Annotated in this window: 54 protein-coding genes (1 of these 54 cut by a window edge); 22 read left to right on the top strand and 32 right to left on the bottom strand. The window is 69.9% G+C overall.

The features are described 5' to 3' along the window. From AB0O76_RS15860 to AB0O76_RS15850, 3 genes are all read right to left on the bottom strand, one after another. A protein-coding gene (locus tag AB0O76_RS15860) for a class I adenylate-forming enzyme family protein (protein WP_365490451.1) crosses the window boundary here: on the bottom strand, positions 1–1,576 show its 5' portion. Its footprint begins 137 nt before the window's first position; the window shows 1,576 of its 1,713 coding nt (coding positions 1–1,576); its start codon is at positions 1,574–1,576; its stop codon lies beyond the left edge, outside the window. Next, positions 1,576–2,943: a lysine 2,3-aminomutase gene (locus AB0O76_RS15855; RefSeq protein ID WP_365490448.1), complete on the bottom strand. Its 1,368-nt coding sequence runs from the start codon at positions 2,941–2,943 to the stop codon at positions 1,576–1,578. The genes AB0O76_RS15860 and AB0O76_RS15855 overlap by 1 nt, the downstream gene beginning before the upstream one ends. 258 nt (positions 2,944–3,201) lie before the next feature. Further along, a complete protein-coding gene (locus tag AB0O76_RS15850) occupies positions 3,202–4,158 on the bottom strand; it encodes an SDR family NAD(P)-dependent oxidoreductase (RefSeq protein ID WP_365490445.1) in 957 nt (318 codons plus the stop codon). A gap of 56 nt (positions 4,159–4,214) precedes the next feature. Between AB0O76_RS15850 and AB0O76_RS15845 the strand changes: the two genes are divergently transcribed. Both AB0O76_RS15845 and AB0O76_RS15840 read left to right on the top strand, forming a co-directional pair. After that, on the top strand, positions 4,215–4,640 hold the full coding sequence (locus AB0O76_RS15845; protein WP_365490442.1) for a MerR family transcriptional regulator: 426 nt from the start codon (positions 4,215–4,217) through the stop codon (positions 4,638–4,640). Between the two features lie 82 nt (positions 4,641–4,722). Beyond that, positions 4,723–7,917 (top strand): tetratricopeptide repeat protein, encoded by a 3,195-nt coding sequence (locus AB0O76_RS15840; RefSeq protein WP_365490439.1) that lies wholly within the window; start codon positions 4,723–4,725, stop codon positions 7,915–7,917. Positions 7,918–8,008: 91 nt separating this feature from the next. Here AB0O76_RS15840 and AB0O76_RS15835 read toward each other — a convergent pair whose 3' ends face one another. Both AB0O76_RS15835 and mca read right to left on the bottom strand, forming a co-directional pair. Continuing rightward, positions 8,009–8,215 (bottom strand): hypothetical protein, encoded by a 207-nt coding sequence (locus tag AB0O76_RS15835; protein ID WP_365490683.1) that lies wholly within the window; start codon positions 8,213–8,215, stop codon positions 8,009–8,011. A 19-nt stretch (positions 8,216–8,234) separates the two neighbouring features. Beyond that, the gene (mca, locus tag AB0O76_RS15830) at positions 8,235–9,116 is read right to left on the bottom strand and encodes a mycothiol conjugate amidase Mca (RefSeq protein WP_365490436.1); all 882 of its coding nucleotides are present in this window, start codon (positions 9,114–9,116) and stop codon (positions 8,235–8,237) included. Positions 9,117–9,229: 113 nt separating this feature from the next. Here mca and AB0O76_RS15825 point away from each other — a divergent pair, with 113 nt between their 5' ends. Both AB0O76_RS15825 and greA read left to right on the top strand, forming a co-directional pair. Beyond that, a complete protein-coding gene (locus AB0O76_RS15825; RefSeq protein ID WP_365490433.1) occupies positions 9,230–9,637 on the top strand; it encodes a DUF4307 domain-containing protein in 408 nt (135 codons plus the stop codon). Between the two features lie 176 nt (positions 9,638–9,813). Beyond that, the gene (gene greA / locus AB0O76_RS15820) at positions 9,814–10,311 is read left to right on the top strand and encodes a transcription elongation factor GreA (protein WP_365490430.1); all 498 of its coding nucleotides are present in this window, start codon (positions 9,814–9,816) and stop codon (positions 10,309–10,311) included. A 330-nt stretch (positions 10,312–10,641) separates the two neighbouring features. Here greA and AB0O76_RS15815 read toward each other — a convergent pair whose 3' ends face one another. The 6 genes from AB0O76_RS15815 to ilvA all read right to left on the bottom strand — a co-directional run bounded on the left by AB0O76_RS15815 (position 10,642) and on the right by ilvA (position 17,068). Beyond that, positions 10,642–11,199, bottom strand: coding sequence for a hypothetical protein (locus AB0O76_RS15815; RefSeq protein ID WP_365490427.1), 558 nt, complete (start codon positions 11,197–11,199; stop codon positions 10,642–10,644). A 324-nt stretch (positions 11,200–11,523) separates the two neighbouring features. Next, a complete protein-coding gene (locus AB0O76_RS15810) occupies positions 11,524–12,423 on the bottom strand; it encodes an RNA polymerase sigma-70 factor (protein ID WP_365490424.1) in 900 nt (299 codons plus the stop codon). A gap of 34 nt (positions 12,424–12,457) precedes the next feature. Further along, entirely contained in the window at positions 12,458–13,663 is a 1,206-nt protein-coding gene (locus tag AB0O76_RS15805; RefSeq protein WP_365490421.1) for an FAD-dependent oxidoreductase, read from the bottom strand. Positions 13,664–13,792: 129 nt separating this feature from the next. Beyond that, complete coding sequence (locus AB0O76_RS15800; RefSeq protein WP_365490418.1) at positions 13,793–14,662, bottom strand: ABC transporter permease; 870 nt, start codon at positions 14,660–14,662, stop codon at positions 13,793–13,795. After that, positions 14,659–15,672: an ATP-binding cassette domain-containing protein gene (locus AB0O76_RS15795; protein WP_365490415.1), complete on the bottom strand. Its 1,014-nt coding sequence runs from the start codon at positions 15,670–15,672 to the stop codon at positions 14,659–14,661. Before AB0O76_RS15795 ends, AB0O76_RS15800 begins: the two co-directional genes overlap by 4 nt. A gap of 166 nt (positions 15,673–15,838) precedes the next feature. Next, on the bottom strand, positions 15,839–17,068 hold the full coding sequence (ilvA, locus tag AB0O76_RS15790) for a threonine ammonia-lyase (protein WP_365490412.1): 1,230 nt from the start codon (positions 17,066–17,068) through the stop codon (positions 15,839–15,841). 145 nt (positions 17,069–17,213) lie between these two features. On the opposite strand from ilvA, the gene AB0O76_RS15785 reads away from it, so the two are divergent. The 3 genes from AB0O76_RS15785 to AB0O76_RS15775 all read left to right on the top strand — a co-directional run bounded on the left by AB0O76_RS15785 (position 17,214) and on the right by AB0O76_RS15775 (position 18,545). Beyond that, positions 17,214–17,717 (top strand): MarR family transcriptional regulator, encoded by a 504-nt coding sequence (locus AB0O76_RS15785; protein WP_365490409.1) that lies wholly within the window; start codon positions 17,214–17,216, stop codon positions 17,715–17,717. A gap of 97 nt (positions 17,718–17,814) precedes the next feature. Further along, complete coding sequence (locus AB0O76_RS15780) at positions 17,815–18,297, top strand: sigma factor-like helix-turn-helix DNA-binding protein (RefSeq protein ID WP_365490406.1); 483 nt, start codon at positions 17,815–17,817, stop codon at positions 18,295–18,297. After that, a complete protein-coding gene (locus AB0O76_RS15775) occupies positions 18,294–18,545 on the top strand; it encodes a hypothetical protein (RefSeq protein WP_365490403.1) in 252 nt (83 codons plus the stop codon). The genes AB0O76_RS15780 and AB0O76_RS15775 overlap by 4 nt, the downstream gene beginning before the upstream one ends. A 48-nt stretch (positions 18,546–18,593) precedes the next feature. Here AB0O76_RS15775 and AB0O76_RS15770 read toward each other — a convergent pair whose 3' ends face one another. Next, entirely contained in the window at positions 18,594–19,748 is a 1,155-nt protein-coding gene (locus tag AB0O76_RS15770) for a cystathionine gamma-synthase (RefSeq protein ID WP_365490400.1), read from the bottom strand. A 102-nt stretch (positions 19,749–19,850) separates the two neighbouring features. Between AB0O76_RS15770 and AB0O76_RS15765 the strand changes: the two genes are divergently transcribed. The 4 genes from AB0O76_RS15765 (at position 19,851) to AB0O76_RS15750 (ending at position 23,542) form a co-directional block, all read left to right on the top strand. Beyond that, a complete protein-coding gene (locus AB0O76_RS15765; protein ID WP_365490398.1) occupies positions 19,851–20,969 on the top strand; it encodes a hypothetical protein in 1,119 nt (372 codons plus the stop codon). A gap of 93 nt (positions 20,970–21,062) precedes the next feature. Then, positions 21,063–21,776: a peptide-methionine (S)-S-oxide reductase MsrA gene (gene msrA, locus AB0O76_RS15760; protein WP_365490395.1), complete on the top strand. Its 714-nt coding sequence runs from the start codon at positions 21,063–21,065 to the stop codon at positions 21,774–21,776. Between the two features lie 184 nt (positions 21,777–21,960). Continuing rightward, positions 21,961–22,374, top strand: coding sequence for a hypothetical protein (locus AB0O76_RS15755; protein ID WP_365490392.1), 414 nt, complete (start codon positions 21,961–21,963; stop codon positions 22,372–22,374). 148 nt (positions 22,375–22,522) lie between these two features. Further along, a complete protein-coding gene (locus AB0O76_RS15750; RefSeq protein WP_365490389.1) occupies positions 22,523–23,542 on the top strand; it encodes a DUF4238 domain-containing protein in 1,020 nt (339 codons plus the stop codon). 34 nt (positions 23,543–23,576) lie between these two features. Here AB0O76_RS15750 and AB0O76_RS15745 read toward each other — a convergent pair whose 3' ends face one another. Further along, complete coding sequence (locus AB0O76_RS15745) at positions 23,577–24,701, bottom strand: helix-turn-helix transcriptional regulator (RefSeq protein WP_365490386.1); 1,125 nt, start codon at positions 24,699–24,701, stop codon at positions 23,577–23,579. Between the two features lie 439 nt (positions 24,702–25,140). On the opposite strand from AB0O76_RS15745, the gene AB0O76_RS15740 reads away from it, so the two are divergent. Then, positions 25,141–25,491: a hypothetical protein gene (locus AB0O76_RS15740; RefSeq protein ID WP_365490383.1), complete on the top strand. Its 351-nt coding sequence runs from the start codon at positions 25,141–25,143 to the stop codon at positions 25,489–25,491. 56 nt (positions 25,492–25,547) lie between these two features. Further along, positions 25,548–25,763: a hypothetical protein gene (locus AB0O76_RS15735; RefSeq protein ID WP_365490380.1), complete on the top strand. Its 216-nt coding sequence runs from the start codon at positions 25,548–25,550 to the stop codon at positions 25,761–25,763. A gap of 356 nt (positions 25,764–26,119) precedes the next feature. Here AB0O76_RS15735 and AB0O76_RS15730 read toward each other — a convergent pair whose 3' ends face one another. Then, positions 26,120–28,249, bottom strand: coding sequence for a tetratricopeptide repeat protein (locus AB0O76_RS15730; protein ID WP_365490377.1), 2,130 nt, complete (start codon positions 28,247–28,249; stop codon positions 26,120–26,122). A 160-nt stretch (positions 28,250–28,409) separates the two neighbouring features. Here AB0O76_RS15730 and AB0O76_RS15725 point away from each other — a divergent pair, with 160 nt between their 5' ends. Continuing rightward, positions 28,410–29,069, top strand: coding sequence for an ATP-dependent Clp protease proteolytic subunit (locus tag AB0O76_RS15725; protein ID WP_365490374.1), 660 nt, complete (start codon positions 28,410–28,412; stop codon positions 29,067–29,069). Between the two features lie 5 nt (positions 29,070–29,074). Next, on the top strand, positions 29,075–29,683 hold the full coding sequence (locus AB0O76_RS15720; protein ID WP_365490371.1) for an ATP-dependent Clp protease proteolytic subunit: 609 nt from the start codon (positions 29,075–29,077) through the stop codon (positions 29,681–29,683). Positions 29,684–29,695: 12 nt separating this feature from the next. Here the strand turns inward: AB0O76_RS15720 and AB0O76_RS15715 are convergent, their stop codons facing one another. Both AB0O76_RS15715 and AB0O76_RS15710 read right to left on the bottom strand, forming a co-directional pair. Next, positions 29,696–30,133, bottom strand: coding sequence for a helix-turn-helix transcriptional regulator (locus tag AB0O76_RS15715; RefSeq protein ID WP_365490368.1), 438 nt, complete (start codon positions 30,131–30,133; stop codon positions 29,696–29,698). Between the two features lie 84 nt (positions 30,134–30,217). After that, on the bottom strand, positions 30,218–31,120 hold the full coding sequence (locus tag AB0O76_RS15710; RefSeq protein WP_365490365.1) for an aminoglycoside phosphotransferase family protein: 903 nt from the start codon (positions 31,118–31,120) through the stop codon (positions 30,218–30,220). A gap of 77 nt (positions 31,121–31,197) precedes the next feature. Between AB0O76_RS15710 and AB0O76_RS15705 the strand changes: the two genes are divergently transcribed. Further along, positions 31,198–32,031: an alpha/beta hydrolase gene (locus tag AB0O76_RS15705; RefSeq protein ID WP_365490362.1), complete on the top strand. Its 834-nt coding sequence runs from the start codon at positions 31,198–31,200 to the stop codon at positions 32,029–32,031. Between the two features lie 24 nt (positions 32,032–32,055). Here AB0O76_RS15705 and AB0O76_RS15700 read toward each other — a convergent pair whose 3' ends face one another. Continuing rightward, a complete protein-coding gene (locus AB0O76_RS15700; RefSeq protein WP_365490359.1) occupies positions 32,056–32,442 on the bottom strand; it encodes a VOC family protein in 387 nt (128 codons plus the stop codon). Positions 32,443–32,608: 166 nt separating this feature from the next. After that, positions 32,609–33,061, bottom strand: a complete 453-nt coding sequence (locus tag AB0O76_RS15695) for a VOC family protein (RefSeq protein ID WP_365490357.1) — start codon at positions 33,059–33,061, stop codon at positions 32,609–32,611. Positions 33,062–33,152: 91 nt separating this feature from the next. On the opposite strand from AB0O76_RS15695, the gene AB0O76_RS15690 reads away from it, so the two are divergent. Further along, positions 33,153–33,974 carry a helix-turn-helix transcriptional regulator gene (locus tag AB0O76_RS15690; protein WP_365490354.1) on the top strand — a complete coding sequence of 274 codons (822 nt, stop codon included), beginning with the start codon at positions 33,153–33,155 and terminating at the stop codon, positions 33,972–33,974. A gap of 30 nt (positions 33,975–34,004) precedes the next feature. On the opposite strand, the gene AB0O76_RS15685 is transcribed toward AB0O76_RS15690, so the two are convergent. Both AB0O76_RS15685 and AB0O76_RS15680 read right to left on the bottom strand, forming a co-directional pair. Further along, positions 34,005–34,385, bottom strand: a complete 381-nt coding sequence (locus AB0O76_RS15685) for a DUF1330 domain-containing protein (protein ID WP_365490351.1) — start codon at positions 34,383–34,385, stop codon at positions 34,005–34,007. Positions 34,386–34,505: 120 nt separating this feature from the next. After that, positions 34,506–35,570: an NAD(P)-dependent alcohol dehydrogenase gene (locus tag AB0O76_RS15680; protein ID WP_365490348.1), complete on the bottom strand. Its 1,065-nt coding sequence runs from the start codon at positions 35,568–35,570 to the stop codon at positions 34,506–34,508. A 118-nt stretch (positions 35,571–35,688) separates the two neighbouring features. Here AB0O76_RS15680 and AB0O76_RS15675 point away from each other — a divergent pair, with 118 nt between their 5' ends. Continuing rightward, positions 35,689–36,594 carry a helix-turn-helix transcriptional regulator gene (locus AB0O76_RS15675; protein WP_365490345.1) on the top strand — a complete coding sequence of 302 codons (906 nt, stop codon included), beginning with the start codon at positions 35,689–35,691 and terminating at the stop codon, positions 36,592–36,594. Positions 36,595–36,625: 31 nt separating this feature from the next. On the opposite strand, the gene AB0O76_RS15670 is transcribed toward AB0O76_RS15675, so the two are convergent. Together AB0O76_RS15670 and AB0O76_RS15665 are read right to left on the bottom strand one after the other, a co-directional pair. Continuing rightward, complete coding sequence (locus AB0O76_RS15670) at positions 36,626–37,396, bottom strand: antibiotic biosynthesis monooxygenase (protein WP_365490342.1); 771 nt, start codon at positions 37,394–37,396, stop codon at positions 36,626–36,628. Beyond that, complete coding sequence (locus tag AB0O76_RS15665; protein WP_365490339.1) at positions 37,393–37,788, bottom strand: helix-turn-helix domain-containing protein; 396 nt, start codon at positions 37,786–37,788, stop codon at positions 37,393–37,395. Before AB0O76_RS15665 ends, AB0O76_RS15670 begins: the two co-directional genes overlap by 4 nt. A 61-nt stretch (positions 37,789–37,849) precedes the next feature. On the opposite strand from AB0O76_RS15665, the gene AB0O76_RS15660 reads away from it, so the two are divergent. Next, positions 37,850–38,227, top strand: coding sequence for a nuclear transport factor 2 family protein (locus AB0O76_RS15660; RefSeq protein ID WP_365490336.1), 378 nt, complete (start codon positions 37,850–37,852; stop codon positions 38,225–38,227). Here AB0O76_RS15660 and AB0O76_RS15655 read toward each other — a convergent pair whose 3' ends face one another. The 5 genes from AB0O76_RS15655 to AB0O76_RS15635 form a co-directional block, all read right to left on the bottom strand. Beyond that, entirely contained in the window at positions 38,228–41,554 is a 3,327-nt protein-coding gene (locus AB0O76_RS15655; protein ID WP_365490333.1) for a S8 family peptidase, read from the bottom strand. It lies immediately after the preceding gene. Between the two features lie 112 nt (positions 41,555–41,666). Continuing rightward, the gene (locus AB0O76_RS15650) at positions 41,667–42,356 is read right to left on the bottom strand and encodes an ABC transporter ATP-binding protein (RefSeq protein ID WP_365490330.1); all 690 of its coding nucleotides are present in this window, start codon (positions 42,354–42,356) and stop codon (positions 41,667–41,669) included. Between the two features lie 58 nt (positions 42,357–42,414). After that, the gene (locus tag AB0O76_RS15645; protein ID WP_365490327.1) at positions 42,415–43,893 is read right to left on the bottom strand and encodes an ABC transporter permease; all 1,479 of its coding nucleotides are present in this window, start codon (positions 43,891–43,893) and stop codon (positions 42,415–42,417) included. A gap of 130 nt (positions 43,894–44,023) precedes the next feature. Further along, entirely contained in the window at positions 44,024–45,283 is a 1,260-nt protein-coding gene (locus AB0O76_RS15640; protein ID WP_365490324.1) for an Ig-like domain-containing protein, read from the bottom strand. 249 nt (positions 45,284–45,532) lie between these two features. Continuing rightward, on the bottom strand, positions 45,533–45,880 hold the full coding sequence (locus tag AB0O76_RS15635; protein ID WP_365490321.1) for a hypothetical protein: 348 nt from the start codon (positions 45,878–45,880) through the stop codon (positions 45,533–45,535). Between the two features lie 120 nt (positions 45,881–46,000). On the opposite strand from AB0O76_RS15635, the gene AB0O76_RS15630 reads away from it, so the two are divergent. Further along, a complete protein-coding gene (locus tag AB0O76_RS15630) occupies positions 46,001–46,312 on the top strand; it encodes a hypothetical protein (RefSeq protein WP_365490318.1) in 312 nt (103 codons plus the stop codon). A gap of 85 nt (positions 46,313–46,397) precedes the next feature. Here AB0O76_RS15630 and hutH read toward each other — a convergent pair whose 3' ends face one another. The 5 genes from hutH to AB0O76_RS15605 all read right to left on the bottom strand — a co-directional run bounded on the left by hutH (position 46,398) and on the right by AB0O76_RS15605 (position 53,132). Then, positions 46,398–47,936 (bottom strand): histidine ammonia-lyase, encoded by a 1,539-nt coding sequence (gene hutH / locus AB0O76_RS15625; RefSeq protein WP_365490680.1) that lies wholly within the window; start codon positions 47,934–47,936, stop codon positions 46,398–46,400. 310 nt (positions 47,937–48,246) lie between these two features. Beyond that, entirely contained in the window at positions 48,247–49,398 is a 1,152-nt protein-coding gene (locus AB0O76_RS15620; protein WP_365490315.1) for a diguanylate cyclase, read from the bottom strand. Between the two features lie 102 nt (positions 49,399–49,500). Continuing rightward, positions 49,501–50,298, bottom strand: a complete 798-nt coding sequence (locus AB0O76_RS15615) for an enoyl-CoA hydratase-related protein (RefSeq protein ID WP_365490312.1) — start codon at positions 50,296–50,298, stop codon at positions 49,501–49,503. Between the two features lie 121 nt (positions 50,299–50,419). Continuing rightward, a complete protein-coding gene (locus AB0O76_RS15610; protein ID WP_365490309.1) occupies positions 50,420–51,550 on the bottom strand; it encodes an adenylate/guanylate cyclase domain-containing protein in 1,131 nt (376 codons plus the stop codon). Between the two features lie 661 nt (positions 51,551–52,211). After that, positions 52,212–53,132: a biotin--[acetyl-CoA-carboxylase] ligase gene (locus tag AB0O76_RS15605; RefSeq protein WP_365490306.1), complete on the bottom strand. Its 921-nt coding sequence runs from the start codon at positions 53,130–53,132 to the stop codon at positions 52,212–52,214. A 150-nt stretch (positions 53,133–53,282) separates the two neighbouring features. On the opposite strand from AB0O76_RS15605, the gene AB0O76_RS15600 reads away from it, so the two are divergent. Continuing rightward, positions 53,283–54,929, top strand: a complete 1,647-nt coding sequence (locus tag AB0O76_RS15600) for an acyl-CoA carboxylase subunit beta (protein ID WP_365490303.1) — start codon at positions 53,283–53,285, stop codon at positions 54,927–54,929. Positions 54,930–54,955: 26 nt separating this feature from the next. Beyond that, positions 54,956–55,162, top strand: coding sequence for an acyl-CoA carboxylase subunit epsilon (locus AB0O76_RS15595; RefSeq protein ID WP_135334516.1), 207 nt, complete (start codon positions 54,956–54,958; stop codon positions 55,160–55,162). Positions 55,163–55,301: the final 139 nt, after the last annotated feature.

Here is a 55,301-nt window from a genome sequence, read left to right as displayed (position 1 = left end):
CGGCCGCCAGCTGCCGGTTGGCCGCGTCGAGCAGCTCCTTGGGGTCGCTCAGCGGGCTGTCGGCCTGCAACCTCACGACAGCGACGGGCAGTTGACCTTCGCCCGAGGGTCCCGGCACGCCGACCACCGCACAGTCCTGGACCAGCTCGGCGCAGTCGGCGATCAGCACCTCCTCCAGGGGCAGGCTGTGCACGGTCGCGTCGGCGGTGTGGATGACGTCGGCCGTCCGGTCCAGGTGGTAGAAGCGGCCGTCGGGCTTGCGCAGCGCCACGTCTCCGGTCAGCCAGTAGCCGTTCAGCTCGAAGCTCTTGGTGAGGGCGGCGTCGTTCCAGTAGCCGGGGGTGCGGGTCGGGGTTTTCACCGCGAGGTAGCCCACGGTCCCGTCGGGCACGTCGTTGCCGTCGTCGTCCAGGACGGCGGCCCGCTCCACCACCTCGACGGGCAGCCCCACACAGCGGTCGTCGCGCTCCGACTCCGGGGTGGTGACCTGGCCGAACAGCGCCATGCCCATCTCGGAGGAGCCGAGGCCGTCGATGAACCGGGAGCCGGGCAGGACGGCGCCCTCGGCATCGCCCTCGGGCAGCAGCCACGGCTGGATGAGCCCGCTCGGCCGCTCGCCGAGGCTCACCAGGCGGCGGATGTGCCCGTAGTGCGCCCCGTCCCCGGTGTTGAACCAGGTGTGCACCTTGGCGGCCGCCTTCACCGGCAGCTCACCGGCGGCCAGTTCGACGAAGGTGCGCGGGAACGAGGCGACCATCGTCGGCCGGAAGGCCTCCATCACCGGCTCCACGGCCTCGCGCCGCCAGTCGGCCATGGTCAGCGTGGGCAGGCCGAGCAGGATCGTGGTCAGCAGGTAGCTGAGGCCACCGGCGTGGGTGTGCGGCATCAGGGAGAGCAGCCGGTCGTACGGCTCCGCGGGGAAGCGGACCATCCGGGTCTCCTTGCCGACCCAGAACTGCCGGTGCGCGACCTGGGTGGACTTGGGCGTGCCGGTGGTACCCGAGGAGTGGATGAGCGCGACCACCTCGTCGGCGGCGTGCCGGTACGGGTACTGCTCGGGCAGCGATCCCGACTCCGGGTCGTGGGCGCGGATCTCCGAGCTGGGCACGATGAACCGGGGGCGCGGCTGGCCCGGCCTGTAGGTGGCGCCGATCAGCCGCGGGTCGTCGGCCACCACCCCGGCCACGCCCACGTGGTCGAGGTAGCGTCGCGCCGTCGCGACCGGCATCGCGTCGTTGACCAGCGCGGGTATCGCGCCGAGCGCGGTGAGCGCCAGGAAGTGCAGGATCGGCTGGAGCCCTTCGGCGATGTACAGCGCCACGGGCTCGCCGGGGCGGACGCCGTTGGTCCAGTACCAGCGGGCGTACTGGTCGCGGATGTCCGCCAGTTCGCGCAGGCTGTAGCCGCGCAGCGTGACGTGTCCGCGCTCGTCGAGCCGGTGGTCGTAGACGAGGGGCGCGTCGAGTTCGGGGTTGTGTTTCAGTGCGTACTCGAGGAAGTTCCCGGCGCCGAGCTCGGGGTCGGCCATGAACTTCTCGCGTACGGACAGCGGCGCGATGGGGCTGTTTTCGGACACTACTCGGTCTCCCCGCTGGTGATGGATGCGGTCCGGGGCGTCGCGGCCACGGGCGCCTGCTGGGCGCGGCCGTGCGTGCGCCACCACTCCTGTCCTTCGGGCTTGAGCGTCTGGATGGGGTCGTAGTACTCGTGGGTCTTCGCGAGCGCGTACGGGTCGTCGCGCTCCAGCGAGGTCAGGTAGTTCTTGGTCCAGTACGAGATGCCGTGCTCGCGGTCGTAGTGATCGACCTGGTGGACCCAGCGCTTGCCGACGAACGGCACGTCGCAGACCAGGCGCGGCGTCGCGAAGCCCGGCAGATAGCCCATGATCGCCTGCTGCAGCTCCTGGGCATGGCCCAGGGAGACGCGCCAGTGCTCGGCGTTGGGGATCATGTCGCAGAGGTAGAAGTAGTACGGCATGACTCCGGCGCCGTCGAGCAGCGCGAAGCACAGGTCGAGGAGCTCCTTGGGGGTGTCGTTCACCCCGCGCATCAGCACGCCCTGGTTGCGGACGTCGCGCACGCCCGACTCGAAGAGGGAACGGGCCGCTTCGGCGTTGAGCGGGGTCACCTGCTGGGCGTTGTTGACGTGCGTGTGCACGGCCAGGCTCACGCCGCGTTTGCGGGCGGTCTCGGCGAGGCCGCCCATGGTGCGGCGGGCGTCGTCGGAGAGCCAGTGCTGCGGCAGGTCCATCAGGGCCTTCGACGCGAGGCGGATATCGCGTATGTGGTCCAGTTCGAGAAGGGCCGAGACAAAGGATTCGAGGCGCGGCCAGGGCACGTTGGCGACATCTCCGCCGGAGACCACGACATCGCGCACCGTGGGGGTGGCGCGCAGATAGTCGAGCATCGACTCATAGCGGTCCTGCTGTTTCACCGAGAATTTGAGTTTCGAGATCTGCGGCGTGGAATTTCCCACCAGGTCCATGCGGGTGCAGTGCCCGCAGTACTGAGGGCAAGTGGACACCAACTCGGCAAGGACCTTTGTTGGGTAACGGTGCGTCAGGCCTTCCGCGGTCCACATCTCGGCCTCGTGCAGCGAGTCCCGCGACGCGTACGGGTGCGAGGGCCACTCCTCGTCGCGGTCGGAGAAGACCGGCAGCATGTGACGGCGCACCGGGTCGGCGTACATGGCCTCGGTGCTCGGCACGGCGTCCGGCACCATCATGCTGAGCACGTACGGCGGCAGGAGCAGGGACATCGTGGCGCGCTCCGCCTGGTCGCGCTTCAGATCGCGGTAGAAGTCCTCGGAGAGCAAGTCGCCGTAGGCGGCCCGCAGTTGGCGTGCGTTCTTGACGCAGTGCACGCGCTGCCACTGCGGATCACGCCATTGTTCCGGGGTCACATCGCGCCATCCGGGAATGCGGCGCCAGTCGGGTTCGGTCAATTCCTTTTGTCGATAGGCATAGGGCTGGTGAGGCATGTTTCCCCCAAGGGAATAAGGGTGGAAAGCTCAAACAGGGGGCGGTGGATTCGACCGTGCGAAATGGGTCGCGCCCCGTGTTTCAGACAGATTTCCTGCCGCTCACCAGATCCTCACTCGGGCCCATGGGGTGATCAAGCACGCCCTGGGCATCGCACGATGCCCAGGGCAACTCGACGCAGGTGGGAGGGGGTTGCCGCGAAATGGCAGTTCATTGCCATTTCATTTATGGAAGGCGTCCACGCCGGTGAGTTCGGCGGAGAGCGCCCACAGGCGCGCCGCCCGGTCCGGGTCGAGCGCGTAGTCGCGTACGCCGGACCAGCCCTCGTCGCTCGTCGTGAGCTCGGCGATGTCGCAGTCCTCGCAGTAGGCGCCGCCCAGGCCGGCCAGAAGCGGCGATGTCGCAGCCCAGACGGAGGTCGCGGCGCCCTGCTGGGGGGTCTTGAAGTCGGGGTGGACGACGTTCCCCTGCTCGTCGATCCAGCCCTTGGCGACCATGTCCGCCCGGTCGAGATGGCGCTGGAGGGGGGTGATGATGGCGCCGGGGTGAAGGGAGAAGGCGCGCACCCCGGAGTCCCGGCCCAGCGCGTCGAGGTGCGTGGCGAACAGGACGTTGGCGGTCTTCGCCTGCCCGTAGGCCTGCCACCTGTCGTAGCCGCGCTCGAAGTGGAGGTCGTCCCACCGCACGTCGGAGAGCTGGTGTCCCGCGGAGGAGACGGCGACGACGCGCGCTCCGGGGGCGAGCGCGGGCCAGAGGCGGCCCACGAGCGCGTAGTGGCCGAGGTGGTTGACGGCGAACTGCGACTCCAAGCCGGGGCCGACCCGCCGCTCGGGGCAGGCCATGATGCCGGCGTTATTGATGACGATGTCGATACGGCGGCCGGTGGCGAGGAAGCGCTCCGCGAAGCCGCGGACGCTGTCCAGGTCGGCGAGGTCGAGCTCGTCGACCTCCACTCCGTCGATGCCGGCGACCGCCTCCTGGGCGGTGGCGCGCCGCCGGGCGGGGACGATGACGTGCGCCCCGGCGCGGGCGAGCGAGCGCGTGACCTCCAGGCCGAGGCCCGAGTATCCGCCGGTGACGAGGGCGAGCCTGCCCGAGAGGTCGATGCCGTCCAGGACGTCGTCGGCCGTGCTGCGGGCGCCGAACCCCGAACCGATCTTGTGCTGAGGTGTTCCCATGGCCTGCACGCTAGGATCTAGACCTCGGTCTAGGTCAACGCCGTACCCTGGGCACCATGGTTCACACCGTGCAGGAGCTGAGCATCGGCCACGTATCGGAGCGCACCGGCCTGAGCGTGCACACGCTGCGGCTCTACGAACGTGAAGGGCTGCTCATCGAGCCGGTCCGACGGAGCTCGGGCGGCCACCGCGTGTACACCGAGCTGGACGTGGAGTGGCTGATCAACTGCACCAGGTTCCGCGCCTCCGGGATGCCCCTCGCCACCATCCGGCGCTACGTCGAGCTCGCCCGCAAGGGGCCGGGGAACGAGGCCGAGCGGCTCGCCATCCTGCGCACGCATCAGCAGCAGATCACCGAGCGCATCGACGAGCTCACCGCGTGCCTCGGCCTGATCAAGCGGAAGGTCGGGGTGTACGAGGAACTCGTGGCGGACGGTGTCGCCGAGGACCCGTGGAGTCCCACCGGGCACACCCCCACGTGATCCGCCGACGCCCTCGCGTCCGCGCCCCGTACGCAGGACACTTGTGGCTCAAGGCGACTATTGCTTTCGGAGGGGGACCCATATGCGGGACAGCCATCGGGCCGAAGCCGAGCGGCTGTTGGTACGGGCGGTGGAGGAAGAGGTGCGGCGTTCCGGCGGCCGTACCGACGGTGCCGTGCTGCTTTCGCGGGCCCGCGGCGCGCTCGACGCCATGGAGCAGACGGCGGCCGAGGAGTACGCCGCGTACACGCAGGCCGTCGACGAGGCGGCGGCCGGGCAGCTCTCCTTCGGACAGCGGTACGCCAAGGAGGGGGCCGGAACTCCCCTGCTCGTGGCGGTGGTTGCCGCCGTGGGGGCCTGTGTGGCCGACCTCGCGCTCGGCACCGGCGCGTCCACCGCGCTCGGCGCGGGCGCGGCCGTCGCCGTGGTCGGCGCGGCGACGACCGTCCTGAAGGTGACCGCCGCCCACGTGCCCGCGGCCAGCCGCCGCGCCGGGGCGATCAGCCAGCCGGGCGGGCCCGAGCAGCTGCGGCTGCAATGGCTGACGGCCCTTGAGGTGCGGGGCATTCGGCCCTTCCTCGACCAGCAGCGGGTGCTCCAGGCCTCGTCCGGCAAGCAGAAGTCGGCACCCCGGCTTCGGGGCACGGACAAGAGCGCTGCGGCCCGGCGGCGTACCGTTCTTGAGCAGTCGTTCGCTCAACTTCCGGAGTTGGAGGGGTCGTTCGCGGGGCGGCGGGCCGAGCTCGCGCGGGTCGCGCAGTGGGTGCAGGCGGCGCGCGCGAGCACCGAGACGCGGCCGACCGTGGTCGTGCTGCACGGTGCGCCCGGCTCCGGGCGCTCCTCCCTCGCCGTACGCGCCGCGCACGATCTGCGGGACCAGTTCCGCGGCGCCTGCGTCGTGGACCTGCGGGGCGAAAGCTCCCAGCCGCTGTCCACGCGTGACGCGCTGCTGCATCTGCTGAATCGATTGGGCGCCCCGCGCGAGCAGTTGCTCTTCCGGGAGCGATCGTCGCAGGAGCAGCAGGTCAGGCGGCTGAGCGAGCTCTACCACCAGTACTTGACCGGGCTCGCCGTCACCGTCGTACTCGATGACGCGAGCGACGTCGAGCAGGTGCGCACGCTGGTGCCCGAGCGCTCCGACAGCCTCGTCCTCGTCACCGCCCGCAAGCCGCTCGAACTCCCCGCCGACCTGCCCGCCTGGGTGCACCAGCTGCCGGTGGAGCCGCTCGACCCGGCGGGCGCGGAGGAGCTGCTGCGCGAGGCCTCAGAGGATGCGTCCGGCCCGTACGACGCGGAATCCTCGGACGCCGTAAGGGACTTGTGCGGCGGTCTGCCGCTCGCGCTGCGCGTCGCCGGGTCCTCGATCGGATCGCGTACGCCGCGTCAGCTCGCCGCCGACCTCGCCGCGTACGGCCCCGTGGAGCCCGTCGAGCGCGTCCTGTGGCTGCGCTACACCGACCAGTCCGAGCCCGCGCGCCGCCTCCTTCGCAGGCTCGCGCTCGCCGGCCGGGCGTCCCTGGGGGCGGCCGCCGCGGCCGCCCTGCTCGGCGCCGACGAGAAGGAAGCGGCCCGCCAGCTGACCGCACTGTCGCGCGCGGGCCTCGTCGACCACGTACGCGGCAGCCGCTACCGCCTGCACGATCTCGTACGGGCCTTCGCGCTCGCCCGCCTCATCGACGAGGAGGAGCCCGGCGAGCGCACGGCCGCGCAGGAACGTCTCATCGTCAGCTACAGCGAGCTGGCAGGGTCGGTGATCCGCCTGGTCGACGGCAAGATGTCGACGCGGGCGGGCCAGTTCGACGGGCACGGCTTCGCCTCCCTCGACGCCGCCCTGCGCTGGCTGGACGACGAGTCGAGCTTCATCACCGCCGCCCTGCGGCACGCGGAGGGCGTGAACCAGGAGGCGGTGCTCAATCTCCTGGGCGCGCTGTGCGACTACTGCCTGCTGCGCGGCGACCTCTACCGCCTCGGCGAGATCAGCGAGCTGACGCAGGCCGTCGACCAGGGTCTGCTCGTCCGGAGCGTGCGGTGGCGCACGGGCATCGCGTCCCGGCAGCTCGGCGAGCTCGACCAGGCGCGGACGACCCTGACGTCGGTGGTGGACCTGTACATGGAGGCCCACCAGGACGCGGGCGCCGCCCTCGCCCTGTGCTCCCTCGGGATCACGCTGCACCACCAGGGCCAGCTGACGGACGCGGCGGCGCGGCTGCGCGAGGCGTTGGAGCTGCAGGGCCCTGACGAGCTGGCGGGCGACCGGGCCTGGACGATGCACGCGCTCGCGGCGGTCGAGCGTGACCGCGCCAATCTCAACCAGGCCCTCGGCCTCCTGGAGTCCTCCCTCGCCCTGCACCGCGAGAACGACTCCCTGCACGGCGAGGCCTGGGCGCACTTCCAGCTCGGCCAGCTCTGCCTGCGCATGGGGGACGTGCCGCGCGCGGAGGAGCAGCTGCGGGGCGCCCTCGATCTGTACGGGCGCACGCGCGACGGCCGCGGCGAGGCGTGGGCGCTGACGCAGCTGGCGCGGGCCCGTCTGGTGGACGGCGACGCGTCGGCCGCGGTCGACGGCCTGCGCCAAGCGGTCTCCCGGCACCGCGACAACGAGGACGCGCGCGGCGAGGCGTGGAGCGCGTACTACCTGGGGCAGGCCCTGGAGGAGGCGGGCAGTCTCGACCAGGCGGTGCGCGAACTCGAACGCTCCCGGACGATGTTCTCGCGGATGCGGGACGTGTACGGCCTGGCGTGCGCGCGGCATCACTCGGCGCGCGTGACCCGCGACCAGCGGGCCGCCCAGACGGGCTCGCTGCGCAACTCCGGCTTCGCCCGCCAGCTCCTGGTGGACGCCCGCGCCGACTTCCAGCGGATCGGCGTCGCGCACGGCGAGGCCTGGACGTGCCTGGAGCTGGCGGTGGTCGACGCGGGCAACGCGCGGGGTCAGCAGGCGCTCGCCCTGTGCGACGAGGCGGTGGCGCTCTTCACCTCGTACGGAGACCGCAGGGGCGAGGACTGGGCCCGCTTCCTGCGCTGCACCCTGCTGCCGTACGCGTCACCCGGCGGCTGGGAGATCGGCACCGCGGTCGCCCAGGAAGAGCTCAGCCAGCTGTCACGCGCGGGGCATCCCACGCGCGACGGCAAGCTGGACGACTACCTGGAGGCGTTCGCGCTCCTCCTGGAGCGCGGCGCCGACCTGGAGTCGGGCTGGCAGGCCTGGCGCCTGGGCATGGTCCCCAACCGCCACTCCCGAGAGGTGATGGGGGTGACGGTAACAACGCCGAGCTGATCAGCAGCGCGCAGGAGCGCCCCGTAAGGGGCGCGGGGAACTGCGCGAGCAACCACAAGGCACCCGCAGACGAGGGATCCGGCGGGGGCGCCTAGCCCCGCTGGGCCTCAGCCTCGGACGGCTGACCCTCGGCGGAGCCGTCCCGCTCCTTGAAGTCGACCTTCCGCATGTGCTTGTTCATGGACTTCATCAGCCCCCAGACGGCGAGTGCCATCACCGCGAAGACGATGAAGCCGAGAACACCCGGAGTCACCTTGTCATCGTCGACCTCTTTGGCGAGAGGGACGAGATGCGTCATTGCCAGATGTGCGTTCACGCTAGGCATTGTCGCGGATGCCCGCAAAGAGGTCGTCCTCGGGGAGGGATGTATCGACGAGCGACTTCGCGAGCTCGTACTCCTCCGTGGGCCAGACCTCCTTCTGGAGCTCCATCGGCACCCGGAACCAGCCGCCCTCGGGGTCGATCTGCGTGGCGTGCGCGATCAGCGCCTTGTCGCGGATCTCATAGAAGTCGGCGCACGGAACGTGCGTGGTCAGCGTCCGCTCGACCCGCTCGAACTCGTCCCACCGCTTCAGCCAGTCCCCGTACGGCGACTCCATGCCGCGGTCGAGCATCGCCTGGTGCAGCGCCTCGGTCCGCGGCCGGTTGAAGCCCTGGTTGTAGTACAGCTTCTGCGGCTCGAAAATCGGCCCGAACTCGCTCTCCGGGTACTTCTCGGGGTCCGCCGCCCCTTCGAACGCCACCATCGTGATCTTGTGGGTCATGATGTGGTCGGGGTGCGGGTATCCGCCGTTCTCGTCGTACGTCGTGATGACCTGCGGACGGAAGGAGCGGATCTGCCGGACCAGCTCACCGGCGGCCTTGTCGACGTCCTCCAAGGCGAAGCAGCCGTCGGGCAGCGGCGGCAGCGGGTCGCCCTCGGGAAGCCCCGAGTCGACGAAGCCGAGCCACTCCTGCTTGACGCCGAGAATCTCGCGCGCCTCGTCCATCTCCTTCTTGCGCACCTCGTGGATGTGCTCCTGGATGTAGGTGTCGCCCTGGAGCTTGGGGTTGAGGATGTCACCGCGCTCCCCACCCGTGCAGGTCACGACGAGCACGTCCACCCCCTCGGACACGTACTTGGCCATGGTGGCCGCGCCCTTCGACGACTCGTCGTCGGGGTGGGCGTGAACGGCCATCAGTCGCAGCTGCTCAGTCAAGACTCGATCCTCAGTGATCCGGCGCCCTGGTCATTTCGGCGCAATGGGCGGCTTCTATAGTGACGGAACCGGGGGGCGGAAAATTCCGGCAGCCCTATTCCTGGAGGAAGATCATGGCGGCGGTGAGCGACAAGCTCCCCGAGGGTCGATACGGCCGCTCGCGCACGGCGGACGAACGTGCCGACCGCAAGCTCATGATCGTGGGCTCCGTCCTCGGCGTGATCCTGCTCGGCGTCGTCGGCTGGTTCGGCTACGACTACGTCAGCGGTACGAAGGTCAGTGCCGAGGTCATCAAGTTCGACGTCGTCTCCGACAAGGCCGTCGAGGCGCATCTGGAAGTACGCAAGGACGCCGACGCCCGGGGCTACTGCACCCTGCGCTCGCAGGCCGAGTCCGGCGCCGAGGTGGGCCGCGCCGACTTCCGCTTCGACCAGCAGACCGGCCGTATCGACAAGGTCGTCACGCTGCGTACGACCGAGAAGGCGACCAGTGTCGAGCTACTCGGCTGCCACTCCGACTGACACAGACTGACGTCCACCGGCTTTACCGCGCTCACCTGCGTTGACGTATTTCTGATGGCTTATGTCCTCCCCCTTCCTCGCCTGAATTGTTAGGCTCGTGGTTTCGCCCACCCGTGAGGGAACATCCTTCTGGGTAGGGCGATGCTTTGTATTCCCAGTACCTACGAGGAGCACCTGTGACCCAGACCAGCGAGAACGTCACCTGGCTGACCCAGGAGGCGTACAACCAGCTCAAGGCCGAGCTGGAGTACCTGTCTGGTCCTGCGCGCACCGAGATCGCGGCCAAGATCGCGGCGGCGCGTGAGGAGGGCGACCTGCGCGAGAACGGCGGGTACCACGCGGCCAAGGAGGAGCAGGGCAAGCAGGAGCTCCGCGTCCGCCAGCTGACCCAGCTCCTCGAGCAGGCGAAGGTCGGCGAGGCGCCGGCCGCCGACGGCATCGTGGCGCCCGGCATGGTCGTCACGATCGCCTTCGACGGCGACGAGGACGACACCCTGGCCTTCCTGCTCGCCTCGCGTGAGTACGCGAGCGCCGACATCGAGACGTACTCGCCGCAGTCCCCGCTGGGCAGCGGCGTGAACGGCAAGAAGATCGGCGAGGACGCGCAGTACGAACTGCCGAACGGCAAGTTCGCCTCGGTGAAGATCCTCGAGGCGAAGCCGTACCAGGCCTGAGACCCGCTTCGGCCGACGAAGGCCCCCGGCGCGCTCCGTGCCGGGGGCCTTCGCATGCCGTGGAGTTCTTGTCGGACAAGTACATGGCCCCGATCGAGGGGGGCGTGCTCACTCGATTCGGGGGCATCGTCCGGGGCGAGCGTGCCGTCGCCCTCCTCGCCCATGTTGCAGCGGCATGGACAGCACCGATGCGTACGGGGTGAACCCGCCGATCTACTCCGCCTTGGTGACCGAGTGGTGGGCCAAGGGGCGGATAGTGCCTGGCTGGCACGATGCCCAGTGGGCCGCCCTCGCCGCCCCGCCCAAGAAGGGGAGACGCGACGTAGGCGATCACTCAGGCCTGCTGCCGTCCAGTGCGCTCGTTCCGCGTGGGTAGCGGCGGCCGCGACGGGTCCCGCTGCCGGCGGTCGTCCGGCCAGGGTCGTGGGGTGCGACCGGTTCGAGCAGGGTGGCGAGTATCCCCGTGGCCTGATGGAGCGCCACTTCCACGGCGGTTGGGGTAAACAGGGTGCCGCTGCCGTCGGGAGGGACGAGCCACCGCAGAGGGCCGGTTGCCCGCTGGGGAGCCGGTGCGGCAATCCACGCGCCCTTGCCCGCGTAACGGATGCCGGAGCCGACCCAGCGACTTTCGGGATCCGGGGGCAGGAAGAAGCCCACCCGGTGCGCGGCGAAGTCCGCAAGCGTGGGGCCCGGCTCCTGCAGCGGGGTGCGCAACAAGACGTCGAGGGTGAAAAGACCCAGCTCCTCCGGCACACTCAGCACATCCCAGAACCGCCCGGATGCCAGTACTGCGGTCCCGCGCTCTGCGTGCCATGCCCGCTTGCATGCCCGGGGGTCCGTCGCTGCGGCGGCCAGCCACTCCACGGCTTGTCTCGCGTGACTTCTCATGGCTCTCCTCCGTGAAGCTGATGCCGTACTGCCAGATCTGACCCCCTCGACAGACCGCGAAAATGCCCGACCTTCGACGCTCTGGCCCGGTTCGTCATGCTCATGTTGGTAGACATCTCCACGTGGTGGAAGGGGTGGCGCGACGTGGCGTTTTCAGGTGGCGCGCCCAGTCCGCCGGGCGTCGGCTCGTGGAGGGGCAGCGGCATGGTCACCAGGCGGCCTTCGGGTTGTTCGACGCGTACGTCGTTGTCAAGTGGGCAAGCCGCACCACAGCCGGACAAGGGGCTGCGCCTGATCCCCAAGTGGCTGATCGTGACTGGGAGTTCATCGCAGGGTGAGCGGGGTCGCGGATGCGATGTGGGACAGCTTCTCGGGGTTGCGGACGACGTAGAGGCCGGTGATGCGGCCGGCCTCTACGTGGGCCGCGAGGATGCCGTCCAACTCGCCGTCCAGGTGGACCGCCAGTGCCGGGCTGCCGTTGACCACGGTGGGGCCGAAGGCGATCGGGATCGTGTTCTTGCCGAGGCCGCCGACCAAGAGGCGGGCCACCTTGTCGGCGCCGACGATCGGCCGCAGCGCAGCGTGCTTCACGCCGCCGCCGTCGCCCATGTAGACGACCTCAGGCGCGAGCACGTCGAGCAGGCCCTGCAGGTCGCCTCCCTCCAGTGCCCGCAAGAACGACTCCAGAGCCGCCCGCGTCTCGCTCTGGGAAACCACCTCGCGCGGGCGCCGGGCATCCACGTGCCGGCGGGCCCGGTGCGCGATCTGGCGGACGGCCGCCGGGGTCTTGTCGACCGCCGCCGCGATCTCGTCGTAGCCGACGTCGAAGACCTCGCGCAGCACGAAAACGGCCCGCTCGGTCGGCGACAGCGTCTCCAGGACGAGCATCACCGCCATCGACACGCTCTCGGCGAGCTCGACGTCCTGAGCCACGTCCGGCGTGGTCAGCAGCGGCTCCGGCAGCCACGGGCCCACGTACGACTCCTTGCGCCGCGACATCGTGCGCAGCCGGTTGAGCGCCTGCCGGGTCGTGATCCGGACCAGGTACGCGCGCTGGTCGCGCACCTGCTCCAGGTCGACCTCGATCCACCGCAGCCAGGTCTCCTGGAGGACGTCCTCGGCATCGACCGCCGAGCCGAGCATCTCGTACGCGACGGTGAAGAGCAGATTGCGGTGGGCGACGAATATCTCGGTCGCCCGGTCAACGGCGTGATCATCAATCATGTCTTGATCATCTCCCCCCTCGGCCGGTCCGGACCTAGGAAACCCGTTCGGCGACGACCGGCGCCTCGGCGCGCATGGCCTCCAGCGCCTCCTGGCGCCCGGCGCCTCCCTTCATGCGGTGCAGGCGGTACCCGCCGGGCTTGTGCGCCTCATCGGCCAGGTGCTTCACGACGCCCTTGCACACGGCCTCCTTCATCTTCGCGCCGAGGCGACCGTCGATGTGGAACCACACCGCGACGTCGGACCTGTTGCCGAACTGGAAGATGCCGGTGCCCCGGCCCAGGCTGATGCACTGCGCTCCGAACGACTGGTTGAGGGTCTCGGGCTGCTCCCCCGCGAACCGGCTGAGCACCGTGTCGGCGGCCCGCGCACCCAGCGGCATCGCGGCCTGGCAGCTCATCCGCAGCGGCAGGCCCGACGGCGCCGCCGAGTCCCCGGCCGCGACGATGCGATCGTCATCCACGCACGTCAGCGTCTCGTCCGTGAGCAGGCGGCCCAGTGCGTCGGTGCTCAGCCCGCTGCGTGCGGCCAGGTCCGGCACACCGAAGCCGGCGGTCCAGATGGTCACCGCGCTCGGCAGCTCGCGGCCGTCGGCGAGCCGCACGGCATCGCGGGTCACCGCCGTCACCTTGGCGTCGGAGCCGTCGAGCACGGTCACTCCGAGTGCCGCAAGCCGCCCGGCCGCCGAACGCCGGCCCCGGGTGTGGAGGTACGGGCCGAGCACGCCGCCGCAGACCAGGGTGACGGTACGGCCCTGCTCGGCCAGTTCGGCGGCGGTCTCGATGCCGGTGGGCCCGGCTCCGACCACCGTCACCGCGGCCGTCGTGCGCGCGGCGTCGAGGACCGGCCGCAGCCGCTCGGCCTCCTCCAGGGTGGCGATCGGGTAGGCGAACTCGGCCGCCCCGGGCACCCGCGGGTCGGCGCTGCCACTGCCCACCGCGTAGACCAAGTAGTCGTAGCCGACCGCAGCACCGCTCGCCAGCTCCACACCGCGCCCGGCCGCGTCGATCCGCGTCACGCTGTCGACCACCAGCCGGACGCCCTGCGCCAGGACCTCCTGGTAGTCGACGACGGCGGCGTCGGTCCCGCCCACCAGCTGGTGCAGGCGGATCCGGTGGACGAAGGTCGGGCGCGGGTTGATCAGCGTCACGGTCACGTCGTCGCGCTGCGTCAGGCGATTGGCCGCCATGACGCCGGCGTACCCGCCGCCGATCACCACCACATCGGTGTTCTCAGCCATGATGTCTCCCTCGTTTCGAGCAGCTCGAGCGGTTCGAGCGGTTCGAGCACAAGACACCGCCTGATCGACCTCTGTGACAGCGTGTGAGTCAGATCACTTCGCAGGCATCTCTACGCCTCTGGAGCGTGATCAACCGTCCGCCCGGCGGTACTTGCGGACCGCGAGCGTGCGGAACGCCACGATGATGAGCACGGACCAGATCAGCGAAGCCCAGACGGGGTGCTCCATCGGCCAAGCTCCGGTGACTGACTTCGGAACACCCTCGATCGTGTTGCCGAACAGCTCTCGCGCCGCCGCCACCGTGGCACTGAACGGGTTCCACTCGGCGACGTACTGAAGAAACCTCGGCATGCCGTTGACCGGCACGAACGCGTTCGAGATGAACGTCAGCGGAAACAGCCAGATCAGCCCTCCCGAGGTCGCCGCTTCGGGGGTGCGCACGGACAGGCCGATCAGTGCACCGATCCAGGTGAACGCGTAGCCGAGCAGGAGCAGCAGGCCGAAGCCCGCAAGGACCTTGCCCATGTTCTCGTGCGTGCGCCAGCCGACGATCAGGGCCACCACCGCAAGCACGGCCAAGGTCACAGCCGTCTGCACCAGATCCGCGAGGGTGCGACCGGTGAGAACGGCGCCACGCGCCATGGGCAGCGACCGGAAGCGGTCTATCAGGCCCTTGTGCATGTCGTCGGCGATGCCCGCGCCGGCGCCCGCCGTGGCGAACGTGACGGTCTGCGCGAAGATGCCCGCCATCAGGAATTCCTTGTAGGCACTCGCGCTTCCGGCGGGCGCACCTGGAATGTTGATGGAACCGCCGAAGACGTACGTGAACAGCACAACGAACATCACCGGCTGAATGACCCCGAAGAGGATCATTTCAGGAATCCTGGTCATGCGAATCAGGTTCCTGCGTGCCACGACCAGCGAATCCCTGACCGACTGGCCGATGCCGCCCTTAGGGCGAGGCGCCAGGAGCGGTCGAGTGTCGGATACGGCACTCACTTGTCGGCCTCCTTCGTGAACTCCGGCTTCGCGTCCTGCACGCCGTTCCCATTGCCGCCCGCTTCGTCCACCGCGGCCACATGGCCGGTCAGCGAGAGGAACACGTCGTCGAGGGTCGGGCGGCGCAGCCCGATGTCGTCGATCTCGACCCCGCGGGTGTCCAGGTCGCGGATGACCTCGGCGAGCAGCTTGGCGCCGCCGGTGACCGGGACCGTGAGCTTGCGGGTGTGGTTCTCGACGGCGACCTCGCCCTTGCCGAGGCTGCGCAGGACCTCCGTCGCCGGGGTGATGTGCTCGCGCTCGTGCACCACGACCTCGACGCGCTCGCCGCCGGTCTGCGCCTTGAGCTGGTCGGAGGTGCCGCGGGCGATGACCCGGCCGTGGTCGACGACGCAGATGTCGTGCGCCAGGTGGTCGGCCTCTTCGAGGTACTGGGTGGTGAGCAGCAGGGTCGTGCCGCCCGAGACCAGCTCCTCGATGACTTCCCAGAGCTGCTGGCGGTTGCGCGGGTCGAGTCCCGTCGTCGGCTCGTCCATGAACATCACCGGGGGCGAGACGACGAGCGCGGCCGCGAGGTCGAGGCGGCGGCGCATACCGCCCGAGTACGTCTTGGAGGGGCGGTCCGCGGCGTCCGCCAAGTTGAACCGGTCGAGCAGCTCGCCCGCCCTGACCTTCGCCTCCTTGGCCTTCATCTGGTAGAGCTGGCCCACCATCTGGAGGTTCTCGCGGCCCGTCAGGTATTCGTCGACGGCGGCGAACTGGCCGGAGAGGCCGATCGAGCGCCGCACTTCGTTCGGATGCTTCAGTACGTCGATACCCGCGACGACCGCCCTGCCGCTGTCCGGCGTCAGGAGCGTCGTCAGACAGCGCACTGCCGTGGTCTTGCCCGCGCCGTTCGGCCCGAGGAGGCCGAGCACGGTGCCTTCCGGGACATCCAGATCGACGCCGTCCAGAGCCTTTACGTCGCCGAAGGTCTTCACCAGACCTTCGGCGTAGATGGCGCCTGGCATGTGAGCTCCCCCAGTGGTTTGGGTGACTTCCTGCGGAAAATCTTAGATTTGCCGGGCTTGGCCCGCCCGGCGACCAGTGACGTGAGACACACCATAACGCGATACATCGTGTCGCCTCAACTGCTTTCGCGGAGCCTGTGGATAACGCGAAATAGCGGCCGGCGACTCAGCCGATGACCGTGTAGCCCGCCTCGCGCAGGGCCACGCCCACCTCGGCGCAGTGCACAGGACCCTTCGTCTCCAGGTGCAACTCCACCTCCGCCTCCGTGAGTCCGAGCCGGGGATCGGTGCGTACATGACTCACGTCGAGGACGTTGGCATCCAGCACCGAAAGCACCCCGAGCAGCGTGGCCAGGGCGCCGGGCCGGTCCGTCAGGCGCAGCCGCAGCGACAGATAGCGGCCCGCGGCCGCCATGCCGTGGCGCAGGATCCGCTGTATCAGGAGCGGGTCCACATTGCCGCCCGACAGGAGCGCCACCACCGGGCCCTCGAAGTCCCGCGGCCGGCTCAGGAGCGCCGCGACGGGGCTCGCGCCCGCGGGCTCGACGACCATCTTGGCCCGCTCCAGGCAGAGCAGCAGCGCACTGGACAGCTCGTCCTCGGAGACGGTGACGACGTCGTCGAGCAGGTCGTCGATGATCTCGAACGGCACATCGCCGGGGCGCCCGACCTTGATCCCGTCCGCCATCGTCGACGGATTCGGTATGGACACCGGGTGCCCGGCCGCGAGCGAGGGCGGATACGCCGCCGAGCCCGCCGCCTGCACGCCGATCACCTTCACGTCCGGGCGCAGCGCCTTCACCGCGACCGCGATGCCCGCCGCGAGCCCGCCGCCGCCGACGCCCACGACCAGCGTGCGCACCTCGGGGCACTGCTCCAGGATCTCCAGGCCGACCGTGCCCTGCCCCGCGATGATGTCGGGGTGGTCGAAGGGGTGGATGAACACCGCGCCCGTCTCGCGCGCGTACTCCTGCGCCGCGGCGAGCGTCTCGTCGACCACCTGGCCGTGCAGCCGCACCTCCGCGCCGTAGTCCCGCGTCGCCGCGACCTTGGGCAGCGGCGCGCCCACCGGCATGAACACCGTCGACCGCACCCCGAGCAGCGAGGACGCGAGCGCCACACCCTGCGCGTGATTGCCCGCGCTCGCGGCCACGACCCCGGCCGCGCGCTCCTCGGGGAGCAGGCCCGCGATCCGTACGTACGCCCCGCGCAGCTTGAAGGAACCCGTCCGCTGGAGGTTCTCGCACTTGAAGTGGACCGGCGCACCGACCAGCTGCGACAGATGCCTGCTGCCTTCCATCGCCGTCACTCTCGACACTCCTGAGAGCATCTTCTGGGCGCCTCGCACGTCGTCGAGGGTGACCGACAGCAAGGAGTCAGGCGTGCGGTAGCTCATGACCGTCAGTCTCCCAGTTCACACCGGGGTCCTCCTGTGGTGACCACGTGCCGAGACTGGTTTGCGCAGCGCTGGTACGCCCCGCCGCCCGGCCGCGTAACCTGTCCCCCAACCCATCGCCCTCGCATGAAGTGAGCCCCCGGCCATGCCCACAACTCCGGACATGACGACCGCCAGCGATCCCGGCCTCCTCGACGCGCTGCAGCACCAGGTGGCGGTCTTCGCCCGCCGTGCCGAGCAGACGCGTCTCGGCGGCGTGGGACAGGTCCGCAACTCCATGGACCGTGCCGCGTATCTGCTGCTCAACCGGCTGGACAAGGAAGGCCCGATGGGCGTCAAGGCGCTCGCGGCGAGCATGGGCATCGACTCCTCGACGGTCACCCGGCAGGTCGCCCCGCTGGTCGACACGGGTCTCGTCAAGCGCACATCGCACCCCGAGGACGGCCGCGCGGTGGTCCTCCAGCTGTCCCCCCGCGGCGAGGCGCGCCTCAACGAGGTGCGCTCCTCGCGGCGTGACCTCATGGCCGAACTGACGGAGGACTGGGCCGCGGAGGAGCGCGAGAGCTTCTGCACGCTCCTCACGCGCTTCAATTCCGCGCTGTCGGCCCGGCAGATGGCGCAGGCGCCTCCGGAGGCGCCCGCTTCCTGAGGCGTCTTTTCCGGGCGGTGCCCGCCTCTTGACCCCGGCCATGTGCCTGGCCTCATATGAGACCGGAGAGCCGTTTTTCCGCCAGGCGGGAGGCGCGGTGCGCGAACGGCAGGCGTTCATCGACGCCCGCCGGGCCCGGGAGTTCGAGGCGTTCGTCGCGGGCGCGGCAGGGCGGCTGCTGCATGCCGCGACACTGCTCACCAGTGAACTGCCGGACGCCAATCCACGCGCGCGTGCCCTGCTGACCGCTTCCCTCGCGCACACGTACGCGACGTGGGACCGGATGCGGGGCGAGGACCCCTACGACCGCACCCGCAAGCAGCTGGCGATCCGTTTCGCGCGCGGGGCCTGGCGCAGGCACCGGGGCCGTGGCGGTGTCCTGGCCCGGCTCTCGCCGCAGGAGCGCCTGATCCTGGTGCTGCGCCTGTACGAGGGTGTCGCCGAGGAGCAGACGGCGGCGCTGCTCGGGCTGCCGCCGGACCGGGTGCGGGTGATCTGTACCCGCGCGATGGCCGCGGTGCTGCATCCCCCGCGTGGGCCCGCGCCGCCGCTTCCCCTCGGGGAGGCGGCGCCGTCATGAGCCAGCACGATCGCAATGAGGCAGCGGTCCGCCAACTCCTGGAAGGCGCGGCGCCGACGGTCCCTGCCGGGCTCTACGAAGAGGCGGTCCGCCGGGGCACCCGCCAGCTACGGAGGCGCCGCGCGTTCCGGCGCCTCCTGTGGCTCTTCCTTCTGGCGGCGACGGTGGCTTTCGTGATCTGGGCGTCCCTGACCCAGCCGTGGGTGGACCCACCGTCCGAGACGACTCCACCGCTGACGCGGTGGTGAACACCGGAGGGGCTGAATCTTTCAGCCCGTTTCAGCCCCTCCAGCGTCCTAGCCCAGCGCCTGCTGCAGGTCCGCCAGGAGATCGTCCGCCGACTCGATGCCTACGGAGAGGCGCACGAGATCCGCCGGAACCTCCAGCGCCGAGCCCGCCGCAGAGGCGTGCGTCATCCGCCCGGGGTGCTCGATCAACGACTCGACGCCGCCGAGCGACTCCCCCAGGGTGAACAGCTTCGCGCGGTCGCACACCGCGACCGCCGCCTCCTCGCCGCCCTCCACCTGGAAGGACACCATCCCGCCGAACGCCTTCATCTGCTTCGCGGCGATCTCGTGCCCGGCGTGCTCCGGAAGCCCTGGGTAGAGAACACGTGTCACGCGCGCGTGCCGCGTCAGCATCTCCGCGACCTTCGTCGCGTTCTCGCTGTGCCGGTCCATCCGGACGGCCAGCGTCTTGATGCCCCGCAGGACGAGCCACGCGTCGAAGGGCCCGGCCACCGCCCCCATCGCGTTCTGGTGGTACGCCAGCTCCTCCCCGAGATCCGCGTCGTCGACGACCAGCGCGCCGCCCACCACGTCCGAGTGCCCGCCCATGTACTTCGTCAGGGAGTGCACGACGATGTCCGCGCCGAGCGAGAGCGGCTGCTGGAGGTAGGGGCTCGCGAAGGTGTTGTCGACGACGAGGCGGGCCCCCGCCTCCTTGGCGATCTGCGCGACGGCCGCGATGTCGGTGATGCCGAGCAGCGGGTTGGAGGGCGTCTCCACCCAGATGACCTTCGTACGGTCGGTCAGCGCCGCCCGCACCGCCGCCGGGTCCGATGTGTCGGCGACCGACCACTCGACGCCCCACCGCGAGACGACCTTCGCGAAGAGCCGGAAGGTGCCGCCGTACGCGTCATTGGGGATGACCACGTGGTCACCGGGGCTGAGCAGCGTACGCAGAAGGCAGTCCTCGGCGGCGAGGCCCGACGCGAAGGCGAGCCCGCGCCGACCGCCCTCCAGCGCGGCCAGGTTCTCCTCAAGGGCGGTACGGGTGGGGTTCGCGCTGCGGCTGTATTCGTAGCCGCCGCGCAGCCCGCCGACGCCGTCCTGCTTGTACGTCGACACCTGGTAGATCGGCGGTACGACGGCGCCGGTCAGCGGATCCGCGGTGTTGCCCGCGTGGATCGCGACGGTCTCGAAACTCTGCCTGCTGTGCATGTCACTCATGCGGCCAGAGCCTAATGCGGGACAGGCGTGCACCGGCGAGTTCCAGGGTCGAGTTCGAGACTGGTTCGCCAAGTGTCAGACCCGTCTGGTTCGCTTGTAGGCATGGAGATTCTCTGGGTGCTGATGGCGGCGATCATGATTGGGGCGGTTCTTGGCCCGTTCCTGCTGCGCAGGCGCGGCGGAATCCGCCAGGTCGCGCCCGGTTCGCCGGACGCCGCGGACCCGGCGGACTACGGCTTCGCGCTCCAGGAGGAGCTGGACATCCGCATGCCGGGCCCGGACCGCGACCTCCTGGACGTGCTCGATGTCGTCCAGGGCTCGCAGAGCTGGAAGGCCGCGTCGCAGCTGCTCGCGGGCACGGAGGTGCACGGCGAGGTGCGCTGGCAGCGTGTGCAGGCGTTCGCCGGAGCGGCGTCCCTGGAGCTTGCGCAGCGACCGGGCGGGGTCAGTGACAACCCCGGCGGGCAGTGGCTGCGGGTGTGGCGTGCCGAGGCGCCCAAGGACGCGGGCGGCGCGGCGGTGCACGCGGAGTTCCTGGTCCAGCAGGCCTGGCGGTCCTCGACGTCCGGCACGGACGAGTTCCGGATCATCCTGGAGGAGGCGAAGGAGGCCTGCTCGCAGGCGGCGCTTCTCTCCCCCGGGGACCCCGTCCCGTACATCATCGAGCTCTCCATCGCCCGCGGACTCGCGTACCCGCGCGAGGAGTTCGAGCAGCTGTGGCTGAAGATCCTCGACCGCTCGCCCGCGCACATGGGCGCGCATCTGGCGGCCCTGCACTACTGGTGCGAGAAGTGGCACGGCTCGCGTGACCTCGCGTACAACTTCGCGGAGGCCGCGGCGGCCCGCGCCCCCAAGGGCTCGCTCCTGTCCGCGCTCCCGCTGTTCGCGGTGTACGAGCACCTGCCCGAGGTCAATCTGGTCCGGGGCTTCTACCAGAGCGAGGTCGTCACGAAGGCCGTCGAGGGCGCGCTCTTCGCCGTCCACTCGGCCCGCCCGGACGACCCGATGCTGGCGCATGTGCGCCACCTCCTGATCTTCTTCCTGGTCCGCAGCGAGCGCTGGGCGGAGGCGATGCACCAGCTGGTGCACGTCGACGGCCACGTGGGCGCGCTCCCCTGGACCCTGTCCTCCGACCCGGCCGCGGACTACACGGTGTACCGCGCGCTCGCGGTCGGGGGCTACGAGGCGAACGGCGGCAGCCCGGCAACGCTGCCGCACTGATACCGGCGCAGGAATGCGGCACCCCCCGCACACGTTGACGTAAGGGCCGCACGCACCCACCGCGTACGCCCCGCTCCAGGAGGAACGACTCCCATGCTCTTCGGCAGCCGCACGCCCGAGCTCCCCACCCCCGAGCAGGCCCTGAAGGGCCGCGCCACCCCCGAGTTCGAGGTCCCCTCCCGCCACACGGTCCTCGGCAACCCCCTGCTCGGCCCGTACCCCGAAGGCCTGGAGATCGCGGACTTCGCGCTGGGCTGCTTCTGGGGCGCGGAGCGCAAGTTCTGGCAGACGGAGGGAGTCTGGACAACGTACGTCGGCTACCAGGGCGGCTACACGGAGAACCCCTCCTACGAAGAGGTCTGCTCGGGCCTGACCGGCCACACGGAGGCGGTCCGCGTAGTCTTCGACCCCACCCGCGTCTCGTACGCGACGCTCCTGAAGCTCTTCTGGGAGTCCCACAACCCCACGCAGGGCTTCCGCCAGGGCAACGACGTGGGCACCCAGTACCGCTCGGCGATCTACACCCACTCCGCAGCCCAGGAGTCAGCGGCGGAGGCCTCCCGAGACGCCTACCAGCAGGTCCTCACGTCCTCGGGCCACGGCACGATCACCACAACGGTCCTCCCGGCGGAGAACCGTACGTTCTGGCCGGCCGAGGGCTACCACCAGCAGTACCTGGACAAGAACCCGGACGGCTACTGCGGAATCGGCGGCACGGGCGTCACCCTGGACAGCCCGTCGGAGACGAACTGGGGCCGCGCCTGCCCGACGGGAATCGCCCCGGCACCTCAGGCCTCGGAGCAGTAGGCCTTCAGGTCCCGCTCGACCGAACAGACTGTGCCGCCGACTGTGAGTCAGCACAGCGGCACAGCCGTTCCACGCATCGTTCAAGTGTGGTGGCTGCGCAAGGCCCTAGCCGTCCTGAAGCCATATTCGGCCATACCGCCCACTTACTGCGTGAATCATCAAGCTCACCGCCACGATTACAGACATGGCGACTTCGGGGGCAAGAGGCAGTCTGCTTGGCGGTCTAAGGCAGTGGTGGGGCGACTTGGCTGGCGCCTTACTCATCGCCGCGTGGATCAATGAGGCCGCAGGCCCGGCAGCGATCATCGCCTTGTCCGCCGTTGTCCTCCTCTGGTCCTTCTTCCAAGCCCCGGTGACCTGCGGAGCTCCAGTCAGAGGACGGAAGGACGGCTGCCGAAACAACGCAACCGGCATCCTCATGGGCTGTCATATCCACCAGCATCGATGGCAGAAGCTCAAGATGCTGATCTTCCGACGGCGGGTACGTGAGTTCTGCTCAGGCCTGTTCTCAGATGGCAAGGCCACCCTCGTCACGTTGGCAGCAGCAGGCAGTTTTCTGTCCGGGCTGGTGGCGCTGATACCTGGCGTCGCCGCCTGACGCATCGGCAGCCCGGCCTTGAACTGGACAGCCCGTCTGGGACGAACTGGGGTCGGGCCTGCCCGACCGGGATCGCTCCGGCTCCTTCCGATAGCTGAGCCCCCGAAAAGACTATGACGACGCCAGGAACCGCCCGTATCGTCATGACATGAGCAATTCCTCCGGGAAGTCGCAGCTGAAACGCCGCCACCACACTGTGCCGCGTCTGCTTTTGCGACGGTTCGCCGACGGTGAGCAGCTCATTCGTGTCCCCCTGAACGGGGGCGAGCGGCGCCCGGTCGGGATCGGCGACGTCACCGTCCACCGCGACTTCTATTCGACGAGGGATGCGTCGGGCCAGCTCGATGACACGGTGGAGGACCTGCTTTCCAAGCTGGAGGGGAAGGCGGCATGGGTTCTCCACAAGGTCATCGACGGGACATGGCCTCTACCGATTGAAGAACGGGCGGTGCTTGCCGAGTGGATCGCTGCGCAGCACGCACGGATACCTGCCGCCCGTAAGGCACACAACGAGATCGCCGATCACATCAACAAGGTTCTGATCGCCGTTGGCGGTAAGCCCGAGATCCGCAGGCGCCTCGATGAGTCCTCTACGGGGCCCGTCTCGAATGAAAAGGTCGAGGCACTGTGGAGGGAGCTGACTGACTTCGACGGCTACTACGCCGAGAAGTCGGTCAACGACCACATACTGTCGATGGCCCAGTCCATGAAAACGGCGTACGAGGTGTTCATGGCTCGCGCCTGGGGCCTGATTCAGTTCGAGCACCGACCACTGCTCATTCCGGATCACCCGGTGACGCTAGTGCGCGGGGAGGACGTGCCGAGCTTTCTCGGCGTCGGCGTCGGCAACGCAGCTGCGGTGCTCATTCCGATCGACCGGCGGACGGTCATCATGATGGCACCGCCGGGGCCCGACGACTTCTTCGTACGACCCCACACGAAGCTAGCCAAGGAGCTGAACCAGCGCTTCGCGTACAACGCACGCAGGGAGTTGTACCACCACCCTGACGACAACCCCCTGCAAGGGATCGAACTCCCGCCGCCGCGAGACCGCGAGATGATGTTCAGCCAGCCGCCGGAGCACTACCTGTTGCCCGACGGTCCATCGGACGCCTTCAAGGCAGCACCCCCGGCGGATCCGCCGCCTGACGCTCGCCCGCCTAGCTAGTGCTGTGATGGGCGTCGGGGGCGGTCGATACCCCTCACAGGCTGATCGTTGCCGCTGTGTCTCTGACGAGAGCCGCCAGGCCTACCGGCACCCCAGAGGCTCGATCGACGACCTGCAATGCGTCCCGCAAGAGAAGTCGGTTCCTCCCCGAGGTGATGGTGCTGAGGAGGGGTGAGATCTCGTGGATTTCCTCTTCAGCTTCCCTCCACGCTTTGGCTCTTACGTAGCTGTGCAAGAGCTCAATGCGATACAGCATGACGCCCCGTGGTGTTGCATGTTCGAGTGCGCTTTGGAACTTGAGGATCGCCGCGTTCAAATCCGCGAGACTCAAGAGGACATGCCCTAAGTGCCCTCCAATTTCCTGCTGGTTCACCCACCATGCCCACTTGGGATCACGTGCACTCAGGGACTCTTCCACTCCCCCTCGGGCTGCGTCCAAGTCGGTCAGAGCTCGCTGACGATCTCCTATCTGAGCGAGCGCCCTGCCTCGCCTGACACGCGCTAGGAGTGCTACACGCGGAGGAATCCGGGACTGCGACAACAGCTCATCGGTGATGCGTCGCACCCCGCCGGGGCGGCTACATTCAGTGTCGAGCATGGCAAGCATGTCCAGGGCGAACCATTCCATGGCCCGTTCTCCAGCATGCCGGGCCAGCATGTGTGATTCGAGGAACGCGTTGCGTGCCGCTACACGATCACCGGAATCAAAGAGCAGCCATCCAGCGACTTCAGCGGCTTCTGCCACGGCAGCCACATAGCCTCGCTGGGCCGTTTCCGGGATTTCCCCGGCATCAAGTTTGCGCTGAGCGGACTGCCAAACCTGAACTGCGACGGGTGCTACGGCATCTCCGCCATAGCGGTCAGCATGCTTGAGGATGTGTTCGGCACTGGCTTTCATATGTGCGATGTCGGAAGCTGGGCCAGTCGGCTCTTCCATCGACTCCAGTGGTGTCACGGGCGTGGCAAGTCGCACCAACTCCCCGTCGGCCTGTAGCAGTTCGTCCAGCGCTTCGGCAAGTTGCGCTGAAGGACGTTGACGACCGTTGGTGACACGGGAGATATAGGCCACGTTGTAGTTGAGGGCGCGGGCAGTGCCCCTCAAGGTAATGCCTCTGTCCGTGAGGAGTGCGCGGAGCCGTGGGCCGAATTCGGCGCTCATGTGCTTCCCCTGGTGTTGACCGTGCTCTCCAGAGTAGCTGTCAACGGCTGTCAACTCCCGACAGTGCACGTCACGCGACAAGGATGGCGAGACAGACCCGGCGACCGTGCGACCGGCCCCGGGGCGTGGTCAACGCTGATTGGAGCGCCGACATGCCGGACTGTATCGCCCGAATCTTCGAGCTGTTGTTAACACTCCTGCTTCCCTCTGACGGACGCCACCGGTTCCCTGAATCGGCCTCGTCCGGACCGTCCACCGATACGCCGACCCGGCCTCTGCCGCGCGTGCCCGTACTGCGGGGCGAGGACGTCGGTCTAGTACGTCCGTACCTCGTCGCCTTCGAGCGGCGGCAGGAAGAGCGTCGGCAGCGTGCGCTGTGGCTGGCCGTGCACGGCGTGGATGTCGGCCCACGTCTGATCCATGGGGTGGAGGTGACGGCATGACGAATCAGACTCGGTTGCTGCCGTGGTCGACGCTGGAGGGGAACCCTTGCGTTCTGGTGGGTCCGGGTACGGGCTTCATGTCGCGCCTGGCCGACAGCATCGAGAGTGTCCAGCTGGGCATGGCGGCCGATCTTCTCGGGCATGCGGCGGACACGCTCGCTGACCCCAAGGCCACGCCTGAGGAACTCCGTTTCGTGGCTGCCCGCTTGACCGAGTCACTCCGGGAGGTTCACCGGATCGCAGAGAGCCGGGGAGATCGCTTGTCGGCGTTCGATCAACTCAACGTGGACGACGGCGATAACGGGGACGACGAGGGGCCGAAGCTTCCGGCAGGGGCGTCCGGGTGAGCGGGGGCGGCACGCCACGGGGCCGCTATGTGCCTCTCGAATGGACGCTGGCGGCCATGCCCGCGATGAGCGTGCGGCATGTCGGCAAGTGTCTCGTCTGTAGCGATCACTCGGTGGATGCGGCCGATCCGGATGAGGCGCAGTTGTGGTGTCTCAAGCACGCAGGCATGACGCGCCATACCGGCTATGAGCTGTCGGCGTTTCAGTTCTTCAGCGCCGCGATCACTGATCCTGCGGTGGGTGGAGCTGCCCGCCGACGTAGAGCAGGGTGAGGCTGTCTCCGCCAGTCCCGTTCGATTGGCTTCCCTCGTCTTGAGGGAAGGGAGATAGGTGCATGTTCCCCCGGCCTACTCCTGCGGCCCCGGTTCTCCCGCCCTGTTGAGAGAGCCGGGTCGCGCCGTGCCCGTGACTGCTGTGATCTCCTCTGCCCTACTAGGTGTGGGCCTGAGCTGGGGTATTGGTGCGCGGTGGCCCGAACTGCCGCAAGGCACCGCCAAAACCGGTGGCAGAACGAGGGGATGAACTGCACGCGACCTACCTCGAACTAGCGGGTGAGCGGGACAACGCCGTAGGAGACTGGAAGCCTGGTCGGTCACAAGGGTCCAACGGCACGCGCGACCGGGGCCGCTCAAGTAACCGCCCGACTCCGGAAGTCCGCCAGTTCCTCGCGGGCCTTCCGCACGTCCGGGTGCCCGTCCCCCAGCGCGCTGATCAGGTCCGGGAGACATCCGGCGAGCGCGTCGGCCGCCGCGGCATGGTCGCCGGACGCGGCCAGGAACGTGGCGATGACGCACCGCGTCTGGAGCACGTTCGTGTGGTCCTTTCCCAGGGCTTCCTCCTCCGCCTGCAGAACGTCCCTGGCCTGCCGGAGCGCCTCCGCGGGGTCGCCCATCTCGCAGACGAGGCGGGCGATCACCCGGCGGGTGTCCAGCGTGTTCATGGCAGTCGGCCCGAGGTAGCGCTCTCGGTCCGCGAGTATCCGGCGGAACTGTGACAGCGCTCCGGGCAGATCACCGCTCCGCCGGGCGCACGAGGCCAGGTTGTGCCTGACGACCTGCAGATACTCGTCGTCCGCGGGAAGCCTCGCCTCCGACTCGGACAGCAGCGCGCGGAAGGCCTCCTGCGCCTCGGTGAGGTGTCCGGCGCGCATGTGAAAGAAGGCGATCTGGTGCCGGAGCGTCTTTCGCTTCGACCAGAGGGATTCCGAAGCGTCCGGGTCGGCGTGCGCAGGATCGGACTCCGGGACGGGGGCCGATCCGTCCGAGTCCGCCGCGTCACCTTCGGCTTCCATGTCCTCCCGGTCCGCCAGGTCCTCCAATACCTGGGTGAGGCGGCCGATCGCACCCGCGTAGTCGCCCCGGTCGGCCAGCGCGCTCGACTGCGCGTACACGTCGTCGACGGCGCCGGAATCGACCGCCGCGTGAAACGCCGTCCGTACACGCCAGTACGCCTCGTTCGCCACCCGCCGCACCTGTACCGGTGCCGCCCTGCTGACGAGCAGCGTCCAGATCTCCTGTGGCACGGGGTCGTGGGAGGTCTTGTCGATGAGGTAGTCGAAGGCGAGGTAGCGCGGCTCCTCGTCACTCGGTCCTGCCGGGATCAGGAGACTGCTGGCCCCGTGGACCGGGTCGAGCGCCCACTCCCACGCCTCTTCCAGGGGCTCGGGCCGCAGCGCATGACCTCCGCGGGCGCGCAGGTAGTGGTGGTGCAGTTCCTCGAGGAGTTCGCGCGGGACGGGGCTGTCCACGCCCGCGCGGCGGCAGTCGACCGCTGCGGCGACGAGCGCGGCAGCCCTCGGGTGGACGCCCGGCGCCCAAGCCCGCTGCCAGTCCCGCAGCAACTCCGGGCCTGCGGTGAGCACTTCGGCAACGCCGAAGGCGCCCGCCTGCCGCAGCGCTCCGGCGATCCGCGGGTCGTCCGCGAACGCCTCGGCCGCCCGTAGCTCGTCCGGCGACCAGAGCCTGTGCAGGAACACGATGCATGAAGCTTCCAGCAGCTCGCGGCCTGCCCGCCACGCCGCGCGTCCCTCGCCGTTGGGCCATGCGCCGCCCCGCACGGTGAACCGCTCGTACTCGGAGGTCCGCATGGTGGCGAGCAATGTCGTACCACTGCCGACACGACCGTCACCGCTCAGCTCGGCCACCGTCGCGAGGGTGAGACCCCCCAGCCCCAGGAAGCGCTCCATGTCGTCGAGCCAGAGCACGGAGGGGGCTCCCTGCTGCGCCAGGTAGGCGGTCAGCGCGGGGAGCGACTCCCGGTTGGCCGGTACGGCCAGCCTGTGCCCCGGGAGCTCCGTGCGCATCGCCTCGTACGCCGCCCTGGTCTTCCCCGCGGTCGACTCCCCGATCACCACGACGCAGCGCTCGTGCCGCAGGGCTTCGCGGAGCGCCTCGTCCACGGCGCGCGGGATGTACCGCGGCAATGCCCCGGAGGGCACGTCCTCCGGGTCCCTGCGTGCGGGGTGGACGCCGAGGCGGATCGCGTCGTCCACCTCGCGGACCCTGGGCAGGGCGCTGCCGACGTGGCCCCTGAGGGACGTACTGCCCGGGAGGCTCTGGCGTAGTTCCGCCTGCCGGTCCAGCCCTTGCTTCGCCCGCCCCGCGATCACCACGGTCACCGCCGTCACGCCGCCCCCGACGGCCGAGGCCCAGGCGTCCGGCAGCCATAGACCGGCGACGAGCACACCACCGAGGCCTAGGAAGCCGCATAGGGCCAACACCGCCCACATGCCAAGGAGTTGCCAGGTTCGCCGTCTCATCTCGAGAGTCATACCGAAGTCCGCAGCTCCACAACCCGCGAGCGGCCCTCTGCCCTCAGCGAATCTGCCGCAGGCCGAGATCTCTGACAGCGGCGGCATCGCGGGGCAACAGTGAAGTCAGAGCGCGGCCTCGGGTGCCGCAGGACTTCAGGGAGGCGCAATGTCAGTACTCGGCAACGACTGGGGCGCGGTGACGCGGCCGCGGGGTGAGGACGGGGACACCGCTCCGTCCCGCTTCGACGACCACCTAGCCGCCCAACTCCTCACCCAGCGCATCGTCTTCCTCGGCACGCAGGTCGACGAGGCCTCCGCCAATCGGGTCTGTGCGCAGATGCTGCTGCTGTCCGCCGAGGATCCGCGGACCGACATCAGTCTCTACATCAACAGCCCGGGCGGGTCCGTCACCGCCGGGCTCGCGATCTACGACACCATGCGGCTCATCCCGAATGATGTGTCGACCCTTGCCATGGGGTTCGCCGCCAGCATGGGGCAGTTCCTGCTCACCGTCGGCACCGCGGGGAAGCGGTATGCGCTGCCCAACGCGCGGATCATGATGCATCAGCCGTCCGCCGGCATCGGCGGGACCACCGCCGACATCGCGATCCAGGCCGAGAACCTGGAGTTCACGAAGAAGGCCGTCGAGCGGATCACCGCCGAGCACACCGGGCAGAGCGAGGAGACCATCTCGCGGGACGGCGACCGCGACCGGTGGTTCACCGCCGAGCAGGCCAAGGAGTACGGGATGGTGGACAGGGTCCTTGACTCGCTCGCCGATGTGCGGCCCGCCGCCACCAAGCCGCGGATGGGACTGGGGGTCTGACAGCCATGAGCCAGTACACGATTCCTACCGTCGTCGAGCGCACCCCGCAGGGCGAGCGCGCGTACGACATCTACAGCCGGCTGCTCTCGGAGCGGATCATCTTCCTCGGGACCGAGATCGACGACGGCGTGGCCAATGTCGTCATCGCTCAGCTGCTCCACCTGGAGTCGTCCCACCCCGAGCGTGAGGTCGCCATCTACATCAACTCACCGGGGGGTTCGTTCACTTCGCTCATGGCCATCTACGACACCATGAGCTTCATCAACGCGCCGATCTCGACGTTCTGCGTCGGGCAGGCCGCCTCCACCGCCGCCGTGCTGCTCGCCGGGGGCGATCCCGGGCGGCGGTTCGTGCTCGAGCACGCGCGCGTGCTGCTCGGTCAGCCGGCGAGCGGCGGGCAGCAGGGGACGGTCTCCGATCTCACCCTCCAGGCCAAGGAGATGGTGCGGATCCGCTCGCAGGTGGAGGACGTGCTGTCCCGGCACTCGGGGCACGATGTCGCCACGCTGCGTGCGGACATGGACCGCGACAAGGTGTTCACCGCCGAGGAGGCGGTGGCGTACGGGCTTGCGGATGAAGTGCTCAGCCGGCGCAGTCTGTTCGCCGCCGCCTGACCTTCCACGGAGTTACGCGGCCAGGCGGATGTCTCCCTGGCGCGGGCGCGTCGACGGCTGGGCGTGGCGGGTCAACTCGGTCTGGGCCAGGGAGAGCAGGTCCGCCAGGCTCAGGCCGAGCGCGCGGGCGCCGGCCGCGAGGACTTCGGATGAAGCCTCCTTGCGGCCGCGCTCCAGCTCGGAGAGGTACGGCATCGAGATGCGGGCCGCCTCGGCGACATCCTTGAGCGTACGTTCCTGAGCGAGGCGCTCGCGGCGCAGCACGTCACCGATGATGTCCCGCCACAGGGGCTCTTTCGCCGCCGGGGGCACGGGAGTTGTCCGTACGGGGGCGGTGCCCGGCCGCGTCCGCCCCGCTGTCTGCGGGCGCGGGCGCAACGGGATGACGCGGGCCCCCTGCTCGCTCGGCGGGGCCTGCTCCGACTGGTGGTTCCGCTCTTCGCTGCTCACCTCTTCAGGGTAGGAGCCGCGCGCGTACGCGGAAGCGATCAGCGTTCTGCCCCCGGCGAAATCCCGGTGCCGGGAGGGGTGCTCCTACGCCAGCGCCTCCGCCAGGCCGTCCGCCGCCATCACCCGCCACTGCGGGTCGCCGTGCAGCCGCCCCCAGTACGCCATGGTCACCGCCCTGGCCTGCGTCCATCGGCGGGACCGCTCCCGTTCGACCCCGGCGGCGTCCGAGAAGACGGCGAGGCGGCGCAGGGCCGCGGACTTGGGGTCGGTGGCGGTGAGCAGGTCCTCGAAGCGGTGGTGGAGCAGCGTGATCGCGTCGTACGCCGGGTCGCCCGCGTACCCCTTGGGGTCGATGGCCAGCCAGGGTTCCCGCTCGCCCTTCAGTACGTTGCCGACGTGCAGGTCGCCGTGGATGAGGGTGTCGGGCTGGTCGGGGCCCAGTTCGCGCAGGGTGCCGAGCGCGAAGTCGAGCAGGCGGGAGGCCAGCGGTGAGCCCAACTCCTTGTTGTTGTCGCGCAGTTCCTGCTCCCACTCGTCGCACCGCGCGCTCATCCGGGGCAGCTCCGAGGGCGCGGGAACGGCAAGACGCCGCGCGAGCAGGCCCGCCGCCGTCAGCGCCTCATCGGCGTCCCGCACATCGGCGAGCGAGCCGGGGCCCGCCCGCTCGACGAGCATCGCGAACCGTGCGTCGTCCCGTTCGTAGAGGCGGACGGCGCCCCGGCCCGCCCACACCGCGAAGGCGTCCGGCTCGTGGACGTTGCCGGGGTGCGGGAAGGAGATCTTCAGGACGGCGGGCGTCCCGTCATCGCTGCGCCGCACGGGGACGATGATGCCGACCTGCCCGTGGGTCACCGGTTCGGTCGGTACGCAGTCCCAGCGCCGGAGCAGCTCTTCGGCCAGCTCCGGCAGCGTCGCGAGCCATGCGCGGCCGCGCTCGCCCTCCCGCTGGACGGTGCTCGCGGCGAAGCCCTGGGGTGTCTCGATCATTCCGGCACCCTAGGGGCGGGGGCCTAAGGGGACCGTGTGATCGAGGGCCTGAGGGGACCGTGTGATTACGTTTCCCCATGCCCCTCGCCCAAGCCGCCGACGGCACCGCCCTGCACTACGAAGTCCACGGCTCCGGCCGGCCCCTGGTCCTGCTGAGCGGCCAGTCCAACAGCCGCCGCTGGTGGGACCCGGTACGGGACGACTTCGCCGCCGCGCACCGGACCGTCGTACTCGACTGGCGCGGCACCGGCGAGAGCGGCCGCCCCGACACCGACACGTACAGCACACCCGGCTTCGCCCGCGACGTCGTCGCCGTACTCGATCACGCGGGGATCGACCGCGCGCATGTGTACGGCACGTCGATGGGTGGCCGCGTTGCCGATGGGGTCTCCCCTGCTCGAGCGCAGCCGAGAGCTTGGGGAAGGCTCGGCGCCGACCACCCCGGGCGGGTCGACCGGCTCGTCCTCGGGTGTACGTCGCCGGGGGCGCCGCACGGCGTCGAGCGGGGGCCCGAGGTGCGCGCCGCCCTCAGCCAGGCCGATGGCGCCGCCGCGCGGCGGTCCCTGCTGGAGCTGATGTACACGCCCGGCTGGATCGCCCGGCAGGGTGAGCAGTCGGTGTTCCACACCCTCGGCGACCCGACCATGCCCCCGTACACCCGCCGCCGCCATCTGCGGGCCGGCGCCCGGCACGACGCCTGGGACGCGCTGCCGCGGATCGCGGCGCCGACGCTCGTCGTGCACGGCACGGACGATCTGTTCAACCCGACCGCCAACGCGCCCCTGCTCGCCGAGCGCATCCCGGATGCGCGGATGCGGCTGCTCGCGGGGGCGCGGCATGCGTACTTCGAGGAGTTCGCGGGGGTGGCGACCCCGCTCGTCCTTGACTTTCTGTCGGAGACCTCGGGCTAGGGTTCCCCGCGCCCCTTCGGGGCCCTACTTCCCGCTGCCGTACGGCCTCGTCAAGATCTCCAGGCTGTGGCCGTTCGGGTCGTCGAAATAGGCGCCACGGCCGCCGTCGTTGGTGTTGATCTCGTTGACGATCTTGTGGTACGGGTCGGCCCAGTAGGTGAGGCCCGCGTCCTTGATGCGGCCGAAGATGGCGTCGAACTCGTCCTCGGACACCAGGAAGGCGTAGTGCTGGGGCGTGATGGGCCCGCCGTCGCTGTCCATGTAGTCCAGCGTCACGCCGTTGGGGATCGCCACGGGAAAGAACGGACCGAACTGGGGACTGACCTCCAGGCCGAGCATGTCGGCCAGGAACTGCGCGGACGCCTTCTTGTCCTTGGCTGTGACGATGGTGTGGTTCAGTTCGATGGACATCGTGCGACCTCTCTCCACGTCCGGATTCCGCGTCTGAAGTGTCTGTGCTGACATCTTCGACACTAGGCCCGCGCAGGCCTCCCGGCATCGGCCACACGGCCCCCCACCTGGTGCGCAATGCGAACTAGGGCCGCGGTCCGAGGCGACATCCGGCCACTCGCATGGCCTAACGCCCGTCCGGGGCCGGGCGGTGCTCGACGTACTCGATCACCGTCCCGTCGGGGTGCCGCGCGCTGAATCCCGCGCCGGTCGGCACCGGCTTCAGGGGGTCGGTGATCTCGGCGCCCGCGGCCGTCAGACGGTCCAGATACTTCTGCGCGCTGTCCACGAGGAGCGTGCCCGCCGTGGCCCGGAAGGGCACCACGCTCTCGTCCGTGCCCTCGATCAGCAGGAAGCCGCCGACCGCCGCGAGCCCGAGATTCAGATCGGGGTACGTGAACCACATGTCCCGTTCCACACCCAGGAGTTGCTCGTAGAAGGCAGTGACGGACTCCAGGGTGCCGGGGCCCGTGAAGACCCGTACGAAGGTGCGGGGCTCGGTCAGGGCCGATGAGTCGGTGGAGCGGCGCCACATGACGGCGCCGTCGGAGGGGTGTTCGCGTTCAGGGCTCTTCGTCATGCGTTCAGGCTCGCGGGCGGCGCCCTCCGCAGCCAGTACGGCGATGATGGGGTGACCAGGAGTATCAGGCTGCCCGGATTACGCTGCATCCATGACCACCGCGGAAGAGACCGCCCGGCGTGGCGAGTTGGGCACATTCCTGCGGGCGCACCGTGAGCGGCTCGCGCCGGGCGAGGTCGGGCTTCCCGCCACCGCGCGCCGCCGCACCCCGGGGCTGCGCCGCGAGGAGGTGGCCGCGCTCTCCGGGGTCGGGGTCGCCTGGTACACCTGGCTGGAGCAGGGCCGTGTGGACACCTCGCGGCAGGTGCTCGACGCGGTGAGCCGCACCCTCCGCCTCGACGCCGACGCGCACCGCCATGTGCTGGCCCTCGCGGGGTTCGCGCCGCCGCGCACCACGCTCGATCCAGCAATCACCGGCGCCCCGGAGCACGACAACGACAACGGCAACCTCCGTACGATGATGGACAGTTGGCCGGACTCGCCCGCCCTGCTGCTCGCCCCAGACCTCACCATCACGGCGTGGAACACCGCGTACGGCACGCTGTGGCCCGACCCCGGCCGCCTGCCCGCCGACCGGCGCAACCTGCTGCTCCTGCTCATCGACGACCCGGACCACCAGCGTCTGCTGCCCGCATGGGAGCCCTTCGCGCAGGACCTGCACCGCCACTTCCGCGCCCACGCGGACACCCTCCCCGGAGACGACGGCGTACGCGCCCTCACCGAGCGCCTGCACGCCACACGACCCGACCTCGCGCACTGGTGGGCATGCCGCTCGGTGGGCGGTTTCGCTCCTCGTACGATCGAAGTCACCAGCAAGAAAGGGCAGTTGACCTACACGGTCACCCTGCTCACCCCGGCCGGCAGCGCGCCCGGCTCGCTGCTGGTCCACACACCGGCGCCGGCGCCGATCTAGCATCGGCGGATGACCGACACCCTGACTCCCTCAGCCGTCGCCCTCACCGGAGCGTCCGGAAAGATAGGTTCGGCTCTCCGGCTCCAACTGCGCGATCACGTACGCCATTTGGTGCTCGTCGACCGGGTGCCGCCTGCCGAACCGCTCGCGGCCAACGAGCGGCAGGATGTACGGCAGGATCTCCTGGTAGGCCGCCGACTCGTACCAGTCGCGGACGGCGGCCCGGTCCGGGAAGGCGATGACGACGACATAGCCCGGCCAGGAGCCTTCGAGTTCCTCCAACTGGCCGCCGTGGACCAGGAAGTGGCCGTCGAACGGATCCAGGGTCGCCTGGATCCGTTCGATGTACGTGAAGACGTCCTCGCCGGGCTCTTCGGTGGGGCGCAGGTGGGCGATGGCGTAGGCGCTCATGGGGTCCTCCTGGACGCGTTCCGTGCGGATCGGTTCGATGGATTTCGATGGATCCGATCCTGCCGGGGCGCGCCCACGCCGTCGATGACGTCCGGGGTAATGCCGGTCCCGGCCGCGGCGTCAGATCGTGGCGGTGTCGATCACGACGCGGTAGCGCACCTCGGAGTTGATGACGCGCTCGTACGCGTCGTTGATCTGGTCAGCGTCGATGATCTCGATCTCGGCGCCGAGCCCGTGCACCGCGCAGAAGTCGAGCATCTCCTGCGTCTCGGCGATGCCGCCGATCATCGAACCGGCGAGGGTCTTGTTGCCGCCGATCAGGGAGAACAGGTTGAGGGCGATGGGCTCCTCGGGGGCGCCCACGTTCACCAGAGCGCCGCCCGTCTTGACCAGGCCCAGGTAGGCGCCGAAGTCCAGCGGCGCGGACACCGTGGAGAGGATCACGTCGAAGGAGCCCGCGAGGTCCTCGAAGGTCTTCGGGTCGCTGGTCGCGTAGTAGTGGTCGGCGCCCAGCTTCAGGCCGTCGTCCTTCTTGCGCAGGGACTGCGAGAGGACGGTGACCTCCGCGCCGAGCGCGTGCGCGATCTTGACGCCCATGTGGCCCAGGCCGCCGAGGCCGATCACGGCGACCTTCTTGCCCGGGCCGGCGCCCCAGTGCTTGAGCGGCGAGTACGTGGTGATGCCCGCGCACAGCAGCGGCGCGGCCTCGTCCAGGGACAGGCCGTCGGGGATGCGGACGGTGAAGGCCTCGTCGACGACGACGTGCGTGGAGTAGCCGCCGTAGGTGGGCTCACCGTCCTTGCCGATCGCGTTGTACGTGGCGACATTGCCGTTGAGGCAGTGCTGCTCAAGGCCCGCCTTGCAGTTCTCGCACTCGCGGCAGGAGTCGACCATGCAGCCGACGCCGACGCGGTCGCCGACGGCGAACTTGGTGACGGCGGAGCCGACCTCGGTGACGACACCGGCGATCTCGTGGCCCGGGACCATCGGGAAGATGCCCTCGCCCCAGCCGTCGCGCGCCTGGTGGATGTCCGAGTGGCAGATGCCGGCGTACTTGATGTCGATCAGTACGTCGGTCGCGCCCACCGGGCGGCGCGGGACGGTGGTCCGCTCCAGGGGGGCCTTGGCGGACGGGGCGGCGTAAGCGGAAACGGTGGTGCTGGAGGTGCTTGTCAGTGCGGTCATGTCGTCAACCGTGCCAGCCTCGCGGACATCTACCCAGGTCACAGCTCTGCCTACGTCCAGTGGTCCTACTACTGACGGGGACAGGCTGCGCCGCGTACGACCCTGGATACTGGAATGCATGGAAGCCGAGCCGACGCCGTCCCCCGCCCCCGGACCACTCGACGGGCGTGCCGAGCTCAGCGAGTTCCTGCGCACCCGCAGGGCCCGGCTGCAGCCCGAGGACGTCGGCCTGCCGAACTTCGGGCGGCACCGGCGGGTGCCGGGGCTGCGCCGCGAGGAGCTGGCGCAGCTCGCCGGGGTCTCCGTGGCGTACTACACGCGCCTGGAGCAGGGCAACGGCCGCAATGTCTCGGGCGAGGTCCTGGACGCGATCGCCCGCGCCCTGCGCCTCACGGACGCCGAGCACGCTCATCTGACGCATCTGGCCAAGCCCAAGCAGCACAAGAAGAAGCGGGCCGCCCGCGCCCAGCAGCTGCGGCCCGCGCTGCGGCACCTGATGGACGCGATGGACGGCGTACCCGCCTATGTGGTGGGCCGCCGCTCGGACATCCTCGGCTGGAACCGCATGGCGGCCGCGCTCTTCGGCGACTGGGGCGCTCTGCCGCAGGAGGAGCGGAACTGGGCGCGGATCTGCTTCCTGCACCCCGCGTCGCGCGAGCTGTTCGTGGACTGGGAGCAGAAGGCGACGGACATCGTGGCCTTCCTGCGGATGGACGCGGGCTGCTTCCCGAACGACCCGCAGCTCTCCGCCCTGGTCGGCGAACTCTCGGTGAAGAGCGAGGAGTTCAGGAGCCTGTGGGCCACGCATGACGTGAAGGAGAAGGGGCACGGCAGCAAGCGCATGCGCCATCCCCTGGTGGGCGAGCTCACGCTCTCGTTCGAGACGCTGCGGCTGCCCGACGACCACGATCAGTCACTGGTCACGTACCACGCGCAGCCGGACTCGGCGTCGGCCGACGCGCTGCGCCTGCTCGCCAGCTGGGGAGCGGACGCGACGCGGGCCGGGGCGGGCACCGGGAAGTAGGCGCCCGCCCCCGCACCGAAAAGAGGCGGCTTCACGGCTGGTAGGGCGGCGCCGCTCCCCAGTTCCACAGCGGCACGGGCTGGTCGGTGGGGCGGGTGGCGTCCGGCCCCGAGAAGTACAGCGCGAGGCGGGTGCCCCACTCGATGTAGGCGACGAAGGCGGACCGGAACTCGGCGTCCGTCGGCAGGCCGGCGTCGTCCGCCGCGTCCTGCATCAGGTTGACCCAGCGGCGGCGCTGCGGCTCGGTGATGCCCTTGCCGAGGTGCTTGCCGACCATGTGGGAGTGACCGCCGTGCTCCTGCGAGTAGGTGGTGGGGCCGCCGAAGACCTCGCCGAGCCACTGGGCGACGTGCCGGGCGTGCTCGACGGGCAGGCCGTCGAAGAGCGGCGCGAGGAGGTCGTCCTTGAGGACCTTGTCGTAGAAGATCTCCGTCAGGCGCTCGAAGTTCTCCTCTCCGCCCGCCCATGTGTACAGGGTCGGCGTCGAGGCGCCCGTGCCGCGCACGGCGGTGGGTGTGTAGTGGCGCATCTCCGCGATGTTCTCGACGTACGGCCGGATCTCCGCGAAGAAGTCACGGAAGAGCTCCGAGCCCCGGAAGCCCTCCAGGTGATCCTTGGTCGACGTCCAGGTGATGCGCAGGATGTAGTGCTCGAAGTCCTCCTCGCATCGCGTGAGTTCGTAGTCGACGCACTGCGGGGCGGCGGCCAGCGGGGCCGCGGCGCGGGTGTACGCGGCCAGGAACTGGGCGGAACGCTCGGGCGGGATGCGATAGCGGATGTACTCGACGGTGTGGGCGGTCATGTGACGTCGGCTTCCTCTGCGGTGGATGGTGCCGGCACGCGTGCTCCCCAGTCCCACAGGGCTTGCAGGACCGGGCCCAGTTCTCTGCCGTGGGGGGTGAGTTCGTAACTGACCGTGGGGGGCCAGCCGGGTGTGCGGGTGCGCAGGATGACACCCGCGGAGACCAGCTGGGAGAGCCGCTCGGTCAGTACCTTGTCCGACAACTCCGGGAGCGTGGAGGCAAGTTCGCTGTACGCGTAGGAGTCGGCGCGAAGGAGTTCGCGGACGATCAAGGTGGTCCAGCGGCCGCGCAGGGCGGCGAGGGCGATCTCCACGGGGCAGGCGGGGGTGGGCGCGGTGACCCGCGCCCTGGGGTCGTCGGGGAGCCCCTGGCTTACCGTTCGGTGAGTCACGAGGACGCCTCCTACTGTTGCCGGCACCGGTCCACTCCGATCCACTCCAGGAGGGTTACACATGTCGTCGATGGCGCTTCCCACCCGTGCCGAGGACGTTCCCGCAGCCTTCGCGGAGCGGTTCAACAGCGGGGATCCCCAGGCGGTGCACGAGCTGTACGAGGAGCGTGCCGCCTTCGTGCCGGAGTCGGGGGACGCGGTGCACGGGCTCGCGGAGATCGCGAAGGAGAACGGCCCGTTCCTCGCGATCGGCCTGCCGATCGCGGTGCGCCCCCGGCACGTTCACGTCTCCGGCGACATCGCGCTGCTCGTCGTCGACTGGGAGATCGAGGGCGTCGTGCGGTCCACGGCCACGGACGTGGCGAGGCGCGGCACCGACGGACACTGGCGATATGTGATCGACAGCCCTTTCGGCGCCGCGCCGGGCCTCAACGGCTAGCTACTTTCCGTAGTAGGCGTTGTAGATCGACACCGTCGACTTGTTCCCCTTCTTGTCCGCGATCTTGGCGTGGAAGGAGATCCCCTTGCCCGCCGCCGGGTTCTTCACGGAGATCTTTCCGCCGCTGACGGTGGCCTTCTTCCAGGTCTGGCCATAGTCGTACGACACGTACACCGCAAGGGACTTGAGGTTCGAGCCCGCCGCCGCGCCCTGCACCGAGACCGGCACGGACTGGGTCTGTCCGGCCGCCGCCGCACTGCTCAGGTCGACCGCCGGCGCGAACCGCGCCGTGGAGACCGGCAGCTTCGCGTTGTCGGCCTTCTTGGAGCGGAACGTCCAGCTCGCGTCGATGCGCGTGGAGGCGGCCGCCACCTTGACGCTGCGCTTCACGGACGTCGACAGCTTGTACTCGGCCTCGGCCGCCGGGACCTTGAAGGTGGCGCCGCCGACCAGCGGGTCATCGTTCTCGCCGATCTTGGTGGAGCCCTTGTAGAGGGTGGTCTTCACCGACGAGTAGAGCGAGGAACCCGCATGCGTCTTGCCGTCGGCGAACAGCGGCAGATAGCCGCCGATCTCGTTGCCCTCGCGGGTGACGCCGAACTCGCCGCCGATGCGCGGACCGAAGACGGCCGTGTTGAACGTCTTCTCGTAGCTCTTGCCACCGGTGAACTTCTGCGCCGCGCCCAGCGAGTAGACCGCGTCGAGGATCGGCCAGCCGTCCGGGTCGAGACCGGCCTGCTGCTCGAAGTTCATGCCCCACTTCACGTCGTCGGCCGTGGAGAGGTACAGCGTCCGGGTGCCGGGCAGCGGCTGCGGAATGCTGATCGAGGAGCCGCCCGAGCTGCCGGGAAGGTACCCCAGAGCGCCGATCGCGCCCTTCTTGCCCTTGGTGGACGCGCCCAAGTTCGCTTTCACCGTGGCCAGTTCGGACGCCTTGAAGTGCTTGGTGTATCCGGTGGCGACCTGCTTGACCTTGCCCCCGAGCACGATGTCGTACTCGGCGTCGTCACCCTTGACCCAGTGGCCGTCCCACTGCTGGTGCAGCGAGCCGTCGGTGACCTGCGGACCCAGGTGCGCGGCGCGGAAGTCGGTGTACGCGTCCAGGAACCAGCCGAAGGAGTAGCTGCCGCGGGCCGTGTCGACCGTGTAGTCGGGCGATGCGAAGTACGACTTGGCGTCCGCCGACGGGACGGTGATGTCCACCGGCTTCGTCGTGCGCGCGTCCAGCGTCACCGTGGTGTTCTTGGTGATGCTCAGCTTCGGCTGGGCGATCCAGTCGGCGCCCTTGGTGAAGTCGGCCGGGTCGGCGTACATGCTCGTGTTGAGCAGGTAACCGCCCTTGGGGACACGGAGCTTGACCGTGCCCGACGCGTCGAACGGATTGAACGACTTGTCCGCTGCGAGCCCGGAAACACCCTCCAGGTCGCTGTCGTAGTACTTCGGGGCCTGCCCGTCGCGCCCGATGTGCTTCAGGGTCAGCTCGTACGACTCGACCTCGCGCTCGACGGCGGCCGCCGTGCGCACGGACTGCCCGCCGCCGGTCGCCACGACGTACGCGGAGTACGCGCCGTCGACGGTGCCGCCCAGCTTGGAGTCGGCGGTCAGGTCGACCGCCACCGTGCCGCCCGCGGGGACCTTGACGGTCTTCGCGCCGAGCTTGAAGAAGCCGGCCGGGGCCGGGTCGCCCTTGGGGTTGGTGGCCGTCACCGCAAGGTCGAGGGTGACGTCCTCCTTGCCGAGGTTCTTGTACGTCACCTTCTTGGTGACCGGCTTGTCGTCGGTGTGCGGCCACGCCTGCGTGCCGAAGCTGACGGAGACCGGCTCGGCGACGACCGACTGCTTGATCGCCCTGTCGACGGCGATGCGCCCCGAACCCTGCTGGAACGGCGTGTACTTGCCGCCCTTCGTGGACGCGGTCAGCACGCCCTTCAGCTCTGCGTACGTCCAGTCCGGGTGCTGCTGCTTCAGCAGCGCCGCGGCGCCCGCGACGTGCGGGGTCGCCATCGACGTACCGGAGATCGTCAGATAGCCCTCGGGCTTCTGGCCGACCTCCTTCTCGATGACGCTGCCGGGAGCGGCGGCCGCCGTGATGTCCACGCCGGGTGCCGTCACGTCGGGCTTGATGGCGCCGTCGCCGACGCGCGGGCCCTGGCTGGAGAAGTCGGCCAGCTTGTCGTTGTCGTCGACCGCGCCGACGGTGAGCGCGGAGTCCGCGCTGCCGGGCGAGCCGACGCTGCCGGGCGCCCCGTCGTTGCCCGCGGCGATCGCGAAGAGGATGCCCTTCTCCGCGGAGAGCTTTTCGACCTCGGCTTCGAGCGGGTCGACGCCGGGGGTGTCAGGGCCGCCGAGGCTCAGGTTGACGATGTCGGCGCCCTGGTCGGCCGCCCACTCCATGCCCGCGATGATCCCGGAGTCCTCACCGGAGCCGGTGTCGTCGAGGACCTTGCCGTTGAGGAGCTTGGCGCCGGGCGCCACGCCCTTGAACTTGCCGCCGGACTTCGCGCCCGTGCCCGCCGCGATGGACGCGACGTGCGTGCCGTGGCCGTAGTGGTCCGTGGCGTCCGGCGCCGGGGTGAAGTTCTTCGCGCCGACGACCTGGTCCTTCAGGTCGGCGTGCGTGGCGTCGACGCCGGTGTCCAGGACGGCGACCTTCACACCCTTGCCGTCGAACCCGGCCTCCCACGCCTTCGGTGCGCCGATCTGCGGCACGCTCTTGTCGAGGCTCGCCTTGCGTACGCCGTCCAGCCAGACGCGGCTGACGCCGGTGGCGGTGGACTGCCCCTTCCCCGGGACGAGCGCGGACCACAGGTCGGTGGCGTCCTGCTTCGGGGTCGTGATGGCGTCGGCATTCAGGGTCTTCAGGGTCCGGCGTACGGTCGTGTCACCGGCGGCCCGCACATCCGACCTGGCACCGGCGGCGGCACCCTGGTAGCCGACGATCAGCTTGAGGCCCTTCTGCTGGGCCCTGCGGTTGTCCTTCTTGCTCAACTCGGTGACGTCGAAAAGCCGTTGGTCGAGCTTCCCGGTGGCGATCAGACGCTGTGCGTCGGCCGGGATCACCAGTGTGTGCCCGCCGACGCGCTTGGTCAGTACGGGTATCCGCTCCCGCCCCTTCACCCGCTCGAAGCCGGTCACGCGGCCCTTCGCGTCGACGGCGACGCGATCGCCGGTGATCAGCGTGATGCGGTGCGCGGTCCGGGTGGCCTGTGCGGCCTGTGCGGTCTCTAGGTCCTTGAGCGGGTCGGCCGCCGCTGTCGGGCTGGTCATGCCCGCGGCGAGGGCCACGGTCGCCGCAGTGGCGACCGTGGCCCCGAAGGCTCTCTTCACTTTTCTGCGCAAGTCTCCCCCTGGAGGTTAAGGAGCTATCGCCCCTTGGAGGAGGAAGTATGCCGATCCTCGAACACCTGCTCAATAGGGAGACAGAAGTGGTGAGTTGGTGTCAGTTCGGTGTCGGCGCGTTCTCGGTGACTTTGATCAGGCCCTTGCGGATCGTCGCCACGCGCGGCGCCTTCCGGGCGATCGCGCTGTCGTGCGTGACCATCACGAACGTCAGGCCGTGCTCCTTCCACAGCCCTTCGAGAAGCTCCATGATCTCGTCGCGCATCGACTCGTCGAGATTGCCGGTCGGCTCGTCGGCGAGCAGCACCTTCGGCCGCTTGACCAGGGCGCGGGCGATGGCGACGCGCTGCTGCTGACCGCCGGAGAGCTCGGCGGGCAGATGGCTTCGGCGCTCTCCCAGACCCACCGACTCCAGGGCATCGGCGGCGCGTTCACGCCGGTCGGCAGCACGGAGCCCCAGCGGGACGAGCGCCGTCTCGACGTTCTCCTGGGCGCTGAGCGTGGGGATGAGGTTGAAGGACTGGAAGACGAAGCCGATGGACTCGGCGCGGACCTTGGTGAGCCGCGCCTCGGGCAGCGCGGCCAGATCGACCCCGTCGAGCTCGACACTGCCGGACGTCGGCCGGTCGAGCCCGCCGAGCATCTGCAGGAGCGTGGACTTGCCGCCGCCCGTCGGGCCCTGGATGACGAGCCGGTCACCGTCGCCGATGGCCAGGTCGACCCCGGCGAGCGCGTCGACGGTCTCCCTGCCCCTGAGGTACTGCTTGGTGACGCCTTTGAGCTGATACATGGTGTGACTCCTGCGATACGTAAGGGGGTTGGCGGCCGGGAGCGGTGAGCTCGGCCGCCTACTCGACGCGGCGCAGAGCGTCCGCGGGCCGCAGCCGCGAGGCACGCCACCCGCCGAAGGCGCCCGCTATGAGACCGCCGGCAACGGCGAGGCCGACGGCGAGCGCGATGGTGGTGGTGCTGACCGGCGCGGTAAGCGAGATGTCCAGAGCCTTCAACGCCGCCTGGCCGAGGCCGCCACTGGGGCCGCCGGGACCGCCGACCGTGAGGCCGCCGCCCGACTGCCCGCCGCCGGAGCCGAGTTCGGCGGTCAGGGTGGGGCTGATCGCGGTCACCACATACGCGGCGCCGAGGCCGACGGCGATGCCGAGCGCGCCGCCCACCAGGCCGTTGACGACCGCCTCGCCGACGACCTGCCGGGTCACCCGGCCGCTCTTCCAGCCGAGCGCCTTCAGGGTGCCGAACTCCCGTACGCGGCGGCTGACGGCGGAGGAGGTGAGCAGTCCGGCCACCAGGAACGCCGCGACGAGCACGGCGATCGACAGCCACTTGCCGACGCTGGACGCGAGGTCGGACGCGGTGGACAGGGAGCCGGAGACGGTGTCGGCGAGATCGGCGGAAGTCGTCACCGTCGTACCGGAGATGTTCTTCTGGATGGCGCTCTTGACGGCGCCGATCTGCTGCGAGTCCGCCGCCTTGACGTACACCGTCGTGATCTTGTTCTTCGAGTCGGCGAGGGTCTGCGCGCGCTTGAGCGGGACGTAGAGATCGGCGGCGGCGTCCCCGCTGTCGGGCGTGGCAATGCCGACGACCTTGATCTTCGTCCCGGAGATCGTGACCGTGTCGCCCACGGAGAGCTTCTTCTCCTTGGCGTACGAGGCGTCGGCGACGGCCACCTTGGCGTCCGACTCCGACCCCGTGAACGTACGCCCCTCGGTGATCTTGGATGAGGTCAGCGGGCCGAGGCCGAGCTTGCCGACGTCGGTGCCGTAGACGCTGTAAGAGTCGACGTCGAAGTCGGCGCCGCCACCGCGCACCTCGCCGCCCTGCTGCTGATCGGTGCCGCCGCCGGGCGGCGGTGCATTGCCGCCCGAGCCGCCGGGCGCCTGCTCGAACTCGCCCTGCTTGAACCGCCCGTCGACCTTCATGACCTGCAGGCTCAGACCGCCGACGGCGTCCGCGACCCCGTCCTGCTCACCGACCTCGGCGACGGTCGACGAAGCCAGCGTCTGGAAGCCCTGGACCATCACCCGGTCACTGCTCTGCTCCTCACCGTCCTTGCCCTTGGCGTCGAACTTGAAGCGCGGCCGCCCGCTCTGCCCGCTCCCTTCCTTGGGCGGAGTGGCCGCCTTGGTCACGGTCATGTCGGTGCCGAGCCCGTAGAGCGATTCGAGGACCTTGCCCTGGGCCTGCTTCATGCCGGACGAGACCGAGTTGACGACGATGACGAGCGCGATGCCGAGCGCGAGTCCGGAGGCCACGACGAGGGCCGCTTTTCTGCGGCGGCGCAGCTCGCGCCTCAGGTAAGTGAAGAACATGTGCGTGAAAGTAGGTACGCACCGTGATGAACGGATAAGGGCGGGATAAGAGAACGATGAGAAGCCCAACGGCAGCGGCCCGCACCCCTGTTGAGGAGTGCGGGCCGCTTACGTGCGCGGGACCGAGGCTCTAGACGGCGGAACCGGCCTTCCACTCCGCCCAGTTCATGACCCAGCCGTTGAAGCCGTTGTCCGGCTGAACGGTCTTGTCGCCGGTGTTCCGGACGTCCACGACGTCACCGACCATCGAGTTGTCGTAGAACCAGGCGCCCGGAGTGCCCTTGTCGCCCGCACCCTTGGCGTCTTCCAGACCGACACACCCGTGGCTGGTGTTGGCGCCGCCGAAGATGGACTTCGCGCCCCAGTAGTTGCCGTGGATGAAGGTGCCCGAGTTCGACAGGCGCATGGCGTGCGGCACGTCCTTGATGTCGTACTCGCCCTTGCCGTCGTCGTCCGTGAAGCCGACCGTCGCGCCGTTCATCCGGGTCTCCTTGAACTTCTCGGAGATCACCATCTGACCGTTGTACGTCTTGTTCTCCGGGGAGCCCGCGGAGATCGGGATGGTCTTGACGACCTTGCCGTCCCGCATGACCTTCATCGTCTTCGTCTTGGCGTCGACGATGGAGACCTGGTTGCGCGCGATCTTGAACTGGACCGTCTTCTCCTGGACGCCGGTGACGCCGTCAGCGCCCTCGACACCGTCCAGGGACAGCTTCATGGTGACCGTGGAGTTGCCCTGCCAGTACTTCTCGGGCCGGAAGTCGATCCGGTTGTCCCCGAACCAGTGCCCGACAACTTCCTGGCCACTGCTGGACGACACCTTGATGTTGGACTGAACGTCCTTCTTATTGCTGATCGCCTTGTCGAAGTTGATCGACACCGGCATGCCCACGCCGACGGTGGACCCGTCCTCGGGCGTGAAGTTCCCGATGAAGCTGTTGGCCGGCGAGACCGTCGTGAACTTCGAGTTCTCGTGCGCCTTGCGGCCCTCGGAGTCCTTGGCGGTGGCAGTGATCTTGTACGTCGTCGCGCGCTCGAGCTGGCCGCTGGGCTTCCAGCTCTTCTTGTCGGCAGCTATCTGCCCCTCGACGGCCGTACCGGCCTCGGTCGTCATGGCCACATCGGTAAGGCTGCCGTCGCTCACGGTCACCTTGGCGGCGTTGTTGATGCTCGCGTTGTCGGACCCGTCCTTGGGCGCGATCTTGATGTCGGCATCGGACGACTTCTTGGCCGCCGCCTCATCGACCTTGCTCTGCGACTCCTTGGCGGCGGCACCACTGTCGCCACCGTCGTCGCTGCTGCAGGCCGAGAGCACCAGAACGCCGCCGACCAGGGCGGACACGGCCGCGAGCCCCTTGCGTCGACCGCGCAGCCGCCTACTGTCCGTCATCACACGCTTCTCCATCGTTTCCGAATCCCCAACCACGCCAAGAACGAACGTCGGGAGTCCCCGTAACCCCGCATAACGTCCTGCCCGGTACGTCCCGTTCCACTACCGCCGATTGTGTGGGGAACACCACGTCGCGCGAGAGCACCGGTAACAGCCGTGCACCCCTGAGACGACAGAACCCCGGGCGGCGGTTGCCACCCGGGGCCTTCGGTTCCGGATCAGCCTCCCCGGCTTCGATCCGTCCCTCTGCTACAGCTCCCGGCCGCCTTCGCCGCCCTCGTCGTCGTCATCATCCTCGTCCGGGTCCCAATCCGGCGAATCGGGGTCGTACTCGATCTGCTCGCTGCTCCAGGAAGCCTGCGAGAGCTCGACCCCCGGCACCTGACTGACCAGGTCGAACGGGTCGACGAGATAGGCCAGCGCCTCCGCGTCGTCCTCCTTGACGGCCGCCTCGGCGTGCAGCCGCTCCTCGGCGGGCATGTGCTCGTCCTCGGCGATGCGGCCGAGCGCGGACTTGGCCAGCTCGCCGGAGTCGTCGATCTCGACGACGAGTTCGACGCGAAGCCGCACAAAACGTGATGTCTCATCTGTACTCATGCCCCGGAGCGTACGACCAGCACGCACCCCGCGCCCCCGCGACTTTCCCGCGAGCCATCCCTTTCACTACCATCGCCCCACACGGCCAATTCGCCAGCGCCACAAGGGGGATCCGATTCCGTGTCCGCACGTCGATCGCTGCTGACCGCCTCAGCCGCGGGGGCCCTTCTCGGCGCCCTGTGCTTCATCCCCTCCGCGAACGCGACGGGCCACGAGTCGCCCGCGGAACGCACCCCCCACTCCCTCCGCGGCGAACAGCAGCACCGCGCCACCGGCACGGAGACGACCACCACCGCCGATGCCCGCCTTGCGGACACGGGCGCGGGCGTCGACACGACTCCGTACGTGATCGGCGGAACGGCGTTCCTGGGCCTGGGAGCGGCCTTCGTCGCCCACTCGGTACGACGGGACCGACGGGGCCCGGCCTACTGAGCCCCGGCGGATCCGATGCACCGAAGAGGGCCCCACCGTCACGACATGACGGTGGGGCCCTCTCGTACCAGAAGGTGAAGTGCTGCTACGCCAGCGGGCCGGTGACTCCCTCGGCCGCCTCGATCACCCCGCCGGAGCGGACGAATTCATCCGCCGCCGCCAGGTCCGGCGCGAGGAACCGGTCCGGTCCAGGCCCCTGCACACCCGCCTTGCGCACCGCCTCGATCACCGCGCGGCTCGCCGGCGCCGGTGCCAGGCCCTCGCGGAGTTCGATCGCGCGGGTCGCCGCGTACAGCTCGATCGCGACGATGCGGGTCAGGTTGTCGACCGCCGTGCGGAGTTTGCGCGCCGCGGACCAGCCCATCGACACGTGGTCCTCCTGCATTGCGGAGGACGGGATCGAGTCGGCCGACGCCGGCACCGCGAGGCGCTTCATCTCGCTCACCAGGGCCGCCTGCGTGTACTGGGCGATCATCAGGCCCGAGTCGACACCCGCGTCGTCCGCGAGGAACGGCGGCAGGCCGTGCGAGCGGTTCTTGTCGAGGAGACGGTCCGTGCGGCGTTCCGCGATCGAGCCCAGGTCCGCCGCCGCGATGGCGAGGAAGTCCAGGACGTATGCGACCGGAGCGCCGTGGAAGTTGCCGTTCGACTCGACGCGGCCGTCGGGGAGTACGACGGGGTTGTCGACGGCGGAGGCCAGCTCGCGCTCGGCGACCAGGCGCGCGTGCGCCATCGTGTCCCGGCCCGCGCCCGCGACCTGCGGCGCACACCGCACCGAGTACGCGTCCTGGACGCGCGGCGCGTCGTCCTGGTGGTGGCCGGTCAGGCCCGAACCGGCAAGGACGGCAAGCATGTTGGCGGCGGAAGCGGCCTGGCCCGGATGCGGGCGGATGGCGTGCAGCTCGGGCGCGAGGACCTTGTCGGTGCCGAGGAGCGCCTCCAGCGTCAGCGCCGCCGTGACGTCCGCGGACTTGTAGAGGGCGTCGAGGTCGGCAAGGGCCATCACCAGCATGCCCAGCATGCCGTCCGTCCCGTTCAGGAGGGCAAGGCCCTCCTTCTCGCGGAGCTCGACCGGCGCGATGCCGTGCGCGGCGAGCAGCTCGCCCGCGGGCTTCAGCTCGCCGTCGGGGCCCTCGGCGTCTCCCTCGCCCATCAGCGTCAGCGCGCAGTGGCTGAGCGGCGCCAGGTCGCCGGAGCAGCCGAGGGAGCCGTACTCGTGGACGACGGGCGTGATGCCCGCGTTCAGCACGTCGGCCATCGTCTGCGCGACCTCGGGGCGCACCCCGGTGTGCCCCGAGCAGACCGTCTTCAGGCGCAGGAACATCAGCGCGCGGACCACCTCGCGCTCGACGCGCGGGCCCATCCCCGCCGCGTGCGAGCGGACGATGTTGCGCTGCAGCTGGGCGCGGAGGTCGGGGCCGATGTGCCGGGTGGCGAGGGCGCCGAAGCCGGTCGAAACGCCGTAGACGGGATCGGGCTTGGCCGCGAGGGCGTCGACGATCTCGCGCGAGGCGGCGAGGGCGGTCACGGCTTCGGCCGAAAGCTCGATGCGGGCGTTGCCGCGCGCGACGGCGATGACGTCCGCTGCGGTTGTCCCGGACGTCCCCAGGACCACGGTGTGCATATCCATATTCAGCAGCGTACGGATTGAATCGACGCCTGTCACGGGTGAGTACGGTCTCAGCCTCTTACCGACCCGTAGCCCCAGGGACGGCAGTCACCTCATCCACGCCCCAGCGCGCCCCGCAACGCGACGCCGTACCGGCTGCGCAGCGTGCGTATCTCCCACACCGAGAGCGTGGTCGCCGACACCGGCGCCCCGAGCGTGGCGCACCGCGCAGCCCGTACCTCGGGCGCCGAGCACTTAACTGATCATGGACATGCCCTGCCCTGCCCGCCGCGAGCACAGCACCGCACGCCCCGCACCCTCGTCCCTACGACGCCCCCCGCCCCCGGAACCGCCGCCGCTCCCCCACCGGCAGCGCTCCCTGCGAATCCGCGAGCCGGACCACCGGATCGTCCGCGCCCTCGCGGCCCGCGACCACCGGCTTCGGCGCGCGTGCCGCCTTCGCGCGGTACTGCGCCGCGTCCGCGAGTCGGAACAGGCGGCGGCCCGAGCGGACTTCACCGATCCGGTCCTCCGTCGACGCGACCCCGCACGCGACACCTTCCCCCAGCTCCAACTCGGCCGCCCGTACGCACAGTTCGTCCGCGACCCGCACCACCTCGTCGGCCGTGGGCCCCACCGAGAGCAGGCAGAACTCGTCCCCGCCGAGCCGCGCGGCCAGCGTCCCCGGCAGCATCGCCCCGCACAGCGAGAGCACAGAGCCGAAGCGTTCGAGGAGCCGGTCGCCGACCGCGTGCCCCCGGGTGTCATTGACGCGCTTGAGGCCGTTGACGTCGCACACGACCAGGCTCACCACCACGCCCTCCGCACGGTGCCGCGCCACCGCCTCCTCAAGCCGCAGATCGACCGCGCGCCGGTTGGCGAGGCCCGTCAGCGAGTCGGTGAAGGCGAGGCGGCGGGCCTCCTCCAGACGCTCGGTCTGCGCGATGCCCGCCGCCACGACCGACGCGAGCACCGTCGCGAAGTCCGCGTCCGCCCGGTCGAAGACCGGCGCACCCACCGGCCGCGCCACATACAGCTCGCCCCACGCCCGCCCGTGCAGCACGATCGGCGCGACCACACAGGCACCGCGGCCGCGCCTGCGCAGGGCGGCGACCCGCTGGTGGCAGTAGCCGGGGGAGCCGTCGTCCGCGGCCCCCCTGGCCGTCTCGACCCAGGCGTGCGGCGCACCGCCGCCCGCCCACCGCTCATGCAGGAACTCGGTGATCTCCGGGAACTCGTGCACCGGATACGACTCGCCCTCAGGGAACTCTTCCTCGCCCTCGGCCCGTTCGCCCACGTTCACGAGCACCCGCAACCGCCCCAGGTCCCGCTCCCACACGGACAGCGCGGCGAAATTCCCGGACAGCGCACGGCACGCGCCGACGGCGGCCGCCCGCCACGACTCGCGTGGGGTGTGCGCGGCGGCCATACCCTGCGCAAGCGCCACCACGGCCCGCAGCCGGACTTCCTCTCCCATCTCCCTAGGCTAGGAGATTCACGACATTTTGGGCGATCGGAACATTACACAGAGTGCGGAGTCACCCCCGCAGCCCCTGCTTCTCCCGGGCGACCGCTGCTTCTACTCGCCGGGCCACTGCGGCTTCCGCTTCTCGTTGAACGCCGCGACGCCCTCCGCACGGTCACCGGAGAAGGCCACCGAGCGCCAGGCCGCGTCCTCGACCTCGAGCCCGGCCCGCAGGTCGAGCCCGTGCCCCAGGCGCAGGGCGCGCTTGGCGGCGCGCAGCCCGACGGGCGAGTTGCCGGCGATCCGCGCGCCGAGCTCCAGCGCCTCGGTACGGTCATCGCCCTCCCCCACCAGCTGGTCGACGAGCCCCAACTCCCGCGCCTCGCCCGCCTCCACGCGCCGCGCGGTGAACACCAGCTCGGCGGCCCTCGCCGCCCCCACCCGGCGCGGAAGCAACTGCGTACCGCCGCCGCCGGGAATGACGCCGACCGACACCTCGGGGAGCCCGACCACGGCGGTCGGGTCGGCGACGATGAGATCGCAGGCGAGCGCGAGCTCGAAGCCGCCACCCAGCGCGAAGCCGTGCACGGCGGCGATGGTCGGCATGGGCAGTTCCAGTACGCCGGTGTAGGCGGCCCGTGCGGTGGGACGCTGGCGCACCAACTCGGCGTCGGAGAAGGAATTGCGCTCCTTCAGGTCGGCGCCGACGCAGAAGGCCCGCTCATGGGTGGAGGTCAGGACCACGACGCGGGCGTCGCGGTCATCGGCGAGGGCGGCGCAGGCTGCACCGATGGAGCGGGCCATCTCGGTCGAGACGGCGTTCATGGCCTTGGGCCGGTCAAGGACGAGTTCGGCGACGTAGCCGTGCCGCCGGACCCCGACAAATTCCCCGTACCGCTGCTCGCCGCCCATTGCTTTCCTCCACGTGGGGTTAACGATCGTTATCGCATTGCACGAGGATCATGTCACCGCTGCGGAGTGCTGGGTGGGCGAGCGGGAAAAATCCGCCGCGAAGCGGCGGCACAGAAGGAGCTCAGCCCCGCCGAGCCAGAGTCCACGGCTCAACAACACCAAGACCCCGCACGGGCCGCTGCCACATCGGCTGCAGCGCAAACCGATAAGAGGGCGGCTCCTCCCCCTCCTTCTCCGCGGCAGCGGCCGCTTCCGCCGCCTCCGCCTCGGAGGCCGGCGCATCGCCCGTACGCGTCAGCTCCACCGCGAACGCCCCGTCCACGAGGACCGCGTCCCGAGGCGCTATCGACGTGAGGCGGCTCGCGAGGTTCACCGTCGTACCGAAGACATCGCCCATCCGCGTGGTGACCGTCCCGAAGGCGATGCCGACGCGCAGCTCGGGCATGGTCTCGTCGTTGGCCATGGTCTCGATGAGCCGCAGCGCGATCTCCGCTGCGGTGCCCGCGTCATCGGCGGCGTACAGAACTTCGTCGCCCAGCGTCTTGATGAGCCGCCCGCCGTGCGCCGCGACAAGATCCGCGGCGGTGGTCTCGAAGGCCTCGACGAGCTCGCCGAGTTCCTCCTCCTCCATGCGCCGGGTGAGGCGCGTGAACCCGACGAGGTCGGCGAATCCGACGGCGAGCCGCCGGTCGACCATCTCCTCGTCATCCGCGGCCTGGACGACGCGCCCCGTGGCCGCGGCGAGCTGCCGCCGCCACACGTACACGAGGAACTCCTCCAGCTCGGGCAGGAGAAGCTCTATCAACGGGTACGTCACTTCGGTCCGCGTCATGCCCGGCTCGGGCGGCTCCGTCAGACCCTCCAAGAAGGAGTCGATCTGCCATTCGGCAAGGCGGGCGGTGGTCTGCCCGGTCGACCTCGCCACCTGCACCGCCATCGCCTCGCTGAGCAGCCCCGCCTCGACGAGACCGGCGAGACGGCGCAGCGCGAGTACGTCCGCCTCGGTGAGGGCCTTGGCCTGTCCGATGTCCGGGAACCCCATGGCCCGCCAGAAGCGGGAGGCAAGCTCCATGGATACGCCGGCGCTGCGGGCCGCCTGGAACGGGGTGTAGCGGCGGTCCGCGCCGAGGATCAGCCCTTCGAGGCGCAGGGCGAGGGGGTCCTTCTCCGGCTCCTCGTCGACCTCGCCCGCCCTGGAGGGCGGCTCGGGCGGCTCTGCGGCCGAGCCGGAGCCCGTGTCGTCGACGGTCACGCCTGCTGCCCTTCCGATCTGCCGCGGTCAGGTATCGACCGGCGCCAACTTTACGGCAGGTGTGCCCCAGCTCACGCCTGGCGGGGCGCCTTGGACTGTTCCTCCGCCCCGTTTCATCCCACCGGCAGCACGGCTGACGAACAACCTTTCCCGCCCACCCGCCCAATACCCCGCAGTCGCGCCTGCACGAGCAAGCCTTTCCCACCCACCCACCCGATTGCCCGGCACCGGGGCAGCCGGGTAGAAGACGACGCGCAGACCGCCGCCCTCCGCGCCCACCCCACCGACTGCCCGGCACCGAGGTAGCCGGGTAGAAGACGACGCGCAGACCGCCGCCCTCCGCGCCCACCCGACCGACCGCCCGGCACCGGGGTGGCCGGGTAGAAGACCGCGCGCAGACCACCACCCCCCGCACCCACCCGACCGACCGCCCGACACCGGGGCAGCCGGGCAGAAGACGACGCACAGACCACCCCCCTCCGCGCCCACCCGACCGACTCCCGGCACCGGGGCAGCCAGGTAGAAGACGGCGCGCAGACCGCCGCCCCCCGCGCCCAAGACGGACCGCACCGCAGTCCGTCCAAGGCCAAGAGCACGCCCCCGCCCCAAGACGGACCGCACCACCCCAGCCCGTCCAAGGCCGCAGGCCCGCCCCGCCCCCCTAAACCCCCCGCACATGCACAATGTCCCCCGCCCCCACCGGCTCCTGCACCCCGTCCCCGGTGGCGAGAACCAGTCGCCCGTCGCCGTCCACCGCCACCGCCTCCCCCGTGATCGACCGATCACCCGGCAGCTCCGCACGGACCTTGCGGCCCAGCGTGGCGCAGCCCGCCGCGTACGTTTCCTGGAGGCCGGACGCCGCCGGGTCGCCCCCGGCGTCGCGCCAGTCGGTGTACCACTGGTCGAGGGAGCGCAGCACGGCCCGCAGCAGCGGGTCACGGTCCGTTCCGGCGGCCCCGGCCAGCGCGAGCGACCCGGCGCCGGGGACCGGCAGCTCGTCCGCCCGGAGCGTGACGTTGATGCCGACGCCGACGACGACCCCGGCACCACCCGCCCCCGCCCGCTCCGCCAGGATCCCGCCCGCCTTCCGTTCCTCGCCGCCGACCGTCACAAGGAGGTCGTTCGGCCACTTGAGTGCCGTGTCCACCCCGGCCACCCGCGAGAGCCCCGTGGCGACGGCGACCCCGGTGAGCAGCGGCAGCCACCCCCAGCGTTCGACCGGCACATCGGCGCCCGGCTTCAGGAGTACGGAGAAGAAGAGCCCGGAGCGGGCCGGCGCCGACCACCGGCGGTCGAGGCGGCCGCGCCCCGAGCTCTGCTCCTCGGCGACGAGGACCGCGCCCTCGGGGAGCTCGTCCGCGCGGGCGGCCAGGTCCGTGTTGGTGGACCCCGTCGCGGGCACCACGTCAAGGGAGGTCCACAGTCCCCCCTCCCGCACCAGCGCCCGCCGCAACGACGCGGCGTTCAGCGGTGGCCTTTCCAGGTCCGACCAGCGGCCGGCGTCGGAAGCCTCGCCGGGGGTCTGGTCAGGGGTCTCGTCAGGGGTGTCCGAAGCGTCGTCTGAAGCATCTCGCGGCGTCATGCAAGCCACCTTAGGTGTGGTAAACGCCGCACTGCTGATCTGTATGCGCGCCGATACCCTACGAGTCAGTAGCCGGAGATCACCAGCATCCGCAAGCCGCATCCGCAAGCCGCCAATAGCCCCTTTGAGCAGGCAGGGAGCCGCATCCCTATGTCCGAGCCGGAAGAGCCCAACGTGCCCGTGCCCAGCGCCGCAAGCGATACCGAGAACGCCACCGCCGCCACCCCCGGTATCGACATCCATACGACTGCGGGAAAACTCGCTGATCTGCAGCGCCGCATCGAGGAGGCCAAGCACGCCGGCTCCGCTCGCGCGGTCGAAAAGCAGCACGCCAAGGGCAAGTTGACGGCACGCGAGCGGGTCGATCTGCTCCTCGACGAGGGCTCCTTCGTCGAGCTCGACGAGTTCGCCCAGCACCGCTCGACCAATTTCGGCCTTGACGCCAACCGCCCTTACGGCGACGGCGTGGTGACCGGTTACGGCACTGTCGACGGCCGCCCCGTGGCGGTGTTCTCGCAGGACTTCACCGTCTTCGGCGGCGCCCTGGGCGAGGTCTTCGGGCAGAAGATCGTCAAGGTGATGGACTTCGCCCTGAAGACGGGCTGTCCGGTCATCGGCATCAACGACTCCGGCGGCGCCCGTATCCAGGAGGGCGTCATGGCCCTCGGGATGTATGGGGAGATCTTCCGCAGGAACACCCACGCATCCGGCGTGATCCCGCAGATCAGCCTGGTCGTCGGGCCCTGCGCGGGCGGCGCGGTCTACTCCCCGGCCATCACCGACTTCACGGTCATGGTGGATCAGACCTCGCACATGTTCATCACGGGCCCGGACGTGATCAAGACGGTCACGGGCGAGGACGTCGGCTTCGAGGAGCTCGGCGGCGCCCGCACCCACAACTCGACATCCGGTGTCGCGCACCACATGGCGGGCGACGAGAAGGACGCGATCGAGTACGTCAAGTCCCTGCTCTCCTACCTGCCTTCGAACAACCTCAGCGAGCCGCCCGCCTTCCCCGAGGAGGCGGACCTGGAGCTGACGGACGAGGACCGCGAGCTGGACACGCTGGTCCCGGACAGCGCCAACCAGCCGTACGACATGCACAGCGTGATCGAACACGTCCTGGACGACGCCGAGTTCTTCGAGACGCAGCCGATGTTCGCGCCGAACATCGTCACCGGCTTCGGCCGGATCGAGGGCCGCCCGGTGGGCATCGTCGCCAACCAGCCGACGCAGTTCGCCGGTTGCCTGAACATCGACGCCTCCGAGAAGGGCGCCCGCTTCGTCCGCACCTGCGACGCGTTCAACGTCCCGGTCATCACCTTCGTCGACGTACCCGGCTTCCTGCCGGGCGTCGAGCAGGAGCACACGGGCATCATCCGGCGCGGCGCCAAGCTGATCTACGCGTACGCGGAGGCGACGGTCCCGCTGATCACCGTCATCACCCGCAAGGCGTTCGGCGGCGCGTACGACGTCATGGGCTCCAAGCACCTGGGCGCCGACCTCAACCTGGCCTGGCCGACCGCGCAGATCGCGGTGATGGGCGCGCAGGGCGCGGTGAACATCCTGCACCGCCGCACGATCGCCGCCGCCGACGACCAGGAGGCGACCCGCGCGCAGCTGATCCAGGAGTACGAGGACACGCTGCTCAACCCGTACACGGCCGCCGAGCGCGGCTACATCGACGCCGTGATCATGCCGTCGGAGACCCGCTCGCATCTCGTGCGCGGCCTGCGTCAGCTGCGTACGAAGCGGGAAAGTCTTCCCCCGAAGAAGCACGGCAACATCCCCCTGTAGACCGCGCGCCGGCAAGGAGACCACTCATGATCAAGGTCGTACGGGGCAATCCCACCCCGGAGGAGCTGGCCGCCGCACTGGCGGTGGTCCAGGCGCGCGCCGCGGCGGTGGCGAACCAGCCGTCCGGCGCGCCCGCGGTCCTCGACGCCTGGGCGGACCCCGCGCGGGTGGCCCGCGACAAGATGCCCGCGCCCGGGCCGACGGCGTGGGGGCGTACGTACTGGCCCGTGTAGGGCACAAGAAAATGAGCGGTACGGGCCGGGGGGGCGGGGGGGGGGGGGGCCCGCGCCCCCCCCGCCCCCCCCCCCCGAAAGGGGGAGACGGGGGGGGGCCCCCCCGGACCCACCCCCCCACGCCCAACACGGGCAGACC

It is taken from the genome of Streptomyces sp. NPDC086554 (assembly GCF_040686095.1).
Lineage (GTDB): Bacteria > Actinomycetota > Actinomycetes > Streptomycetales > Streptomycetaceae > Streptomyces.
Note: the sequence above shows the minus strand (reverse complement) of the source record. Positions and strands in the feature narration are given on the sequence as shown.

Bases quoted from the DNA above. Each gene is read 5' to 3' on its own strand.
- AB0O76_RS15850 (WP_365490445.1), bottom strand. From the start codon at position 4,158: ATGGGAACACCTCAGCACAAGATCGGTTCGGGGTTCGGCGCCCGCAGC.
- AB0O76_RS15845 (WP_365490442.1), top strand. From the start codon at position 4,215: ATGGTTCACACCGTGCAGGAGCTGAGCATCGGCCACGTATCGGAGCGC.
- AB0O76_RS15840 (WP_365490439.1), top strand. From the start codon at position 4,723: ATGCGGGACAGCCATCGGGCCGAAGCCGAGCGGCTGTTGGTACGGGCG.
- AB0O76_RS15835 (WP_365490683.1), bottom strand. From the start codon at position 8,215: ATGACGCATCTCGTCCCTCTCGCCAAAGAGGTCGACGATGACAAGGTG.
- AB0O76_RS15825 (WP_365490433.1), top strand. From the start codon at position 9,230: ATGGCGGCGGTGAGCGACAAGCTCCCCGAGGGTCGATACGGCCGCTCG.
- AB0O76_RS15815 (WP_365490427.1), bottom strand. From the start codon at position 11,199: ATGAGAAGTCACGCGAGACAAGCCGTGGAGTGGCTGGCCGCCGCAGCG.
- AB0O76_RS15810 (WP_365490424.1), bottom strand. From the start codon at position 12,423: ATGATTGATGATCACGCCGTTGACCGGGCGACCGAGATATTCGTCGCC.
- AB0O76_RS15805 (WP_365490421.1), bottom strand. From the start codon at position 13,663: ATGGCTGAGAACACCGATGTGGTGGTGATCGGCGGCGGGTACGCCGGC.
- AB0O76_RS15795 (WP_365490415.1), bottom strand. From the start codon at position 15,672: ATGCCAGGCGCCATCTACGCCGAAGGTCTGGTGAAGACCTTCGGCGAC.
- ilvA (WP_365490412.1), bottom strand. From the start codon at position 17,068: ATGAGCTACCGCACGCCTGACTCCTTGCTGTCGGTCACCCTCGACGAC.
- AB0O76_RS15785 (WP_365490409.1), top strand. From the start codon at position 17,214: ATGCCCACAACTCCGGACATGACGACCGCCAGCGATCCCGGCCTCCTC.
- AB0O76_RS15775 (WP_365490403.1), top strand. From the start codon at position 18,294: ATGAGCCAGCACGATCGCAATGAGGCAGCGGTCCGCCAACTCCTGGAA.
- AB0O76_RS15770 (WP_365490400.1), bottom strand. From the start codon at position 19,748: ATGAGTGACATGCACAGCAGGCAGAGTTTCGAGACCGTCGCGATCCAC.
- AB0O76_RS15765 (WP_365490398.1), top strand. From the start codon at position 19,851: ATGGAGATTCTCTGGGTGCTGATGGCGGCGATCATGATTGGGGCGGTT.
- msrA (WP_365490395.1), top strand. From the start codon at position 21,063: ATGCTCTTCGGCAGCCGCACGCCCGAGCTCCCCACCCCCGAGCAGGCC.
- AB0O76_RS15755 (WP_365490392.1), top strand. From the start codon at position 21,961: ATGGCGACTTCGGGGGCAAGAGGCAGTCTGCTTGGCGGTCTAAGGCAG.
- AB0O76_RS15750 (WP_365490389.1), top strand. From the start codon at position 22,523: ATGAGCAATTCCTCCGGGAAGTCGCAGCTGAAACGCCGCCACCACACT.
- AB0O76_RS15745 (WP_365490386.1), bottom strand. From the start codon at position 24,701: ATGAGCGCCGAATTCGGCCCACGGCTCCGCGCACTCCTCACGGACAGA.
- AB0O76_RS15740 (WP_365490383.1), top strand. From the start codon at position 25,141: ATGACGAATCAGACTCGGTTGCTGCCGTGGTCGACGCTGGAGGGGAAC.
- AB0O76_RS15735 (WP_365490380.1), top strand. From the start codon at position 25,548: ATGCCCGCGATGAGCGTGCGGCATGTCGGCAAGTGTCTCGTCTGTAGC.
- AB0O76_RS15730 (WP_365490377.1), bottom strand. From the start codon at position 28,249: ATGAGACGGCGAACCTGGCAACTCCTTGGCATGTGGGCGGTGTTGGCC.
- AB0O76_RS15725 (WP_365490374.1), top strand. From the start codon at position 28,410: ATGTCAGTACTCGGCAACGACTGGGGCGCGGTGACGCGGCCGCGGGGT.
- AB0O76_RS15720 (WP_365490371.1), top strand. From the start codon at position 29,075: ATGAGCCAGTACACGATTCCTACCGTCGTCGAGCGCACCCCGCAGGGC.
- AB0O76_RS15710 (WP_365490365.1), bottom strand. From the start codon at position 31,120: ATGATCGAGACACCCCAGGGCTTCGCCGCGAGCACCGTCCAGCGGGAG.
- AB0O76_RS15705 (WP_365490362.1), top strand. From the start codon at position 31,198: ATGCCCCTCGCCCAAGCCGCCGACGGCACCGCCCTGCACTACGAAGTC.
- AB0O76_RS15700 (WP_365490359.1), bottom strand. From the start codon at position 32,442: ATGTCCATCGAACTGAACCACACCATCGTCACAGCCAAGGACAAGAAG.
- AB0O76_RS15695 (WP_365490357.1), bottom strand. From the start codon at position 33,061: ATGACGAAGAGCCCTGAACGCGAACACCCCTCCGACGGCGCCGTCATG.
- AB0O76_RS15690 (WP_365490354.1), top strand. From the start codon at position 33,153: ATGACCACCGCGGAAGAGACCGCCCGGCGTGGCGAGTTGGGCACATTC.
- AB0O76_RS15685 (WP_365490351.1), bottom strand. From the start codon at position 34,385: ATGAGCGCCTACGCCATCGCCCACCTGCGCCCCACCGAAGAGCCCGGC.
- AB0O76_RS15680 (WP_365490348.1), bottom strand. From the start codon at position 35,570: ATGACCGCACTGACAAGCACCTCCAGCACCACCGTTTCCGCTTACGCC.
- AB0O76_RS15675 (WP_365490345.1), top strand. From the start codon at position 35,689: ATGGAAGCCGAGCCGACGCCGTCCCCCGCCCCCGGACCACTCGACGGG.
- AB0O76_RS15670 (WP_365490342.1), bottom strand. From the start codon at position 37,396: ATGACCGCCCACACCGTCGAGTACATCCGCTATCGCATCCCGCCCGAG.
- AB0O76_RS15660 (WP_365490336.1), top strand. From the start codon at position 37,850: ATGTCGTCGATGGCGCTTCCCACCCGTGCCGAGGACGTTCCCGCAGCC.
- AB0O76_RS15650 (WP_365490330.1), bottom strand. From the start codon at position 42,356: ATGTATCAGCTCAAAGGCGTCACCAAGCAGTACCTCAGGGGCAGGGAG.
- AB0O76_RS15645 (WP_365490327.1), bottom strand. From the start codon at position 43,893: ATGTTCTTCACTTACCTGAGGCGCGAGCTGCGCCGCCGCAGAAAAGCG.
- AB0O76_RS15640 (WP_365490324.1), bottom strand. From the start codon at position 45,283: ATGACGGACAGTAGGCGGCTGCGCGGTCGACGCAAGGGGCTCGCGGCC.
- AB0O76_RS15635 (WP_365490321.1), bottom strand. From the start codon at position 45,880: ATGAGTACAGATGAGACATCACGTTTTGTGCGGCTTCGCGTCGAACTC.
- hutH (WP_365490680.1), bottom strand. From the start codon at position 47,936: ATGCACACCGTGGTCCTGGGGACGTCCGGGACAACCGCAGCGGACGTC.
- AB0O76_RS15620 (WP_365490315.1), bottom strand. From the start codon at position 49,398: ATGGGAGAGGAAGTCCGGCTGCGGGCCGTGGTGGCGCTTGCGCAGGGT.
- AB0O76_RS15615 (WP_365490312.1), bottom strand. From the start codon at position 50,298: ATGGGCGGCGAGCAGCGGTACGGGGAATTTGTCGGGGTCCGGCGGCAC.
- AB0O76_RS15605 (WP_365490306.1), bottom strand. From the start codon at position 53,132: ATGACGCCGCGAGATGCTTCAGACGACGCTTCGGACACCCCTGACGAG.
- AB0O76_RS15600 (WP_365490303.1), top strand. From the start codon at position 53,283: ATGTCCGAGCCGGAAGAGCCCAACGTGCCCGTGCCCAGCGCCGCAAGC.
- AB0O76_RS15595 (WP_135334516.1), top strand. From the start codon at position 54,956: ATGATCAAGGTCGTACGGGGCAATCCCACCCCGGAGGAGCTGGCCGCC.